Origin of the sequence: Microbacterium meiriae, assembly GCF_040686935.1 — a bacterium.
Classification (GTDB): domain Bacteria; phylum Actinomycetota; class Actinomycetes; order Actinomycetales; family Microbacteriaceae; genus Microbacterium; species Microbacterium meiriae.
The window spans coordinates 784,921-840,548 of the sequence record NZ_JBFBMF010000002.1 but is presented as its reverse complement, the minus strand read 5'-3'; the positions used below and the strand labels follow the sequence as shown (position 1 = coordinate 840,548).

The following is a 55,628-nucleotide window of genomic DNA, read 5'->3' as shown; positions in this document are numbered from 1 at the left end:
GGCGCTGCTGACGGGACCCTGGGCGCACGAGAAGAGGGACCGTCCGTCTGGACGATCCCTCTTGCTGTACGTGCCCCCGACAGGAGTCGAACCTGCGACCTACGGTACCGGAAACCGGCGCTCTATCCACTGAGCTACGGAGGCGTACCGATCGACAATATCACTCGTCGGGGGTGGTCTCCGACCCACCGGCCTCGGTGACCGGCGCGGCGCGCAGTTCGTCGAGCGCTGCGGCCAGCTTCTCCGCGAGGTAGCGGTGGCCGTCGGTGGACGGATGCTTGCGCCCGACCTCCACGTCGATGACGGCGAGATAGTTCTCGTCGGTGATCCAGTCCCGCTCGATCGGGGAGATGTACCACCAGCCGCGGGCCGAGGCGAGAGCCGCGAGGTCCCGATCGATCCGTGCCGTCTGCGCCCCGACCGGGAGCTCGTGCGGCGCGGGCCCGAGCACGACGATCGCCGCCTCCGGGTAGCGCGCCGTCAGCGCGTCCCATGCGGCGGTCACGGCGTCGCGATAGCCGGCCTCGCCCTGCGCCCGGTCGTTGATGGAGCCTTGGATGATGACGAGATCCGGGTCGAGGGCCGGGTCCAGGGCCGCGATGCGCTCGCCGAAGGTGGGGCCGTCGATGCCGGGCTTGAGGTAGCCGCTGCCCCGGACGCCGTCCACGATGGTCGTGCCGCGCAGGAGGTCGGCGAGCACGTACGCATACCCCAGGGTGGGGTCGGAGGCGGCCGAGCCGTAGGTCCAGGAATCACCGAAGACGAGGACGGTCGGCTCCTCCGGGAGCGCGAGCGGCGCGGGAGCGATCACCGCGATGGACTCGTCTCCGGCTGCCGCGCCGACGGGGAGGGACGACGGCGCCGGAACCCAGGGGCGCCAGACTCCGAGGACCCCCGCGGCGACGGCGACGAGAAGAGCGGTGGCGACGCCCGCGATGCGCAGTCGACGAGAGGCGGCGGGGGCGTTCATGGCATGAGAGTAGATCACGGAACGCGGAACGCAAACTCTTCGCGACGAGGGGCGGCGGAGAGGGGCGGCGCGCCCCCGTAAACTGGGGAGTCTATGAATCCTGAAACGCTCGCCCACGCCCTCCTCGCCGTCCTCGCCCCCATCGCCGAGGAACGACGTCCGGGCGAGCCGTTCGACCTCTCCGCCGCCGACATCGTGCTGGAGCGCCCGCGCAACCGCGACCACGGCGACTGGGCCTCGAACATCGCCATGCGCCTGGCCAAGCCCTTCGGCACGAACCCGCGTGAGCTCGCCCAGCAGATCGCCGACGGACTGGTCGATGTGGACGGCATCGCGAGCGTGGAGGTCGCCGGTCCGGGCTTCCTCAACATCCGTCTCGACGCCGCCGCCGCCGGTGCGCTCGCGAAGGTCATCGTCGACGCCGGTCCCGCCTACGGGACGAACTCCTCGCAGGAGGGCGTCAGCGTGAACGTCGAGTTCGTCTCGGCCAACCCCACCGGTCCTCTCCACATCGCGCACACGCGCTGGGCCGCCCTCGGCGACGCGATCGTGCGCCTGCTCCTCGCGAGCGGTGCTCGCGCGGTGCGTGAGTACTACATCAACGACGCGGGCGTGCAGATGGACCGCTTCGCCGCGTCTGTGCTGGCCGCGGCCAAGGGGGAGCCCACGCCGGAGGGCGGCTACCCGGGGCAGTACATCGCGACGCTCGCCGGTCGCGTGCTCGACGCGCGTCCCGACCTGCTCGATCTCCCGGAGGAGGAGCAGCTCACGGTCGCCCGCGAGCTCGGTTACGAGTACCAGCTCGCGGAGATCAAGAACTCGCTCGAGCGCTTCAACGTGCCGTTCGACGTGTGGTTCTCCGAGCGCACCCTTCACGCGAAGGACGCCTCGGGGTCGAGCCTGATCGACCAGGCCGTCGACCGTCTGCGCGAGCAGGGTCACGTATTCGACGAGGACGGCGCCGTCTGGGTGCGCACGACGGACTTCGGCGATGACAAGGACCGTGTGATCCGCCGCTCGAACGGCGAGTACACGTACTTCGCCGCTGATGCCGCCTACTACCTGAACAAGGGCGACCGCGGCTTCCGCGACAAGATCTACCTTCTGGGCGCCGACCACCACGGCTACGTGCACCGTCTCAAGGCGGTCGCGGGGGCGGCGGGGGACGACCCCGCGAAGAACATCCAGGTGCTGATCGGCCAGATGGTCTCGATCAACGGCGCGCGCCTCAGCAAGCGTGCCGGCAACATCATCGAGATGGACGACCTGCTCGACTGGCTCGGCACGGACGCGCTGCGCTACTCGCTGGAACGCTCGCCCGCCGACTCGCCGCTCGACCTCGACCCGGAGCTGCTGCAGAAGCGCACGAACGACAACCCGGTGTTCTACGTGCAGTACGCACACGCCCGCACCCACAATGTCGCGCGCAACGCCGCCGACTCCGGCATCGACCGCTCCGTCTTCGCCCCGGAGACGCTCACGCACGAGACCGAGGCGGCGCTGCTGGGCGCGCTCCAGGAGTTCCCCCGCATCGTGGCGTTCGCGGCCGAGGTGCGCGAGCCGCACCGCGTCGCGCGCTATCTGGAGGAGCTCGCCGGCCTGTACCACCGCTGGTACGACAACTGCCGGGTGATCCCGCTGAGCGACGCCCCGGCGGAGGACGTGCACCGCACGCGCCTGTGGCTGAACGATGCCGCCGGCCAGGTCTTCCGCAACGGACTCGACCTGCTCGGCGTCTCCGCGCCCGAGCGCATGTAGGAGCGTCATGAGCGACGACAACCAGACCCTGCCGTATCCGAAGCCCTCGGACGAGCACCCGACGCTCGTGGTCCCGGACGCGGCGGACGGTCGGGGCGGCGCCGGACGTCGTCGCCGGCGGTGGCCGTGGGTCGTGCTCATCGTCGTGGTCGTGCTCGCCGCCCTCGTGGTCGCGGCCGAGTTCGTCGCCCGTGCGGTGCTGCCCGGTGTCGTCCGATCGATCGTCATCGAGCAGCTCGACCTCCCTGCCGACCAGCAGCTGGACGTCGAGACCGAGGGGATCCTCCTGCCACAGCTCCTCGCCGGTCGTCTCGACACCCTGCGCCTGTCGACGGAGGCCGTCACGCTGCAGGGCATCACCGGTGCCGCCGACGTCACGGCGACGGGCGTTCCGCTGCGGGGCGGCGACCTCGACGGCGCGGACGGCACCATCCGCATCGACCAGGAGCAGTTCACCGCTCTGCTCGCCGACTCGGAACTCCCTGTCGACACCGTGGAGTTCGTGGCACCGAACGCGACCCTCGGCGGCTCGTTCGACGTGCTCGGCACCGCGGTGCCGGTATCCGTGACCCTGACCCCCGGGGCTGTCGAGGGCGACCTCGAACTCACTCCGGTGGCGGCGAGCATCGGCGGCGTCGACATCGATCTCGATCGTGTGGGCTCGTCCCTCGGATCCCTCGGCGAGGGGATCACCGAACCGCGGCGCGTCTGCATCGCGGACCAGCTGCCGGCCGGCCTCACCCTGACGGGAATCGAGATCGTCGACGACCAGGCCGTGATCGACATCGACGTGGACGGGGCGATCGTCACGGACGAGACGCTCCAGGAGAAGGGGACCTGCGACCGCTGAGCGGTCACGCACCGGTCAGGTGGCCAGGCGCTCCTCCAGACGCGCGGCGAGCTCCGCCGGCCGTTGCAGGGGGATGCCGTGTCCGCACCCCTCGGCGACCTCGAGGGTGCTGCGGGGATGCACCCGGTCCAGCAGCGCGGCGGAGCGGCGCATCATCGGCTTCTCCTCCGCACCGACCAGGATCAGGGCGGTGCCGGGATGCGCGCGCCACGCGGGCGGAGGCGTGAAACGGAGGTTCTCCTCTACCGCGCGCAGCAGGGTCGTGCGCGAGATGGCCGCGGAGGTCTCCAGATAGCGGGGGAGCAGCGCGTCGGGGATGAACAGCTCGCGGGCCTGAAGGCGGGCGAAGCGCTCGTTCCTGGCGAGCCCTGCCGTGAGGCGGAGCAGCGCGAGGGTCGGGCCGACGGCGCGCAGCGGTTCCGCCTGAGCGCTGATGACCACGGCGTCGGCGACGAGATCCGGTCGTCGTGCCGCGAGCAGGACGGCGAGCTGGGCGCCGAGGGAGAACCCGACGACGGTCGCCGGTTGTGTCTCCTGCTCCAGCAGCGGGACGAGCGCCGCGACCGTCTCCGCCCCCGTGCAGCAGGAGGAGGGGAGGGGTTCCTGCGGAGCCTGTCGTCTCGTGATGCATGTCACTCCGTCTCGAAGCTCGCGGCCATGCGGCCGACCGTGTCGATGGCGCTCTCCAGCGTCGCGCGATCGAGGGGCCCCAGGGTGCGGGCCGCGGAGAGCAGGCCGAGCGTGGCACTGGACAACGCGAGAGCCAGGGCCTCGGGCTCCACATCCGGCACGATCCGGCCCTGGCGCTGGAGGTCACGGATCCCGGCGACGACCCGTTCGTGACGCGTCCGGTACCGGGAGGTCGGCTGCGCGGCGACGTGGGCGCCGAGCACTCCCGCGTCGTCGAGGAACGCGGCCGTCATGAGCTCGTCGCCGAGCAGCGCCGCCGCCGTGGCGCGGTAGAGGGCGCTGAGCGACGGCTGCGGTCCCGCGGTGCGGGCGACCGCATCGGCGATCCGAGACGTGCCGCGCTGGAGCAGCGCGTCGAGGATGTCGCGCTTCGCCGCGAACTCCAGGTAGACCGCGCCCTTGCCGATGCCGGCCGCGCGTGCGATCGCGGCGACGCTCATGGCATCGAACCCGTCGGTCAGCACCATCCGCTCCGCGGCATCGAGGATGCGAGCGCGCCGGTCGGGCACGAGCGGCCTAGGCATCGGAGCCTCGGGCGAACCAGTCCCGGAGGGCGGGGATCACGAGGTCGGGGCGGTCGCGTTGCACCCAGTGTCCGGCTCCCGGTGCCACCAGGAGCCGGCCGGCCGGCAGCGCGTCCGCCGCCTCCTCGATCCTCCGAAGAGGCACGCCGGAATCCCGGTCGCCGTGCACGAGCAGGACGGGGACCCGGATCTCGGCGAGCCGGTCGCGGTAGTCGGTGCGGAGTCGCAGCGGTCGCACCTGATCCCGCTGCCAGTCGCCGAACGTCGTGAGGCCGGAGCCGGTCGCTGCCTCGGCGAGCACCGCATCGACGAGAGCCGGGTCGCGGGCGTCCGGGGAGTGCACGAGATCCTGGAGGCCGCGCATCATCGCCTTCCGGTCGCGCGCGTAGGCGCGTGTCATGGCGCCGAGCAGCCCCGAACGCAGGAGCAGGAATGTCGACAGGTGCGAGAGGGCACCGAGGCGTCCGTCCGTCAGCCGTGGCATCAGCCCGTAGCTGCCGAGGAGGGCGGCGGAGCGCGCAGCGTCCGGGCGGTCGAGGAGGTGGCCCAACGCCAACCCGGCACCCAGGGAGAGTCCGCCGACGACGTAGACCTGCAGGTCGAGGGCATCGACGAGGTCGCCGACGTACTGCACCAGGCGCTCCTGCGTCAGCGGCGCTTCGAGGCGCGGACTGCGTCCGAACCCGGGGTGGTCCGGTGCCACGACGCGGTGTCCGGCGGCCGCCAACGCCGGTCCGACCTCGCCCCAGGAGAGTTCTGCACTGTCGGCGCCGCCGCCGTGCAGAAGGAGCACGGGCGGCTGCGTCTCCGCCGCGGGGCACCATTCCGCGACCGACACCCGCGCGCCGGGAACGGTCACGGTGTGCCGTCGTGGTGCGGACATGCGCCCCTCTCGTTGTGACCACCATATCGATCGCGGTCACAACGAGGATGGTCAGTCTTTCTCGGCCGCCTTCTCGGCGGTGCCGTTCTCCTCGGCCGCCGCACGCTGGGCGTCACGCAGCTCGGCTGTGGCGATCTTGACGTCGACCTCGGCGCGCTGCAGTCGCCGCTGGACGAACGTCCGTGCGCCGAACCGTTCGTGCAGGCGGTCACCGCGCTCCTCCTCGGCCGTGACGATGTAGGCGCACGAGACGAGGATGACCTGGGTGGACAGCTGGAGCCAGATCAGCAGCGCGAGGAGCGAGGCGAACGAGGCGAGCAGGGGGTTGCTCGTCGCACCGCCGACGAAGAGTCCGGAGAGCTGCTGCAGCACGATCAGGCCGACGGCTCCGAGGAAGGCGCCGCTCCACAACGACCGCGCAGCGGGTCGGACGCCGGACAGCAGGAGGAAGGCGCCCACGATCAGAGCCGCGTCGAGGATGAACACCACGAGGAGCGACAGGATCCGGACCGTCCAGGCGAGCAGAGGCGAATCCGACGGCACCCCGAGCAGGTCGCCGATCCAGGTCACCCCGAGCTGTCCGATGAAGGTGATCCCGGCGGCGAGCACGAACGCGAGGCCGATGCCGATGCCGAGAAGCAGGTTGCGGACGATGACCCAGATCCACAGGATGTCCGCCTGGATCGTGCCGGCGATGGTCCGGATGGCCGTGCGGAGCGAGCCGATGGCGCCGAGCGCGGCACCGACCAGCGCGACGAGGGAGATGATGCCGGCGATCGAGAACGACGCCGGAGTCCGGAGGTCCTTCGTATTGATGACACCGCCCTCGCCGATGAGCCCGGGGACCGCGGACTGCACGGCGTCGATGATCGCGCGCCAGGCCTCCGGGTTTCCGGAGAGCCAGAGGGCCGCGAGGGAGAAGCCGAGGAGCACGCCGGCGAAGACGCTGAACAGGGCCCGGTAGGTCACGCTGTCGGCGAGCATCGGACCGCGGCGCTCGGAGTACAGCAGCACCGCCCTGACCGGGCGCCGGGCCAGGGCCCAAGCGATCACCGGTCCCGTGATGCGGGCGACGAGTCCCGGTCGGGCCGGGGCTGCGGAACGGTTCTCGGAGTCTCGCGTGTCGGTGTCTGCCACGCCCCCACCCTATGAGCCGCTCGGCACCCCTCCCCAGGGGGTTGACGCGGCGTGTCACCATGACCAGGCGGGGACAGGGGGTGCCCTAGAATCGGGGCAACTCGATGTGCGCCTCCGCCCGAGATCCGTCCCACGATTGGTGTTCCGTGCTCGACTCTGCCGCCACGCTCGCTCCGGATTGGCTCGTCGTCCCCGACGACCCGAACGATCTCGCGGTCGGGGTCTGGCCGTCCTCCACGGAGCGCGACGAGGACGGAGCCCTCGTGCTGGCGGGTGTGACGGCGCCGGAGCTGGTCCGGGCCTACGGCACGCCGCTCCTCGTGCTCGACGAAGACGAGGTGCGCCGCCGCGCCAGGGCCTTCCGCGACGCTTTCGACCGCGCCGCCTCCGCCCACGGCACGACCGCGCAGGTGTACTACGCGGGCAAGGCGTTCCTGTGCACGACGGTCGCCCGGTGGGTCGTCGACGAGGGGCTCCGCATCGACGTGTGCACCGGCGGCGAGCTCGAAGTCGCCCTCGCCGCGGGGATCGCTCCGGCCTCGCTCGGCTTCCACGGCAACAACAAGTCGGTCGCCGAGCTCGAGCGCGCGGTCGCCCTCGGCGTGGGGACGATCGTCGTCGACAGCGCGATCGAGATCGAGCGCCTGGCCGCCATCACCGCCCGCACCGACTCCGTGCAGCGCGTCATGGTCCGGGTCATCAGCGGCGTACACGCCGAGACCCACGACTTCCTCGCCACGGCGCACGAGGACCAGAAGTTCGGCTTCCCGCTCGCCGAGGCGGAGGTCGCCGTGGCACGGATCCGCGAGATCCCCGGGCTGGAGTTCGCCGGACTGCACTGCCACATCGGCTCCCAGATCTTCGGCGTGGCCGGCTTCCGCGAGTCCGCCTCCCGCGTGCTCGAACTGCACGCCGCCCTCCTCGAGGACGGCCCCGTGCCGCAGCTGAACCTCGGCGGCGGGTTCGGCATCGCCTACACCCGCATCGACGACCCCACCCCCATCGACGAGCTCGCCGGCGGCATCGTCGCGGCGGTGGCCGAGGGCTGCGCGGCGCGCGGCATCCCCGTGCCGGCGCTGTCGTTCGAGCCCGGGCGTGCGATCGTCGGCACCGCGGGCGTGACGCTCTACGAGGTCGGCACGACGAAGGACGTCACGGTCGCCTCGGGGGCGACCCGGCGTTACGTCAGCGTCGACGGCGGGATGAGTGACAACGCCCGCACGGCCCTCTACGGCGCCAGCTACTCCGCCCGCCTGGCCTCGCGCGCGGGCACGGGCGACCCGCAGTTGAGCCGGGTGGTCGGCAAGCACTGCGAGTCCGGCGACATCGTCGTCGATCACGAATATCTGCCCGGCGACGTCACCCCGGGGGACCTGCTCGCGGTGCCCGCGACGGGCGCGTACTGCGCCTCTCTCGCGAGCAACTACAACCACGTTCCGCGGCCGCCGATCGTGGCGGTGCGCGAGGGCCGCTCGCGGGTGATCGTCCGCGGCGAGACCGTCCACGACCTGCTGGCCCGCGACGCGGGCATCGACGGGGCGCACGCCCCCGAGGGAGCACGATGACCCACCCCAGAAGGAGCACCCATGACTGACTACAGACGACTTCGCGTGGCGCTGCTGGGCGCCGGAGCCGTCGGCTCCCAGGTGGCGGCCCTCCTGCTCCGCCACGGCGACGAGCTGGCCGACCGCGCGGGTGCCGCGCTGGAGCTGGCGGGCATCGCGGTGCGCAACCTCGACGCGCCCCGCGACGTCGAGCTGCCGAAGGAGCTCTTCACGACCGATGCCGAGTCGCTCATCCTCGGCGCCGACATCGTGATCGAGCTGATCGGCGGGATCGAGCCCGCCCGCACGAACATCCTCCAGGCCATCGGCTCCGGCGCCGACGTGGTCACCGCCAACAAGGCGCTGCTGGCGACCCACGGGCCGGAGCTGTTCGAGGCCGCGGATCGCGTCGGCGCATCGGTGTACTACGAGGCGGCGGCCGCCGGCGCCATCCCGATCATCCGTCCGCTGCGCGACTCGCTCGCCGGCGACCGCGTCGTGCGCATCATGGGGATCGTCAACGGCACCACGAACTACATCCTCGACCGGATGGACACCGAGGGCGCCGACTTCGCCGACGTGCTCGCCGACGCGCAGCGCCTGGGGTATGCGGAGGCCGACCCCACCGCCGACGTCGAGGGCTACGACGCCGCGCAGAAGGCCGCGATCCTCGCCAGCCTCGCCTTCCACACCGCGGTGCCGCTGGAGGCGGTGCATCGGGAGGGCATCACCTCGATCACCGCGTCGATGATCGAGGAGGCCCGCGCGGCCGGCTTCGTCATCAAGCTGCTCGCCGTCTGCGAGCGGATCGAGGCGAACGGCGCCGAGTCCATCTCGGTGCGGGTCTACCCGGCCCTCGTCCCCGTGTCCCACCCGCTCGCCTCCGTGCACGGTGCCAACAACGCCGTCTTCGTCGAGGCGGAGGCCGCCGGCTCTCTCATGTTCTACGGGGCGGGCGCCGGCGGTGTGCAGACGGCCTCGGCCGTCCTCGGCGACGTCGTCTCCGCTGCGCGTCGGCATATCGCGGGCGGCGTCGGCGTGGGCGAGTCCACCCGGGCGAATCTCCCCGTCGTGCCCATCGGCCACGTCACCACGCGGTACCAGATCACCCTCGAGGTCTCCGACGCCCCCGGCGTGCTCGCGACCGTGGCGGGCATCCTCAGCGACGGCGGAGTGTCCGTCGCGACCGTCGTCCAGACCGTCGAGGGCGAGGACGAGCCGACCGCTCGCCTCATCATCGGCACGCACCGTGCGACCGAGCAGGCCCTCAGCGACACGGTGGACGTGCTGGGCGACAGCGACGTCGTCGCCCGTGTGGTGTCCGTCCTCCGGGTGGAAGGCGAGTGACCACGGTGACGGCTACGGCTCCCGCTCCCGAGGAGCACGGCGCCCGCATCGGCCGCACGGTCGAGGTGACGGTGCCGGCGACGAGCGCCAACCTCGGCCCCGGCTTCGACACGCTCGGCCTGGCGCTGAGCATCTACGACCGTCTCGAGGTGACCGCTCTGCCGGAGGGGGAGCTCGAGATCGAGGTCTCCGGTTCGGGCGCCGCCGACATCCCCCGGGATGCGTCCAACCTCATCGTCCGGACGATCGCCTACGTCTTCGCGGACGTCGGCAGGCCGATGCCCGGCCTGCGCATCGTGGCCGAGAACGCGGTCCCGCACGGCCGCGGCCTCGGGTCCTCCGGTGCGGCCGTCGCGGCCGGCGTGCTCGCGGCGAAGGGGCTGCTGGCCGGCGACGTCGACCTCTCCGACACCGATCTGCTGCGCCTCGCGACCGAGCTGGAGGGCCACCCGGACAACGTGGCGCCCGCGCTGTTCGGCGGGCTCACGATCGCGTGGATGGGGGAGCGGGGTCCGCAGCACAAGAAGCTCCTCGTGCATCGGGGCGTCTCGCCCCTGGTCCTCGTCCCGGCCTACACGATGTCGACCTCGCAGGCCCGCTCGCTGCAGCCGCCGCACGTCTCCACGGCCGACGCCGTGTTCAACGTGTCCCGGTCGGCTCTGCTCATCGCGGCGCTGATGCAGAGCCCGGAGCTGCTGCTGGACGCGACCGCCGACCGCCTGCACCAGGACTACCGCGCCGGCGCCATGCCCGAGACGCAGCGCCTCGTGCAGGCGCTGCGGGCCGCCGGATTCGCGGCCGTCGTCTCCGGGGCCGGCCCCAGTGTGCTCGTCCTCGCGGACGGTCCGGGCAGTCGTCTGGACGCCGTGGAGCTGGCCAACCGGGTGACCGACACCCCGTGGGAGGCGCTCCTGCTCGCCGTCGACGTCCGTGGTGGTACAGTGGGGGATCGAGCGGAGGGCTCCACGTAGCATTCGTGAATCTGGCCCCATTGCATCTCTTGCAAGACCCGCACGCGAACCCCTGAGGCCCAAGTGCCGAGGCTGGCTGACGCCGAGCGTCAGCCCGTGCGATCGTGCGCAGCACCCGTTGTGCGCGTTCACGCTCATTTCCCATGACCTATAAGGGAGTACTCGTGGAGAACCTCTCCGAGACCCAGAACGATCAGGCGGCTCCGACCGCCGACGCCCCCGTCGCCGCGCAGGCGACCGAGTCCGCTCCGGCCAAGAAGCGCGCGCCGCGCCGGGCGAGCACCGCGACGGCCGCTGCCAAGGCCGCCAAGGCGGAGGAGTCCGGCACCGCCGATGCTCCCGCCGCTGCCGGCGACTCCGCCGAGGGGGCAGAAGCCGCGCCCAAGGCGAAGGCTCCGCGCCGCACCCGCGCGAAGAAGGCGGACGCCGAGGCCCCCGCCGAGACCGCCGCCGCCGAGCCGGCGCCTGCTGCCGAGGCCGCCGAGTCGCCGGCCGAGGCCCCGAAGTCCGGACGCGGCCGTCGCACGAAGAAGGCGGACGCCGAGGCCCCCGAGGCGAAGACCGAGAAGGCCGAGGCGGCACCGGCCGACGGCGCGACCGAGACGACCGACGCGGGCACCGCCCAGGGCGGCCGCACCAAGAACGACGCGGCGAAGAACGAGCCGAAGAACGACGGCGCTGCCGCGAAGAACGAGGCCGAGGCGGACGCCCCCGCGAAGGACGCGTCCGGCGAGGGAGACAACGGCGACGAGCAGGGTGGTCGAGGCCGCAGCCGCAACCGCAACCGCAACCGCGGCCGCGGGCAGGGCGGCGGTCAGGAGCAGGCGCAGAACGCACCGGCCGACGACGACCAGTCCGGCAACGGCAACGGGCGCAACCGTCAGCGCAACAAGCGTCGCGGTGCCGGCCCGGTCGACGAGTTCGAGACCGAGATCACCGAGGACGACGTCCTCATCCCGATCGCCGGCATCCTCGACGTGCTCGACAACTACGCCTTCGTGCGCACCACCGGCTACCTCGCCGGGCCCAGCGACGTCTACGTCTCGCTCGGCCAGGTCAAGAAGTACAACCTCCGCAAGGGCGACGCGGTCGTCGGCTCCATCAAGCAGCCGCGCGAAGGCGAGCAGCAGGGCCGCCAGAAGTACAACGCCCTCGTCAAGGTCGACTCCATCAACGGCCTCTCGGTCGACGACGCGGCCACCCGCGTGGAGTTCGGCAAGCTCACGCCGCTCTACCCGCAGGAGCGTCTGCGCCTGGAGACGGCTCCGGAGAAGCTGACGCAGCGCATCATCGACCTCGTCGCGCCGATCGGCAAGGGCCAGCGCGGCCTGATCGTCGCGCCCCCCAAGGCCGGCAAGACGATCGTCCTGCAGCAGATCGCCAACGCGATCGCGCAGAACAACCCCGAGGTGCACCTCATGGTCGTGCTCGTCGACGAGCGCCCCGAAGAGGTCACCGACATGGAGCGCACGGTGAAGGGCGAGGTCATCGCCTCCACCTTCGACCGGCCAGCGGAAGACCACACGACGGTCGCCGAGCTCGCGATCGAGCGCGCCAAGCGCCTCGTCGAGCTGGGCCGCGACGTGGTCGTGCTGCTCGACTCGATCACCCGCCTCGGACGCGCGTACAACCTGGCCGCTCCGGCGTCCGGCCGCGTCCTCACCGGTGGCGTCGACGCATCCGCGCTCTACCCGCCGAAGCGCTTCTTCGGTGCCGCCCGCAACATCGAGAACGGCGGATCCCTCACGATCCTCGCCACCGCGCTCGTCGAGACCGGCTCCAAGATGGACGAGGTCATCTTCGAGGAGTTCAAGGGTACCGGTAACAGCGAGCTGCGCCTGTCCCGCCAGCTCGCCGACAAGCGCATCTTCCCGGCGGTGGACGTGAACGCGTCCAGCACCCGCCGCGAGGAGATGCTCCTCTCCGCCGACGAGGTCAAGATCACCTGGAAGCTGCGCCGCGCTCTCGCCGGCCTCGACCCGCAGCAGGCGCTGGAGGTCGTGCTCGGCAAGCTCAAGGAGACCCACTCCAACGTGGAGTTCCTCGTCCAGATGCAGAAGTCGATCCCGACGCTGCCCTCGGGCGCCCACGGGCACGACAACAACATCCGCTGAGGCCCGACGTGTTCGAGTCCGTCCAGACTCTGATAGACGAGCATCGCCGGGTCCAGGAGGAGCTCTCCGACCCGGCGGTGCACGCCGACGCGACCCGCGCCAAGCGTGTCAACCGTCGGTACGCCGAGCTGTCGCGCATCGTCGCGGCGCACGAGGCGTGGACGGGCGCCGTCGATGATCTGGAGGCGGCGCGCGAGCTCGCCAGGGAGGACGAGGCGTTCGCCGCCGAGGTCCCCGCGCTGGAGGAGGGCGTGCAGACCGCGCAGGAGCGCCTCCGACGACTCCTCATCCCGCGCGACCCCGACGACGCCCGCGACGTGATCATGGAGATCAAGGCGGGGGAGGGCGGCGCCGAGTCGGCGTTGTTCGCCGCGGACCTGCTGCGCATGTACGTGCAGTACGCCGCGTCCAAGGGGTGGAAGACCGAGCTGCTCGAGCGCAACGAATCCGACCTCGGCGGCTACAAGGACGTCCAGGTCGCCATCAAGGGCTCCTCGTCCGACCCTGCACAGGGCGTCTGGGCGCACCTGAAGTACGAGGGCGGCGTGCACCGCGTGCAGCGGGTGCCGGCCACGGAGTCGCAGGGACGCATCCACACGTCCACGACCGGCGTGCTCGTGTTCCCCGAGGTGGACGAGCCCGAGGAGATCCAGATCGATCAGAACGATCTGAAGATCGACGTGTTCCGTTCATCGGGCCCCGGCGGCCAGTCGGTGAACACCACCGACTCCGCGGTCCGGATCACCCACGTGCCGACCGGCATCGTCGTGTCTATGCAGAACGAGAAGTCGCAGTTGCAGAACCGTGAGGCCGCGATGCGCGTGCTGCGCGCCCGACTGCTCGCCAAGCAGCAGGAGGAGCTCGACGCGGCAGCCTCCGACGCGCGCAAGTCGCAGATCCGCGGCATGGACCGCTCGGAGCGCATCCGTACCTACAACTTCCCGGAGAACCGGATCGCGGATCACCGGACCGGGTTCAAGGCGTACAACCTCGATCAGGTCATGGACGGTGCGCTCGACCCCATCATCGAGAGCGCCATCGCCGCCGACGAAGAAGCACGCCTCGCCGCCGTCGGCTCCGAGGGCTGAGCACCCCCGCGAACGGGGTCAGGTGCGCCTCGCGCATCGATGCTCGGGACGCCCGGTCGACCCGTAACGCAGCCGCACCTCGACGACGGTCCGCGCAGCGAGAGCGGCGAGGTGTCGTTGCGCCGTGGCGCGGGAGATGCCGACCCGTTCCGCGACCTCCACCACTGCAAGGTGCCGTGGCGCGCGGTCATCGTGTCGCTCGTGATGCGGGGGATCGGCATCCTTATGGGCTCCGTCCCCTTCTTCGTCGCGCAGTGACCCCGGGAGCAGGCCGCGCTAGGCTCGCCCCGTGATCACACTCCTGTATCGCGGGGCACTCATGGTCGTCGTGCTGCTGCCCATCGGGGGTCTGCGCATCGTCGACCTGACGGGGTGGCTGCCGGGTGCCGTCATCGTCTGGCTGGTGACGGCGCTCGGCAGCGTGCTGCTGCCGCTCGTCTTCCTGCGTCGTCGGATGGGGGGCCGCAGCGGACACCGCTCCGGTCGCCGGGCGGCGCGTCAGATGGAGTAGTCCGGGGCAGTCAGCAGGGCCCTGGTGTCCTCTCCGGCGGTCCGCTGGCGCGGCTTCGCGGGAACGCCGACGAGCACGCTGTCGGCGGGTGCGTCCTTGGTGACCACGGCGTTGGCGCCCACGACGGAACGGGCTCCGACCGTGACGGCGCCGAGGATCTTCGCCCCTGCGCCCACGGCGACGCCGTCCTGCAGGGTGGGGTGCCGTTTGCCGACGTCCCGTGTCCGACCGCCGAGGGTCACGCCGTGGTACATGAGTACGTCATCGCCGATCTCCGCGGTCTCGCCGATCACCACGCCCATGCCGTGGTCGATGAAGAAGCGCCGTCCGATCCGGGCTCCCGGGTGGATCTCGACGCCGGTCAGCCAGCGGGACACCTGCGACCCGGCACGGGCGAGGAGCCGGAAGCGTCGCCGCCACAGCGCGTGGGAGACGCGGTGCGCCCAGACAGCATGCAGGCCGGGGTAGAGCAGAGCCACCTCGATTGCGGTGCGCGCGGCCGGATCTCGAAGGCGCGCGGCGGCGATGTCCTCGCGCATTCGCCCGATCATGCCCATCGACGGCCTCAGTCCTCGCGCAGATCCTCGAACAGGGCGGTGGAGAGGTACCGCTCGCCGGTGTCCGGGATGATCACGACGATGGTCTTGCCGGTGTTCTCCGGGCGTGCGGCGACGGTCAGCGCGGCCGAGACGGCGGCACCGGAGGACATGCCGACCAGCAGTCCCTCCTTCGCCGCGAGCTCGCGGGCCACGCGCAGGGAGTCCTCGAACTCCGCGGTGATGATCTCGTCGAGCACCTCGCGGTCGAGGATGTCGGGCACGAAGTTCGGGCCGATGCCCTGGATCTTGTGCGGTCCGGGGTGCCCCTCGGTGAGGACGGGGGAGTCCTTCGGCTCGACGGCGATGACCTGGACCTCGGGCTTCGCCGCCTTCAGCGCCTGGCCGGTGCCGGTGACCGTCCCGCCCGTGCCGACGCCGGCGATGAAGATGTCGACCGCGCCGTCGGTGTCCCGGAGGATCTCCTGCGCGGTGGTCTCGCGGTGGATCTGCGGGTTCGCCGCGTTCTCGAACTGGCGGATCCAGACGGCGCCGGAAGTCTCGTCGACGATCCGCTTGACCTCCTCGATGGCCCCCTTCATGCCCTTGGTGGGGTCGGTGAGGACGATCTCCGCGCCGAACGCCTTGAGCAGCACACGACGCTCCTTCGACATCGACGCGGGCATGGTGAGGATGACGCGGTAGCCGCGGGCGGCGCCGACCATGGCGAGGGCGATGCCGGTGTTGCCGCTCGTGGACTCCACGATGGTGCCGCCGGGGGAGAGCTCACCCGCGGCCTCCGCCGCATTGATCATGGCGATGCCGATGCGGTCCTTCACGCTGGACGCCGGGTTGTAGTACTCGAGCTTCGCGAGCACGGTGGCACCGAGGCCCTCGGTCACGCGGTTGAGGCGGACGAGCGGCGTGTTGCCGAAAGCGGTGGTGATGTCGGGGTGGATGCCGGACATGGGGGAGCCCTTCCTGTGCGGGTGCGCTGCCGATCCAGCCTAGGCGAGCCCGAGGGGGGACGGGGCATTGTGACGTGCGCGCACTCTACGCTGGAGCCATGCCCGACCTCTCCCTCGCTGCGGCCGTGCGCGCCGCGGCGCAGCGTCTCGCCGACGCCGGCGTCCCCGACCCCCTCGTCGACGCCGAGCTGCTCGCCGGACACGTCCGAGGACAGCGTCGCGGGGAGGTGCAGGCGGCCATCGTCCGGGGCGACAGGCTCGACGACGACGACGCGACCGCCTTGGACGCGCTCGTCGCCCGACGCGCAGGCCGTGAGCCCCTGCAGCATCTCACCGGCACCGCACCGTTCCGGCATCTGGAGCTCGCGGTGGGCCCTGGTGTCTTCGTCCCCCGGCCCGAGACGGAGACCGTGGCGCAGTATGCGATCGACGCCCTTCTGGGATCGGGCGATCCGTCCCCCATCGGCGTCGATCTCGGCACGGGCAGCGGGGCGATCGCGCTCGCGATGGCGACCGAGGTGCCGCACGCCCGGGTGTACGCCGCGGAGATCTCCCCGGAGGCGCACGCCTGGGCCCGTCGCAACGTCGAGGGTGTCGAGAACCTCACGCTCGTGCTGTCCGATCTCGCCGATGCCTTCCCCGAACTGGACGGCACAGCCGCGGTCGTCATCTCGAACCCTCCGTACGTCCCCGCTCAGGCGATCCCGCGCGACCCCGAGGTCCGGCTGTTCGACCCCGCCCTCGCGCTCTACGGCGGAGAGGACGGGCTGGACGTCGTCCGTGTGCTCAGCACCAGGGCTCTGCGTCTGCTGCGGCCGGGGGGCACACTGGTGATCGAGCACGGAGAACTGCAGGGCTCCCCGATCCGCGAGCTGCTCGCGGCCGACGGATGGCGGGCCGCGGCCACCCATCGCGATCTGACGCTGCGCGACCGCGCCACCACCGCCGTCCGCCCCTGATCAGCAGACGTCGAGCTCGTCCCGAACCCGCCCCGCGTAGAATCGAACCGTCATGTCCCCCATCTTCGACTGCAGCGACGAGGCGCAGCTGCTCGCCGGGATGCGCAATGCGCGCCAGGCGATCGGCCGCGGCGACCTCATCGTCATCCCCACCGACACCGTCTACGGCGTCGCCGCCGACGCCTTCTCGCCGCCCGCGGTGCAGCGCCTCCTGGACGCCAAGGGTCGCGGCCGCAATCAGCCGCCGCCCGTGCTCGTCGGCACGAAGGAGACGCTGACGGCCCTCGCGGAGGCTGTTCCGGAGCCCGTCCAGCGTCTCGTCGACGCGTTCTGGCCCGGGGGGCTCACGATCGTGCTGCCGGCGCAGCCCTCGCTGGTGTGGGATCTGGGGGAGACCAAGGGCACGGTCGCCGTCCGCATGCCCGAGGGGCGGGTGGTGCTCGAGCTGCTGGCCGAGACCGGACCGCTCGCGGTGTCCAGTGCCAACCTCACCGGCAAGGCGGCAGCGATCTCCGCGCTCGACGCGGAGAAGATGCTGGGCGACAGCGTCGCGGTGTATCTGGACGACGGCATGAGCAAGGACGGCGTCGCGTCCACGATCATCGATGCGACCTCGCTCGTCCGCCGCGCGGGTGACGCCGAGCAGGGCGTCGTCCGGATCCTGCGGGACGGCGTCGTGACCAGGGAGCAGCTGCGCGAGGTCCTGGGCGACCTGCTCGAGCCGGACCCGCAGGACGAGGATTCGTGAAGCAGTACCTCTTCACGATCATCGTCACCGCCGCGATCACCTTCGTGCTGACCTGGGCGGTGTGGCGGCTGAGCCTCCGCTTCAAGCTGTATCCCGGCATCCGCGAACGCGACGTGCACACCACGCCCACGCCCCGACTCGGCGGCGTCGCGATCTTCCTCGGCATCGTCGCCGCCTTCGCCGTGTCCGCCACGAACCCGTTCTTCCAGAGCATCTGGACGCCGCCGCAGACCATGTGGTCGATCCTCGCGGCCGCTCTGCTCATCGCCGTGATCGGGGTCATGGACGACCTCTGGGACATCGACTGGATGATCAAGCTGGGCGCGCAGTTCCTCGCCGCCGGGATCATCACGGTGGGCGGTGGCCTGCAGATCCTCTCCCTTCCGTTCGGCGACCTGATCGTCGTGTCGAGCTGGCTGAGCATCACGATCACCATGTTCGCGATCGTGATCGTCATGAACGCCGTGAACTTCATCGACGGTCTCGACGGTCTCGTCGCCGGCGTCTGCCTGATCTCGAACGGCGTCTTCTTCGCATACTCGTACATCTTCACGCGGGACTCCGGGGCGTCGAGCTACTTCAACCTCTCCACGTTCCTCGCCGCGGTCCTCATCGGCGCCTGCCTCGGTTTTCTCCCGCTGAACTGGAGCCCGGCGAAGCTGTTCATGGGCGACTCCGGTGCTCTCGTGATCGGTCTGCTCATGGCGACCTCGGCCATCGCGATCACCGGGCAGATGGATCCGTCCGCCCTGGACCCGGAGCGCCTGGGGCGTTCGCAGCTGGTCGGCGCCTTCCTGCCGATCCTGCTCCCGTTGCTGGTCGTGCTCCTCCCGCTGTTGGACTTCGGCCTCGCCGTGCTGCGTCGGATGAGCGCGGGGCGATCGCCGTTCTCGCCGGACCGCAAGCACCTGCATCACCGGATGCTCGACCTCGGCCACCGCGACCGCGACGCGGTCCTGATCTTCTACGCCTGGACGGCCGTCATCTCCCTCGCCGTCCTCCTGATGTACGTCGGCGCCCGAGAGGACTGGCCCGGCCAGTACCTTCCGGGTGTCGCGTTCGGGGTCGTCGGCATCGCCGCATGCCTCGTCATCACCCTGAGTCCCACCCGCCGACGCAAGACCGCCGCGGGCGTCGCGCCCGACCCGATCCCCCTGGAGCCCCGATGAGTCCGAGCCCCGTTTCCAGCACCCCGATCCTGCGTCGCACCCTCGTCTGGTCGGCGGTGGCCACCGTCGTGCTGGCGCTCGTCGCCGGCGGGATCGGCTTCGCCGTCGCGCAGGGGGAGGGGCTGGTCAGCGGTCTCCTCGGTGTCCTCCTCGCCGCGCTGTTCCTCGGGATCACCGGGCTGAGCATCCTCATCGCCAACCGGTGGTACGGCGATCCCCTGTACGTGCAGCTCTTCTTCGCGATCGTGCTGGGCGGGTGGCTGCTGAAGCTCGGGGTCTTCGTCGTCGTGATGATCCTGCTCGCCGGACAGCCGTGGATCGAGCCGATGGTGTTCTTCCTGTCGATCGTCGCGGGGGTGCTCATGTCCCTCATCATCGACGTCGTCGTTCTCACCCAGATGCGGCTGCCCAACGTCAGCGACACCACGCTCCCCACCGAGGTGCCGGAGGACCGCGCCCCCGGAGCGGTGAACGATGCCTCCGACGGCCCTGCGGACGCGGCCCCGCGGTCTTAGGGCACCCTTGGATTCTGATAGTGTTGAGGAGTGCCCGCCGCTCGCCCGCGAGCGCTTGCGCTGTGTAGCACACCGACCATCGTCGCCCCGGTTCTGACCGGTGCCCCGAAGCTGGAGCCCGCGCTGTTTAATCTTGCTGCGACCCTGACCCCCCGACTCGCGTCCTCTGATGGCGAGTTCCACGGCCCTTCGATCGATGAGTTCTTCCCGGAGATCCTCTTCCACGTCGGACCCATCCCGGTCAACCGGATCCACCTGATCCAGTTGCTCTCGGTGATCGCCGTCGTCCTGATCCTGTGGCTCGGCACCCGCCGCATGAAGGTCGTGCCCGGCCGGTTCCAGAGCCTTGTCGAGATGGGCCTCGGCTTCGTCCGCGGCGGCATCGCGCACGACCTGCTCGGCCGCAAGGACGGCGACCGCTTCCTGCCGATCCTCACCACGATCTTCTTCATGGTGCTGTTCATGAACGTGACGGGCATCATCCCGTTCCTGAACATGCCGGGAACGGCGATCATCGCGGTGCCGCTCACGCTCGCCGTGGTCAGCTACGTCACGTTCATCTACGCCGGCATCAAGAAGAGCCCGAAGAACTTCTTCAAGAATGCGCTCTTCCCGTCCGGCGTGCCGTGGCCGGTCTACTTCATCGTCACGCCGATCGAGCTCATCTCGACGTTCATCATCCGCCCGGTGACCCTCACCCTGCGACTGCTGATGAACCTCGTCGTCGGCCACATGATCCTGGTCCTCTGCTTCGCGGCGACCCAGTTCTTCTTCTTCACCGCGGGCGGCGGCTGGGCTGCCCTCGGTATCGGAACCCTCGCCTTCGGCGGTGCCTTCACTCTCTTCGAGATCCTGGTCGCCGTCCTGCAGGCCTACGTCTTCACCGTCCTCACCGCGGTCTACATCCAGCTCGCGGTCGCAGAAGAGCACTGAGCGGGCGGGCAACAGCCCTCCCACCCAACGAAAGGAAAAACCCGTGGACGCAACTACGGTTCTCGCTGAAATCAACGGCCACCTCGCGGCGGTCGGCTACGGCCTCGCGGCCATCGGCCCGGCCATCGGTGTGGGCATCGTGGTCGGCAAGACCATCGAGGGCGTCGCCCGTCAGCCCGAGCTGGCCGGTCGCCTGCAGGTCCTCATGTGGATCGGTATCGCCTTCACCGAGGCGCTTGCGTTCGTCGGCATCGCCGTCGGATTCATCCCCTTCCCGTAATCCCCACCGACTTCTGAAGGAGACAGGATGCTGAACGCTCTTGTCACGAACCTCGCGGCTGAGGGTGAGGCGGCGAACAACCCGCTGATCCCCGCGTGGTACGACATCATCTGGTCGGGCTTCTGGTTCCTCATCATCCTCGCCGTCGTGTGGAAGGTCGCCCTTCCTCGTCTGACGAAGATGCTCGACGAGCGGTCCGCCGCCATCGAGGGCAACATCGCCAAGGCCGATGAGGCGCAGAAGCAGGCGGAAGCGGCTCTCGAGGAGTACACCCGACAGCTGGCCGAGGCACGCACCGAGGCCGGTGAGATCCGTGAGGCCGCCCGTGAGGACGGCAAGAAGATCATCGCCGAGGCGAAGGAGACCGCAGCCAGCGAGGCCGCGCGTCTGACCGCCACCGCGCACACGCAGATCGAGGCAGAGCGCCAGACGGCTCTCGTCTCCCTGCGCAGCGAGGTCGGCTCGCTCGCTCTGGACCTCGCCGGCGGCGTGGTCGGCGAGACGCTCTCCGACGACGCCCGCGCGGCCGCCGTGGTCGACCGCTTCCTCGCCGATCTCGAAGCATCCGAGAAGGCGGCTCAGTAATGGGCAGCGCGACCGCTCAGGCACTCGCGGCATCCACTCAGACGCTTGCCGCAGCGAAGGACGTCACCCTCGAGACCGCGCGCGAGCTGTTCGCGGCCGCGCGGGCCGTGGGCGAATCGTCTCAGCTGAGCGGCGCGCTGGCTGACCCCTCGGCTCCGACCTCGGCGCGGCAGAACGTCGTGTCCGCGGTGTTCGGGCAGTACGGCTCCGCGGCGCAGGATGTCCTGCGCACCGCTGTCGCCGAACGCTGGTCGAACGCCTCCGAGCTGATCGACGGTCTCGAGGAGCTCGCGATCCGGGCGGCGACCATCGCCGAGCCCGGCGCGGACATCGAGGGCGAGCTCTTCGGCTTCTCGCGGGTGATCGCGGCGAACCCGGAGCTCGAGCTCGCGCTCGGCAGCCGGCTCGGGGGAGAGGACGCCAAGGCCGCCCTGGTCGAGCGTCTCCTCGTCGATGCCTCCGCCAGCGCTCCGACGGCCCTCATCGTCACGTCCCTCGTGCGTCAGCCGCGCGAGCGCCGGGTGCGGCAGTTGCTGAGCCGGGCGATGCGTATCGTCTCGAACCAGCGCGGTCGCCTCGTGGCCACGGTGCACACGGCGACCGAGCTCAGCGACGCGCAGCGCACGCGACTCGGCCAGACGCTCTCGCAGCGATACGGCGGCCAGGTGTCCCTCAACGTCGTCATCGACCCCAGCGTCGTCGGAGGCCTGCGTGTGCAGATCGCCGATGACGTCATCGACGGCAGCATCTCCGCACGACTCGCCGACCTTCGCCAGAAGCTCGCGGGCTAACACGACTTCGCGCGGGGAACCGCGCACCCAGATACAAAGGGAAGACAATGGCAGAACTATCGATCAGCCCCGACGTCATCCGTGACGCGCTGAAGGATTTCGCCGCCGCGTACGAGCCCACCGGGGCCGCGGCGACCGAGGTCGGCACCGTCATCGACGCCGCCGACGGCATCGCTCACGTCGAGGGACTTCCCGGCGTGATGGCGAACGAGCTCGTGACCTTCGCCGACGGCACCAAGGGTCTCGCGCTGAACCTCGACGAGCACGAGATCGGTGTCGTCGTCCTCGGCGACTTCACCGGCATCGAGGCCGGTCAGGAAGTCACCCGCACGGGTGAGGTCCTCTCCGTCCCGGTCGGTGACGGCTACCTGGGCCGCGTCGTCGACCCGCTCGGCAACCCGATCGACGGCCTCGGCGCGATCGCGACCGAGGGCGTCCGCGAGCTCGAGCTCCAGGCCCCCGGCGTCATGCAGCGCAAGTCGGTGCACGAGCCCATGCAGACCGGCATCAAGGCCATCGACGCGATGATCCCGGTCGGCCGCGGCCAGCGCCAGCTCATCATCGGCGACCGCCAGACCGGCAAGACGGCCATCGCGATCGACACGATCATCAACCAGAAGGCCAACTGGGAGTCGGGCGACGTCAACAAGCAGGTCCGCTGCATCTACGTCGCCATCGGTCAGAAGGGCTCGACCATCGCTTCGGTGAAGGGCGCGCTCGAGGAGGCCGGCGCTCTGGAGTACACCACGATCGTGGCGGCTCCGGCATCCGACCCCGCCGGCTTCAAGTACCTCGCTCCGTACACCGGTTCGGCCATCGGCCAGCACTGGATGTACGGCGGCAAGCACGTCCTCATCATCTTCGACGACCTGTCGAAGCAGGCCGAGGCCTACCGTGCCGTCTCCCTGCTGCTGCGCCGCCCGCCGGGCCGCGAGGCCTACCCTGGCGACGTCTTCTACCTGCACTCCCGTCTGCTCGAGCGGTGCGCGAAGCTGTCCGACGAGCTCGGTGCGGGTTCGATGACCGGTCTTCCGATCATCGAGACCAAGGCGAACGACGTCTCGGCGTACATCCCGACCAACGTGATCTCGATCACCGACGGCCAGATCTTCCTGCAGTCCGACCTCTTCAACGCCAACCAGCGTCCTGCGGTCGACGTGGGTATCTCGGTGTCGCGTGTCGGTGGTGACGCTCAGGTGAAGTCGATCAAGAAGGTCTCCGGAACGTTGAAGCTGGAGCTGGCGCAGTACCGCTCGCTCGAGGCGTTCGCGATGTTCGCATCGGACCTCGACGCCGCTTCGCGTCGTCAGCTCTCGCGCGGTGCCCGTCTGACCGAGCTGCTCAAGCAGCCGCAGTACTCGCCGTACCCGGTGGAGGAGCAGGTCGTCTCGATCTGGGCCGGCACCAACGGCAAGTTCGACTCGATCGAGGTCGAGGACGTGCTGCGTTTCGAGCGCGAGCTGCTCGACTACCTGCGTCGCAACACGAAGGTGCTCGACACCCTGCGGGAGACCAACGCGCTGGACGACGCCACCGTCGCCGAGCTCGACAAGCAGACCGACAACTTCCTCCTGGAGTTCCAGGGCGGCAAGGGCCACGCCATCGGCGCCCCTGGCCACGAGGAGCACGCTGCGGCCGAGGCCGAGGACGTCAACCAGGAGAAGATCGTCAAGGGTCGTCGCGCGTAACCGCGTGAGGTACTGATTCATGGGCGCTCAACTCAGGGTCTACAAGCAGAAGATCTCTTCTGCTCAGACGACCAAGAAGATCACGAAGGCGATGGAACTCATCGCGGCTTCGCGCATCCAGAAGGCGATGGCACGCGTCAAGGCGTCCACCCCCTTCGCGCGGGCCGTGACGAGGGCCGTGTCCGCCGTCGCGACGCACTCGAACGTCGACCACCCGCTCACCCGCGAGCCCGAGACGATCCGCCGCTCCGCGGTCGTGATCTTCTCGTCGGACCGCGGTCTCGCCGGAGCCTTCAACTCGCAGATCCTCCGTGAGGGTCTCGAGGTGGCGGAGCTCCTGCGCGAGCAGGGCAAGGAGCCGGTGTTCTACCTCGTGGGCCGCAAGGCCGTCGGGTACTTCCAGTTCCGTCGCATCGCGGCCGCTGCAGAGTGGACCGGCGACACCGACACCCCCTCGTTCCACACGGCGGAGGAGATCTCGCAGACGCTTCTCGAGGCCTTCAACCGTGGCGGCGAGGACGGCGGCGTCGACGAGATCCACCTCGTGTACAACCGCTTCGTCAGCATGATGACGCAGTCGCCGGAGTCCGTGCGCCTGCTGCCGCTGGAGATCGCGGAGGCCGACGACTCGGAGGCGGGCAGCACCGTCTACCCGCTGTACGAGTTCGAGCCCGACGCCGAGACGGTGCTCGACGCGATCCTGCCGGTGTACATCCAGAGCCGCGTCTTCAACGCCCTCCTGCAGTCGTCCGCCGCCAAGCAGGCCGCGACGCAGAAGGCGATGAAGTCGGCCAGCGACAACGCCGACAAGCTCATCACCGACTACACCCGCCTGCGCAACAACGCGCGTCAGGCCGAGATCACCCAGCAGATCGCCGAGATCGTCGGTGGCGCCGACGCTCTCGCATCGAGCTGACAGACCCTCAGGAAAGAGACGAAGAAATGACCACCACCGCCACGGCTGAGCAGCCGGCGACCGCGGTCGTCGGGCGCGTCGCCCGCGTCAACGGTCCGGTTGTCGACATCGAGTTCCCGCACGACTCGATCCCCGACATCTACAACGCCCTGAAGACCACCATCGTGATGGGCGAGGAGTCCACCGAGATCACGCTCGAGGTCGCGCAGCACCTCGGCGACGACCTGGTCCGCGCCATCGCCCTGAAGCCGACCGACGGCATCGTCCGCGGTCAGGAGGTGCGCGACACCGGTGAGGCCATCTCGGTCCCCGTCGGCGACGTGACCAAGGGCAAGGTCTTCAACGTGATCGGCGAGGTGCTGAACCTCGAGCCCGGCGAGACCATCGAGGTCACCGAGCGCTGGCCGATCCACCGCAAGGCCCCGAACTTCGACCAGCTCGAGTCGAAGACGCAGATGTTCGAGACGGGCATCAAGTCGATCGACCTCCTCACCCCGTACGTGCTGGGTGGCAAGATCGGTCTCTTCGGTGGTGCCGGTGTCGGCAAGACCGTCCTCATCCAGGAGATGATCCAGCGCGTCGCGCAGGACCACGGTGGTGTGTCGGTGTTCGCCGGTGTCGGTGAGCGCACCCGTGAGGGCAACGACCTCATCCACGAGATGGAGGAGGCGGGCGTCTTCGACAAGACCGCCCTCGTCTTCGGCCAGATGGACGAGCCGCCGGGGACGCGTCTGCGCGTCGCCCTGTCGGCTCTGACGATGGCGGAGTACTTCCGTGACGTGCAGAAGCAGGACGTGCTGCTCTTCATCGACAACATCTTCCGCTTCACGCAGGCCGGTTCCGAGGTCTCCACGCTGCTGGGCCGCATGCCCTCCGCCGTGGGTTACCAGCCGAACCTCGCCGACGAGATGGGCCTCCTGCAGGAGCGCATCACCTCGACGCGCGGTCACTCGATCACCTCGCTGCAGGCGATCTACGTGCCGGCCGACGACTACACCGACCCGGCCCCGGCCACGACCTTCGCGCACCTCGACGCGACGACCGAGCTCTCCCGTGAGATCGCGTCGAAGGGTCTGTACCCGGCCATCGACCCGCTGACCTCGACGTCGCGCATCATGGACCCCCGCTACTTGGGCGAGGACCACTACCGCGTGGCCACGACGGTGAAGCAGATCCTCCAGAAGAACAAGGAACTGCAGGAGATCATCGCCATCCTCGGTGTCGACGAGCTCTCCGAGGAAGACAAGATCGTCGTGTCGCGTGCACGTCGCATCCAGCAGTTCCTCTCGCAGAACACCTACATGGCGAAGAAGTTCACGGGCGTCGAGGGCTCGACCGTGCCGCTGAAGGAGACCATCGAGTCGTTCGATGCGATCACCCGGGGTGACTTCGACCACGTCGCCGAGCAGGCCTTCTTCAACGTCGGTGGCATCTCCGACGTGGAGGAGCGCTGGGCGCAGATCCAGAAGGAGAACGCCTGACCATGGCGCTGCATGTCAGCCTCGTCTCCGCCGACGCGGAGGTCTGGACGGGAGAGGCGAGCCTCGTCGTCGCCAAGACCGTCGAGGGCGAGATCGGCTTCATGTCCGGTCACGAGCCGGTGCTGGCCATCCTCGCCGAGGGTCAGGTCCGGATCACCCAGACGGATGGCGCCAAGGTGCTGGCGAACGCGCAGGACGGCTTCCTCTCCATGGAGGGCGACGTCCTGACGATCGTGGCCGGCAACGCGGCACTCATCTCCTGACAGTCCTGTACATCGCGTCCGCCTCGACACCCGCCCGGGTGTCGAGGCGGACGTGTCTCTTTCCCCTGAGGTCCCATGAAGATCCTGCTTCCGCCGTCCGAGACCAAGCGCGAGGGCGGTGACGGCGGTCCGCTGGATGTGCCCGCGCTGGCACTCCCGGACCTCACACCGCAGCGGACCGCCGTGATCGACGCTCTCGTGGCTCTCGCCGCCGATGAGGACGCGAGCCGGCGCGTGCTGAAGCTGAGCGATCGGCAGCGGGGGGACATCGCGCACAACCGTGTCGTGAGGAGCGCGCCCACGATGCCCGCGGTGGACCGCTACACCGGTGTGCTCTTCGACGCCCTCGACGCGGGGTCGCTCTCGACCGCCTCCCGTCGCTGGCTGGACGCCCACGTGTGGATTCACAGCGCTCCGTTCGGCCCGGTCGCGGCCCTGGACGCGATCCCGACCTATCGCCTGGCAGCCGGCACCACGCTTCCGGGGATGCCGCCGCTGCGTCGCCACTGGGCCGATCCGACGGCGGCGGCGATCGCGGCCGATGCCCCGGCTTTCGTGCTCGATCTGCGCAGCGAGGCGTACGCGGCACTCGGACCCGTGCCGGCCGGGGTGCCGTCCGTGTACGTGCGGGTCGTCACGGCGCAGGGGAGGGCGCTGAACCACTTCAACAAGAAGTCCAAGGGGCTGCTCGTCCGGGCACTGGCCGAGGACCGGCCGCGTCTCGGCTCGCTCCGAGGGCTGCACCGGTGGGCGCGGGCGCACGACGTCGTTCTGCGGGACGGCACCGCACCGGGGGAGATCGAGCTGGTCGTCGCCGACTGACGGTCTCGAGGCCGGCGAATCGCCCCCGGCGGTCGTTGCCGCCCCCTGGGCGCACCGCTACCATGTCCAATGCGAGGCGGGGAGTCTCGTGGCGGGGGACGAGAGCCGTCTCCCCTGACCAGAGAATGTGAGCCTCATGGGTTACGACGACTACGGAGCGGGCTATCTCGGCCTGCTCTTCGCCTACTTCTTCGTCATTCTGCTGATCGCGGTCGCCGGGTACGTCCTGGTGTCGCTCTTCTACATGAAGATCTTCCAGAAGGCCGGCGTGCAGGGCAACTGGCGTGCCTGGGTGCCCGTCTACAACATGATGATCTTCTTCAAGCTCGGTGACCTGAGCCCGTGGCTCGTCCTGTACGGCATCGCCGGCACGGCCCTGCTGAGCTGGATCGGCATCGGCTTCCTGTTCTCGCTCGCGCTCTCGGTGCTCTCGGTCATCGCCGCGTGGCGCGTGGGCCTCAAGCTCCAGAAGGACGCCGTCTGGGTCGTCCTCTACATCTTCCTCTCCGTCGTCTGGCTCGGTATCAACGCGTTCGACAAGTCGCGCTGGAACCCGAACATCCAGCCGGCCTCCTGGGCGGGTAACGGCTTCCTCGGCGACCGCACGGTGTGGGACGGCATTCCCGTCCAGCCGGCAGCGGCCGCCCCGCAGCAGGGCTACGGTGCGCCGCAGGGATATGGGGCACCGCAGGGCTACGGCACCCCGCCGCAGGGCTACGCGCCGCCGACGCAGGCGTACACGCCGCCTTCGGCACCCGGCTACGCGCCGCCCGCCGGCCCCGCCGCCCCGGCGACGGGTGCGCCGATCCCTCCGGTGCCGCCCACGACGCCTCCTGCGCCTCCCGCGGCTCCGCCCACGACGCCTCCGGCCCCGCCCGCGGCTCCTCCCGCCGCTCCTCCGGCGCCGCCGACCACACCGAACGATCCCACGCAGCCGCCTGCGTGACGACGTGAGGAGAACCCCCGGTCTTCGGATCGGGGGTTCTTCGCGTCTGTGGCTCCTCCGTGTCCCCACATGCCGCTAACGTGGAGACATGGACTCGTCGCAGCGGAGGGAAGTCGTCCCTCCTCCCGTCGCCCCGCGCCCCGTCCACCGCCATCCCGGTGCGGTCCCGAGGAGCGAGTTCCACTACGATGTGTGAGTATCCTGCGCCCGCCCCATCCGCCGCAGGTCCATCGGAGGCAGTTCGTGGCTGAGACCAAGACGCACACCCTCACGGTTGCGCATCGTCCGTTGCGGCTGTCCTGGGCCGGCGTCACCGACCAGGGGCGCCGCCGGGAGACGAATCAGGACGCCCTCCTCGCCGAGTACCCGCTCTTCATCGTCGCGGACGGCATGGGAGGTCATGCCGGCGGCGAGATCGCCAGCCAGAGCACGGTCGCGCGCCTGCGGGCGATGGTCGATGCCGACGACGTCACCCCCTCCGCGATCGAGAAGGCTCTCGCGCTCGCGGTGGACGACATCGCCGAGCACCCGGACACCACCGACGAGGGGACCGGCACCACGCTCACCGGCGTCTACCTGGACGAACAGGGAGACGAGCCGCACTGGGTGGCGCTGAACATCGGTGACTCGCGCGTGTACCTGCTGCGCGACGACCGGCTGCTGCAGGTCACGACCGATCACTCCGTCGTGCAGGAGCTCATCACCGCCGGCAAGCTCAGTCCCGAAGAGGCGGAGGGCCACCCGTACAGCAACGTGATCACCCGCGCGGTCGGTGCGAGCGAGCTCACGGCGCCGGACTACGTCACCATCGACGTGCGGCCGGGCGACCGTTTCGTCATCTGCTCCGACGGTCTCACGAAGGAGCTCACGGACTACGGCATCCAGCACTTCCTCCGCGCTCATGCCGACCCCGCGGAGAGCGTCGACGCGATGCTCGCGGCGGCCCTCGACAACGGAGGGCGCGACAACGTCACCGTGATCGTTCTGCAGGTCGACGATCCCGAGGATCCTTCCTCCCCACCCGCGGACTCGGGGGAGTAGCGCTCCGGACCCTGTGGAGAGGCCCTATCCGCCCCGGCGGTGAGCTCCACTGGAGGCATGCACTCCTCGCCCCTGGTCCTCCCGTCCGCCATGGCGCCGGCCCGGCGGCGCCCGCTTCCCCTCATCGCCGCCGTCGTCCCCGTGGGAGTCGGTCTGGCTCTCTGGTTCACGACCGGCGCGCTGCATGCGCTCTGGTTCGCGGCTCTCGGGCCCTTGATGCTGGGCGCGTCGCTCCTCGACGCGGCCCGCGGACGTCGTCGCGAACGGCGAGCCGAGGCGCTCCGGATGGACGCCGCATGGGCAGAGGTCGAAGCGCAGCTGCACCGCCGCCACGCGGAGGAGCGCGCAGACGAGGAACGTCGTCACCCGGATGCCGCCTCGTGTCTGCGCAGCCGCCCGTTGCAGGATGCCCGGCCGCCCGACCACGACACTCCGCTCGTCGTGGGACGCGGATCCCGGGTCAGCACCGTGCGCTGCGAGGGCGGTGACGACGAGCGCGCCGAAGCGTTCCGCCGCCGGTGCGGTGTCCTGGAAGACGCGCCGCGGGTCGTCCTCCTCGGTCGAGGAGTATGCCTGCGCGGCCCGGAGCCGCTCACCAGGGCCGTGGCACGCGCGCTCATCGTCCAGCTCTGCCTGCGCTTCTCCCCGAGTGTGCTCTCCCTCGTCGGCGACCCGGCGCGGGACGGGGCGCTGGCGGGCTTCCCGCACATGCAGCAGGCGCGACGCGGTGGTTTCCGGCTCGCCCTCGCAGAGGAGGCCGCATCGGCCCCGAGCGCCGATGCGGTGATCTGGACCCTGCCGACCGGTGCGGACGTTCCGGACGGCATCACGACGGTGGTCGACATCGTGGAACCCGGTGCGGCGACTCTGCGCACCCCGGACGGCGAGGACGGGGTGGACGTCGAGTACCTGTCGTCGGCGCAGGCGACGGCGGCCGCCGAGCTGTGGGGCGGGAAAGGGTCCGCGACGGAGGCGACCGGGGCGGCGGTGGCGCTCCGGGACCTTCCGCAGCCACCGGTGGGCCCAGGCCTCCTCGTGGCGCTCGGCCGCGGAGCACACGATGCCCCGGTGACGGCCGACATCGTCGAGGACGGCCCGCACGCGATCGTGACGGGGATGACGGGGACAGGCAAGAGCGAACTCCTCATCACATGGGTCGCCGCCGTCTGCGCGAGGTACGGGCCGGAGCGGGTGAGTGTCCTCCTCGCGGACTTCAAAGGAGGGACGGCCTTCGATCGCCTGCGGGAGCTGCCGCAGGTCGTCGGCGTCCTCACGGACCTCGACGAGACGGAGGCGCGGCGCGGCGTCGCCAGCCTGGCCGCAGAGATGCGCCGCCGTGAGGGTGCCCTCGCGGCGGCGCAGGCGCGCGACGTGCGTGAGACCGACCTTCCCCGACTCCTGATCGTCGTCGACGAGTTCGCCGCCCTGCTGCAGGAGCACACAGAGCTGGCGGCGGTGTTCACCGACGTCGCGGCGCGGGGGCGCGCCCTGGGCATGCACCTGGTCCTCGGCACGCAGCGCGCCGCCGGGGTCATCCGCGATGCGCTCGCGACGAACTGCCCGCTGCGGCTGAGCCTGCGCGTCGCCGAGACTTCTGACAGCAGGGCGATGCTCGGCACCTCCGGCGCCGCCGAGCTTCCCGGCGGAGCGGAGGGCCGAGGCCGTGCGCTCCTCCGTCGCCCGCAGGACGACGAGCCGCTGCCGGTGCGCATCGCCCTCACCGATGACGACGTCATCCGACGGATCGCGCAGCGATGGGCGGGAGCGCCGACGTCTCCACCTCCGTGGCGACCCGCTCTCCCGACGCGCCTGCCGCTCGACGCGCTGCTGACCGCTCGGGCAGGGTCCGCGCGTTCGGAAGCCGGGCCCTGCCTGGTGCTCGGACGCGCTGACGAGCCCGAGAATCAGGCGCAGCCGCTGGAGGTTCTGCATCCTGGCCGCGACCGCGGGCTCGTGGTCCTCGGCGCCCCGGGAACGGGGCGGACGACAGCCTTGCGTGTGATCGCGGCGCAGCATCGCCACAGCGCGTGGTTCCCGGATGATCCCGAAGCGGCCGTCGACCTGCTTGCCGCGTGGGTCGAGGGCGGCACGGCGCCACCCGACGTCGTGCTCGCGGATGATCTCGATCTGCTCCACGCGCGCCTGCCTCTCGACGTCGGCCACGAGTTCGTCCAGCGGTGGGAGCAGCTGGTGCGATCATCGGCCACCGTCACCTGGGTGCTCGCGGCCGGTCGGGCGACGGGTCCGCTGGCCCGCGTGCTGGAGGCACTCCCGCGTCGGGCCCTGCTGCGGATGCCGACCCGCGTCGAGCACATCGCCGCGGGCGGCGAGGTCGCTCACTTCCGACGCGATCGTCCGCCGGGGAGGGCCGTGTGCGGAGAGCGGGAGATGCAGTTCGCCTGGGTCGAGGGTCCCGGGGTGGAGTCGCGCTCCGGAGAGCTGCGGGGGAGCACGCCGGTGTGGGTGCCGCAGGCGGAGATCACGGCGTTGGTCACCCCGGGCGTCGTCGGCGTCGTCGCGGCGTTGGCGGCCGCGCATCCCGACTGCGACGTACAGGCGGTGGGTCCGGAGGTGAGCGGAACGGGGCGACCGCTCGTGCTGGTGGGCGATGCCGAGAACTGGCAGCGTCAGTGGGCACTGTGGCAGCGGGTGCGATCGCAGGGGGAGGTGCTCATCCGGGCGGAGCGGCCCGGCGAGCTCCGCCAGCTCGTCGGCATCCGCGCTCAGCCGCCGTACGCGCGACCGGACGCCGGGCGGGCCTGGTCCGTGATCGGAGACCGCCCTCCCCGGCGGGTGGTCCTCCCGGCGCTGGACCGGCGATGACGGTCAGCGGCACGGGGACGACGAGGTCGGGTCAGATGCCCGCACCCGGACGGATCGCGCCGACGTTCGCGCCGCCTCCGAGCACCGTGAGCGGCAGGGGGTCGGCCAGTCCGGTCACGTCGGCGTCGCTGAGCCCGCCCGCGCGTGCCAGCAGCGTGGCGGCCACGATCGTGGACGCGCGTGCGCCGCCGTCGAGCATCTTCAGCGCCACCGTGGTCCCGTTCGGGGCGACCATCACCATGACACCCTCCGCGCCGCCCTTGGCGAAGACTCCGAGCCGTTCGATCGCGATCGTGTCAGGGCGCCCGGGGCCGTCGATGGTCCAGGGGTTCTCGCGCACCGCCTTCACCAACGAGCCCGCCACGCGGTGCAGCGCGAAGGGGGAGCGCTCGGAGGCGGTTCCGATGCGGTGGATCGCGCGGGCCAGTCCGGTGAGGCTGAGCGCGTACACGGGGGCACCGCAGCCGTCGATCGCGGTGTGGGCCATCTTCTCGCCGGTCAGCCGGGCGATCACATCGCGGATGTGCGCCTGGAGCGGATGCGAGGGGTCGAGGTAGCCGTCGGTCGGCCAGCCCGTCGCGACGCAGGCGCGGAGCATCGCGGCGTGCTTGCCCGAGCAGTTCATGCGGATGCGCGCCTCCTGGCCGTGCTCGCGCACCATCTCATCGCGGGTCGCGGAGTCGCTCGGCCAGGCGGGAGGACACGCGAGGTCGTCCTCGTTGAGGCCGCCCGCGGTGAGCATCTCGCGCACGACCTCGGCGTGCCGATCGGTGCCGGAATGGCTCGCCGTCGACAGAGCCAGCTGCTCGCCCTCGAGTACCGCACCGGCGGTGAGGCAGGCGACCGCCTGCAGGGGCTTCAGGCTGGAACGGGGGAGGATCAGCGCATCCGCATTCCCGTGCCGCGCGACCACCTCGCCCTCGGGGGAGAGCACCACGGCCGCCCCGGCGTGACGCGACTCGATGAAGCCGCTCCGCTCCACGACGGCGAGCTCGACGGAATCCTGAACGGTGAGAGTCTCCAGCACCCGACAACTCTACCGGCGGGTCCGGCCCAGCCTGGTCGGGTACCGAGTCGGCGCCGTGTCGGCTGCACCTGGCAGACTGAGCGCATGCCAGAGCAGACGACTCAGCGGTCCCTCGGCGAGCACCGCTACGCCCTCACCGCCACCTGGACCGGCAACACCGGATCCGGCACGAGCGGCTACCGGGACTACCGCCGCGATGTCACGATCGAAGTCGCGGGCAAGCCCGAGCTGCTCGCCTCCTCCGACAAGCCGTTCCGCGGCGATCCGGCGCGGTGGAATCCGGAGGATCTGCTGCTGGCCTCGCTCTCCGAGTGCCATCTCCTGTCGTACTTGCACGCCTGCGTGACGGCCGGAGTGGTGGTCGTGTCCTACCGGGACACCGCGAGCGGCCTGATGCGCGAGAACGGCGCCGGCGGCGGTTCCTTCGTCGAGGTGCTGCTGCGCCCGGAGGTCGTCGTCGCCGAGGCCTCGATGATCGAGGCGGCCGAGCGCGCGCACGCTCAGGCGAACGAGTGGTGCTTCATCGCCAACTCGGTCAACTTCCCCGTCCGGCACGAAGCGACGGTGACGGCCGCCGGCTGAACGGACTCCTCAGCGGCGTTCGTGCGGGAGCGCCTGCTTGATCTTCTCGATCGTGTTCTGAGCCGGCGCCTCGTTGTAGGTGCCCGCGAGCTCCTGTCCGGAGAGCGCGTGGATCGCGGCCATGATCTCGTCGGTCGCGAGCCGGCGCGCGCGGCCGCTCGTGGCCGGTCCGTGCGGCGACAGATCCAGGGGCTCGCCGAAGCGCACGGTGATCCGCTCGGACAGCGTGGGCATCTTGGCGCCGACCGGCATCACCTTGTCGGTGCCGATGAGTCCCACCGGGACGACGGGTGCTCCCGTCTGCAGAGCGAGGAAGGCCACGCCCGTGCGGCCCTTGTACAACCGGCCGTCGGTGGAGCGGGTGCCCTCAGGGTAGAGCGCGACGGCGAGGCCCTCGTCGAGGAGCTGACGCTGCAGGTCTAGGGCGTCCAGCGCCGCCTGGCCGGCGCCGCGGCGGACCGGGATCGCACCGATCGCCTCGAAGAACGTCTTGGACGCCCAGCCCTTCATGCCGGTGCCCTCGAAGTAGCTCGACTTGGCGAGGAAGTGCACGGGACGCGGAGCCGCCACCGGGATGGCGATGGAGTCGATGAACGACAGGTGGTTGCTGGCGAAGATCACCGGGCCGGTGGTGGGGACGTGCTCACGTCCTTCGATACGCGGCCGGTAGACGAGCCGGGCGAGCGGGGCGATGAGGCTGCGGCCCAGCGTGTAGGTGAAGCCGGCGTGCCGGGGCTTCGGGGAGTCCTCTGAGGGGGTTTCGGGGTCCACGGACTGCTCAGAGCTCATCAGAGCAGGCTACTCCCGGATCCATGCCGACGTGGGAATGAAGACTCGCACCGCCGCTTCCCAGCGCGAGCAAAGGGCGATGAGGCAGGATGGAAGCTCCCGCCCGCGATCGTGAGGTCTTCCTGTGCGCACCCGTCCGCTGCTCGTCCTGTCCACCGTCGCTGCGGCGACCCTGCTGCTGGCGGGATGCTCCGGGAACGGCGATCCGCAGAGCACCTCCTCTCCGGACGCCTCCGGGTCGAGCCAGTGCCTCGTGAACGCGAAGGCCGGCGACACCTCGGACGCCATCGAGGTGGACGGCGAAGGTCTCGACGCCAAGATCACGGTTCCCGCCGATGCGGAGTTCGCGAACGTCGAGCGGACCGTCGTGTCCGAGGGCGAGGGAGACGACCTCGCGGCGAACGACCTCGTCTCCGTCCAGTATCAGATCGTCGATGCCGCCAGCGGCGACGTGGTCGACTCGTCGGCGCGCGGCGAGGACGGCACGCTCCCCGTGCTCCTCGACCCGAACCAGTCGTCGCTGTTCGTCGCCGCGCTCGAGTGCGAGCCGGTCGGATCCCGCGTCGTCCTCGCCATCCCCGGCAGCGCGCTCGGTGAGGGGCAGAGCAACATCGTCGTCTACGCGGAGGCCGTCGACCGGCTCCCCGAGGTCGCCTCCGGCAAGGAGGTCGAGCCGACCGCCGGCATGCCCGAGGTCGAGCTCGACGACGATGGCAAGCCGTCCGTCACGATCCCGGACGGCGATGCGCCGACCGAGACGAAGGTCTCCGTCCTCAAGCAGGGCGACGGCGCAACGGTGGCGTCCGGCGACCTCGTCGTGGTCCAGTACCTCGGGGTGAAGTGGTCCGACGGCGAAGAGTTCGACTCCAGCTGGAGCCGCGATGCGGCCCCCGCCCAGTTCCAGACGACGGGAGTCGTCGCCGGGTTCCAGAAGGCGCTCGAGGGTCAGAAGGTCGGTTCGCAGGTTCTCGTCGTCATGCCGCCGTCCGATGGCTACGGCGCGAGCGAGGGGCACGAGCTGCAGGACGAGAGCCTCGTGTTCGTCGTCGACATCCTCGCCACGACTCCGGTCCAGCCGCAGCAGTAGCCGCGGCAGTAGCCGCGGCCCGGGAGAGCCGGCGGCGTGTCCTAGGCTGGCGTCATGCGTCGCGTCATCATCCTCGGCTCCACCGGTTCCATCGGCACGCAGGCGCTGGATGTGATCCGCGCCAATCCGCGACGCTTCGAGCTCGTCGGTCTCGCCGCGGGGTCGAACGCCACGATGGTGGCCGAGCAGGCGGCGCAGTTCCAGGTGGAGCACACGGCTCTCGGCGCGGTCGAGGCGGAGCAGCTGGTCCGCGACGTCGAAGCCGATGTGGTGCTGAACGCCATCACCGGCTCGATCGGTCTCGGCTCGACGCTCGCTGCGCTGGAGGAGGGGCGGACCCTCGCGCTGGCGAACAAGGAGTCGCTGATCGTCGGCGGTGATCTCGTGCTCGCCGCCGCGGCACCCGGGCAGATCGTCCCCGTGGACTCCGAGCACTCCGCGCTCGCCCAGGCCCTGCGCTCCGGCACACACGACGAGATCCGCCGTCTGGTGGTCACGGCCTCGGGTGGCCCGTTCCGCGGCAGGTCGCGCGACGAGCTCACCGGAGTGACCCCGGAACAGGCGCTGGCGCATCCGACGTGGAACATGGGTCGCACGGTCACCACGAATTCGGCGACCCTGGTCAACAAGGGGCTCGAGGTCATCGAGGCGCACCTGCTGTTCGACGTGCCCTACGACGACATCGACGTCGTCGTGCACCCGCAGTCGATCGTCCACTCCATGGTGGAGTTCGTCGACGGCTCGACCATCGCGCAGGCCTCGCCGCCGGACATGCGTCTGCCGATCTCGCTGGGCCTGGACTGGCCGCACCGCGTGGGCGGCGTGGGCCGTCCGCTGGACTGGACCACGGCGACGTCCTGGACCTTCGAGCCGCTCGACGGCGACGCCTTCCCCGCGGTGGCGCTCGCAAAGGCCGTCGGGCGCGCCGGAGGCACCTTCCCCGCCGTCTACAACGCCGCCAACGAGCAGGCCGTGGACGCGTTCCACGAAGGGCGCCTGCCGTTCCTCGGCATCGTCGACACCGTGCAGCGGGTCGTCGACGCGCACGACGCTCCGGACGCGTTGACCGTGGAATCGCTCGCGGCGGCCGAGGACTGGGCGCGGCGGAAGGCCGACCAGCTCATCGCCGCCGTCTGACGCGGCGCGGGCTCAGTCCTCGTCTGGGTACGGCACGGGCCAGCGCGGCTCCGGCACCGGCCAGCCGGCGGCCTTCAACGCACGCCGGGAGAGCTCGCGGGCCGAGTACGGCGTCCGCACCCCTCGGATGTCGCGGTAGTCCTGGTGCCCGGGGCCGGCCCAGAGGATGGCGTCGCCGTCGCCGACGAGTCCGACGGCGGCCACGATCGCGGCCTCCGGCGGGGAGTACTCGTGGATCTCGGCGTCGGGACGGGCGCGACGCGCGCCCTCGACGAGCGTCGCGCGGATCGACGCCGGGTCTTCGAATCGCGGGTGGTGATCCGTCACGACGAGGATGTCGCTGCCCTCCACCGCGGTACGGGCCATGTCGAAGCGCTTGCTGGCGTCCCGGTCCCCGTCGGCCCCGAAGAGCATGAGCACCTTGCCGGGAGTCACCCGCCGCACGGCGGCCAGGGTCTTCTCGAAGGCGTCGGGCGAGTGGCCGAAGTCGACGAAGACGGCCGGCCCCCGCGCGCCTGAGACGAGCTGCGTGCGCCCTGGCAGGTAGGCGTGGATGCCGCCGTCGCTCTGCAGGGCCTCGACGATCCGCTCCCAGGCATAGCCGCCCTCGAGCAGCATGACGATCGCGAGCGCCGCGTTCGCGGCCATGTGGGGGCCGATCACCGGGACGGTCGTGGTGAGCGTGCCAGCCGGTCCCGTCATCGTGAACGTCGTTCCGGTCGTCCGCTCGTCGTCGATGACGACCACCCAGTCCGCTCGCGATGCCTGATCGGCGTCGGCGGCGATGGAGGGCGTCCCGACGGTGATGACGGGGATCTCGGAGCGCTCCACGACCAGGGCCCCGGAGGAGGAGTCGAGGCACACGACGCCGCGGACGGCGCGATCGGGCCGGAAGAGCGGCAGCTTCGCCTCGAAGTACTCCTCCATGTCGGCGTAGTCGTCGAGGTGGTCGTGGCTGAGGTTCGTGAATCCCGCGACGTCGAACCGGATGCCGTCGACACGGTGCCGGGAGAGGGCCTGGGCGCTGACCTCGACCGCGACGGCCTCGACCTCGCGCTCCCGCATCAGCGCGAGCAGGGCGTGCATCTCCGACGCCTCAGGGGTGGTGAGCCGCGAGACGATGACCTCGCCCGCGATGTGTCGTTCGGCCGTGGAGGAGAGCCCGGTGACGACGCCCATCTGTTCGAGGATGCCCTCGAGGAGGTGCGAGACGCTCGTCTTGCCGTTCGTCCCGGTGGTCGCGAAGAGGAGGGGAAGCGGGTCCTCCGCTCCCGTGCCGTACACCCAGGCGCTCAGCGCGCCGAGCACGCCGCGCGGGTCGTCGACGATGAGGATCGGGAGGCCGGCGTCCTCGGCGATGTCGGCGCCCGCCTGGTCCGTGATCACGGCGACCGCCCCCTTCTCGGCAGCGGTCTTCGCGAAGTCGGCGCCGTGGCGGTTCACGCCGCGGATCGCGACGAACGCCTCGCCGGGACGCAGGTCGGCCGTGGCGAGGGTGATGCCACTGAGAGCGACGCCCTCCACGTCGCCGCGTACGGAGCGGGCGAATCGGGAGGCGAGTTCGGACAGCTCGCGCCGGGGCGGGTTCGCGGGGCGGAGCACGGGGGGCAGGGTCGGCTGTTGTTCCATCGACATGTCGTCTCCATGTTCTCATGACGGCGGTGTCGGCCCGGGCGGGTCGGTCCGCCGCGCGCCGGAGCCGGGCGCGGCGGACCCGGGGCGCTCAGGCGCGGCGGCGGAACGCGAGCACGGCGACCACGAGCGCCGCGACACCGGCCAGGAGGCCACCGGCGCCCAGCGCGATGACCAGGGCGTCGTCGCCGGTGTCGGCCGTCGCGGGCTGCGGTGCGGTGCTCGTGCCGTGACCGCCCTCGACGTTGTCCGTCACCGTCACGACGGGAGCGGGGGAGTCGAGGTCGTGCGGGTCCTCGCCCTTCTCGGCGAGCTGCGTCCACTCCGTCGCCCCGTCGACGCACTGCTGGACCACCGGGAAGGCGAGCGTCTCGGGCGTGTCCTCGTCCAGTCCCACCGACATGCTCACGGCGCCGCGGAGGTCGGTCGGCACGGGCGTGAGGGCGGTGTAGGTGACCGCGCTCACGAGACCGTCGTCGCCGCGTTCCACCTGGATGCTCCAGTCGCCGTCGAGCGTCGGGGCGACGGAGGCGAGGCCCTCCGGCATGGTGACCCGCAGGGCTGTGGTGGGCGAGGTGCCGCACCCGTGCGAGAAGGAGAAGGTCAGCACGCCGTGGTCGCCGGCGGCGAGCTCGTCAGGGCTGACGGTGACGTGGGCGCCGGCCATCGCCGGGACGGCGAGGGCGAGGGCGAGTCCGCCGATGATGCCGGTGGCTCCGAGGAGGGCGCGGCGCGGACGGCGGGGGCGGATGGTGGGGTTCGACATGGGGTCTCCAGATGCTCGTGTGGGGGCGCGCGGGAACAGCGCAGCCCGAAGGGGCCGTCTCTCGAGGACGGCAGAGTCGGCGGGGCGGCTCAGCCGCCGACGGGCACCGGCGGACCGCGCCGCGACACCACCACGGTCATCGCGGCATCGAGCGGAGAGCGGAGAGCGGAGCGCAGCGGACGCGGCGGTGCGGGAGGCGCGGAGGTGGGAGTCCCCGCGCGCCGGAGCGCGGCCTGGACCCAGCGGGCGATCGCGCGCAACACGCTCTCGCCGTGCCACAGCAGCAGCGTGGTCAGCACCGCGCAGGCGAGGTGCGCGGACAGCATCAGCGTGTCCGGGCCGGGAGCCGGGGACAGCGGTGCGAGCGCGCCCAGGTCGAGGTGATGCGCGTGCGTGCCGATGACGGACGCGCCCCCCGCTGTGGGCGCACCCAGAAGCTGGAAGAGCAGGTGGAACGCGGCCTGCGCCAGGAGCACGGCCACGGCGACCCGTGCGCGTGACGGCCGACCGCCGGCCACCGCGGCGGAGAGCGGGACGAAGAGCACCGCGACGGCGGCGATGAGCAGGGGGTGCGGAGCGGCGCCGCCGGCGAGCGTGTGCGACACGGCTGCGAGGAGCGTGGCGATCGCGGACACGGCGGCGGCGCGGAGGAAGCGCAGCTGCCGGGACGTCATCCCGCCAGCCTAGCCATGCTGTGCGAGCCGGGCGGATTCCTAGGCGGTGGGCAGTAGCGTGGGCACGTGGAATTCCTGCTCTATCTGGGCGGCATCGTGTTCATGCTGATCGGCCTCGGGCTCTCGATCGGTCTGCACGAGGTCGGTCACCTCGTCCCTGCGAAGCTCTTCGGCGTGCGTGTCGGCCAGTACATGATCGGCTTCGGGCCGCGCCTGTGGTCGAAGCGGATCGGCGAGACGGAGTACGGCTTCAAGCTCCTGCCTCTCGGCGGCTTCATCTCGATGTCGGGGATGTACCCGTCGTCGAAGGACAGCGGACCCGCGTCCGGCGCGTTCCGCACGCTCATCCAGGATGCGCGCTCGGCCAACGATGAGACGATCGCCGAGGGCGCCGAGGATCGGGTCTTCTACAAGCTGCCGGTCTGGAAGCGCGTGATCGTCATGCTCGGCGGACCGCTCATGAACCTCGTGCTGGCCGTGGTCATCTTCACCGTCCTCGTCAGCGGAATCGGCGTGCAGCAGGGCACCACGACGGTCGCGGCGGTGAACGAATGCGTGGTCCCGGCCTCATCGTCGGCGACCGAATGCGGTGCCGACGATCCGGAGTCTCCGGCGGCGGCGGCCGACGTGCAGCCCGGGGACGTCCTCGTCTCGATCGACGGGACACCGGTGGCGACCTTCGCCGAGGCGACTGCGATCGTGCAGGCCTCGCCGGGGCAGCCCCTCGACCTCGTCGTGCGCCGGGACGGCACGGAGCAGACGCTCACCCTCACGCCGATCGCCGCGGAGCGCACCATCACGGATGCGAGCGGGCAGCCGGTGCTCGACGACGACGGCGAACCCGTCGTGAAGGAGGTCGGCTACGCGGGCATGATCGCGCAGATGGGCTACGTGCAGCAGCCGCTCACCGCCGGACCGCAGATGGCGGCGGATACGGTCGCCCGGGTCGGCTCGCTGATCGTCACGCTGCCCGTGCGGCTGTGGGACGTGGGTGTGTCGTTGGTGACGGGTGGGGAACGCGATCCGAACGGGCCGCTGAGCGTCGTCGGTGTCGGGCGTCTGGCGGGCGAGGTGGCCGCGACGGATGCTCCGGTGCTCAACCGCTTCGCCGTGCTGCTCGGCCTCCTCGGGTCGCTCAACGTCGCGCTCTTCGTGTTCAACCTCATCCCGCTGCTGCCCCTCGACGGCGGACACATCGTCGTCGCGCTCTGGGAAGGGATCAAGCGGGCGTGGGCGAAGCTCTTCCGGCGGCCGCCGCCGGCGCCGGTCGACGCCACGAAACTCGTCCCGCTGACGGTCGTCGTCGCGACGCTGCTGATCGCGATGGGGGCTCTGCTGCTGGTGGCCGACCTCTTCAACCCGGTCAAGCTGCTGGGCTGAGCGGCCGGGACGCTCTCAGCGCAGGGCGTGCGCGACCAGACGCTCCAACGTGCGGATACCGTCGCGGGACAGGATCGACTCGAGGTGGCCCTGCACCGATGCGAACCCGTCGCCGCGGAGGGCATAGACGTCTCCGGTCGCCGGATCCGCGGAGACCTCGGCCGCGCCCACCGTCGTCACTCCGGGGTCGACCCGTGCCGTGAAGGTGTTGTAGAACCCGATCGACGCGTCCTCGCCGAAGATCGGCACGGCCTTCTGCAGCCCCTGGTGCGGAGCGTCGAGGGGCGTCAGCGCGATCCCCATCCGGTCCGCCAGGATCTGGTGGCTCAGGCAGACCGCGAGCAGTGGGGCATGCGCCTGCAGGCGGGCCGCCACGACCTCGCGCATCCGGGCGATGCGCGGGCTCGCGTCGTCTCGGGGGTCGCCGGGGCCGGGGCCGGCGACGACGAGATCGGCCGTCTCGACCGCCTCGTCGTCCACGTCGTCCCAGGACGCGATGGTCACGTCGAGCCCGAGGTGCCGCAGCTGATGCGCGAGCATCGTCGTGAAGCGGTCCTCGGCGTCGACCACGAGGGCGGAGCGGCCGGAGAACGGCCCCGTGAAGTCCTCACCCTGCGGGTTCAGCCAGAACTCGGCGAGGCGGGCGTTGCGCGAGGAGAGGAGCGCGGCGACGTCCGGGTCGTCGGCGAGACGCCGGGGCTCACCGGGGGCGTCGGCGTCGCTGCGGGCCTCCGCCACACGGTCCCGGTCGATCGCGCCGATGGCGCCGAGCACACCCGCTGCCTTGCCGTGGGTCTCGGAGACCTCGCCGTGCGGGTCGGAGTGGCGGACGAGGGTGGCGCCGACGGGAACGCTCAGCTCGCCGTCCTGCAGATACACCGTGCGGATGAGGATCGGCGCGTCGAGGTCGTGGCCGCCGTCGGCGTTGGGGGTGAAGAGCGCGGCGACGCCGGAGTAGTAGCCCCGCGGCTTGCGCTCGTGCCGCCGGATCACGGCGCAGGCGTTCTGCATGGGGGAGCCGGTGACGGTCGGGGCGAACATCGTCTCGCGGAGGATGTCCCGGGGGTCCAGAGCGCTCCGGCCGCGCAGCATGTACTCCGTGTGCGTCAGCCGCGACATCTCCTTCAGATGCGGGCCCGTGATGCGTCCGCCATCGGCACAGACGGCGCTCATCATCTTGAGCTCCTCGTCCACGACCATGAACAGCTCCTCGGTCTCCTTGGTCGAGGCCAGGAAGTCGGTCAGCGTCTCCTTCGTCGCGCCGCCCGCCGGATGCCGGAAGGTCCCCGAGATGGGGTTCATGGTGACGACGCCACCGCGGGCCACGACGTGCGCCTCCGGGCTCGCCCCCACCGCGATGTGGCCGCGGGTGAACACCGCGAACGTCCAGTAGGCCCCGCGCTCATGGGCGAGCAGAGCCCGGAACCAGGTGAGGGCCGCCTGCCGTTCGTCCGCCTCGACGGTCGCCGTGAAGTCGCGACGGATGACGAAGTTCGCCCCCTCGCCGCGGCCGATCTCATCGGCGATCACGGTCTCGACGATGGCGGCGTACTCCTCGTCGGCGATGTCGAAGCCCTCGTCGCGCAGCGGGATCGGCGCGGTGGGAAGCGCATCGAGCACAGCCGCGGTCGGCAGATGGAGGTGCTCGTCCACGACGATGCAGCGCAGCGGCGCCCCGTCGTCCTGCGCGACGAATCCGCGCTCTCGGACCTGCCGGTAGGGGACGAGGGCGAAGACCTCCCGGGGCTCTCCCTCGGACGTCAGAGGGATGTCGGAGAGCAGCTCGACGTCGGTCACGGCGCCGGTGAGCAGCTCCACGGTGTCCGCGCCGTCACGGGCGATCAGCACGAAGGACGCGGTGGGATCGGCGCTGAGCTCGTCGAGGCGAGAGAGGGTCATCGATGTCTCCTGTGCGAGGGCTCCGGCTCGGCGCAACGAAAAGACCGCCCCGGAGGCGGTCTGGATTCGAGGGAACGCGAACACACCGCCTAGGAGGCGGGCCACCAGGTGATGTGCGCGATCATGGGGCGAAACTACCACACCCGCCGCATCCAGCCCTTCCGCATCCTGGCGGCGTAGGCTGGGATCGTGCCAGCAGTGAATCTTGGGATGCCGAAGGTCCCCGAAGTCCTCGCCCCGCGTCGCAAGTCCCGTCAGATCAAGGTGGGCAAGGTGCTCGTCGGCGGCGATGCGCCCGTCAGCGTGCAGTCGATGACGACGACGAAGACCACCGACATCAACGGGACTCTGCAGCAGATCGCGGAACTCACCGCCTCCGGCTGCGAGATCGTCCGCGTCGCCGTGCCGTCGCAGGACGACGCGGATGTGCTGCACATCATCGCGAAGAAGAGCCAGATCCCGGTCATCGCGGACATCCACTTCCAGCCGAAGTACGTCTTCCAGGCGATCGACGCCGGCTGCGCCGCCGTGCGGGTCAACCCGGGCAACATCCGCAAGTTCGACGACCAGGTCGGCGAGATCGCCAAGGCAGCGAAGGACGCGGGTGTCTCGCTCCGTATCGGCGTCAACGCGGGCTCCCTCGACCGTCGCCTGCTCGAGAAGTACGGCAAGGCCACTCCGGAGGCCCTCGTCGAGAGCGCTGTCTGGGAGGCGTCGCTGTTCGAGGAGCACGACTTCCACGACTTCAAGATCTCGGTGAAGCACAACGACCCCGTCGTCATGGTCAAGGCCTACCGTCAGCTCGCCGAGCGGGGCGACTGGCCGCTGCACCTCGGCGTGACCGAGGCGGGACCGGCCTTCCAAGGCACGATCAAGAGCGCGACCGCCTTCGGCATCCTGCTGGGGGAGGGCATCGGCGACACCATCCGCGTCTCGCTGTCCGCGCCGCCGGCCGAGGAGGTCAAGGTCGGTCACCAGATCCTCCAGTCCCTCAACCTCCGGGAGCGCAAGCTCGAGATCGTCTCGTGCCCCTCGTGCGGTCGGGCTCAGGTCGACGTCTACACGCTCGCGGAAGACGTCACCGAGGGGCTCAAGGAGATGACGGTGCCGCTGCGCGTCGCCGTCATGGGCTGCGTCGTGAACGGCCCGGGTGAGGCACGCGAGGCCGACCTCGGCGTCGCGTCCGGCAACGGCAAGGGCCAGATCTTCGTCAAGGGCGAGGTCATCAAGACCGTCCCGGAGGCTGACATCGTCGCCACCCTCATCGAGGAGGCGAACCGCATCGCCGCCGAGATGGGCCCGGACGCTCCGCTCGGCACCGCCCAGGTCGTCACCGCCTGATCCGAGGAGTGCCGTGTCCGACATCCTCCTGCCCGCGCCGGTCCAGGCCATGGTCGACGCGATCAACGCCGGGGACACCGACGCCTTCGTCGCCGCGTTCACCGTGGGAGGCTTCGTGAGCGACTGGGGCACCGTGAAAGCCGGTGCCGACGGCGTGCGCGGCTGGGCGGACAGCGACGCGATCGGCGCCGGGGCACGGATGACTCTGCTCTCCGCCACCACGGACGGCGACATGACGCGCATCCGCTTCGGGTGGAGCAGTCGCGTCTTCAACGGCGAGTCCGATGGGATCTTCGTCGTCGACGGCGACCGGCTCGCCAGCTTCACGATCCCACCGTCCCACTGACACCCCGTGCCTGATCGGCACCATCGTTCCGTCGTCTCTCCGAGGAGCCCCATGACCACGCCCACGATCGTCACCTTCCCGGACGGCAGCCTCCGCGGAGACGCCGTCGTGACCCGCGTGGCGGACGATGCCGACGGAGCCGTGGTCGTCGTCGACGCCACGCCGTTCCACCCCGTCGATCACACGTGGCCCGATCAGCCCGGCGATACCGGCGAGATCTCCGGCGAGGACGGAGCCGTCCACGTGACCGAGGCGCTCATGGCGGCCGTGTCGGATGATGGTGCGTTCGCGGTGGGGAGTGCGATCCCCGTCAAGCGCGGGACCGAGGGGTGGACCTGGCTGGTGGGCCAGCGGCTCGATGGTGCCGCGCCCGCCTGGCTCGCGGAGGGGACGCGCGTGGCGCTCTCGGTCGATGAGGCGCACCGTGCCGGCCTCAGCCGCGGTCACACCGCGTGCCACCTCGCCTCCCTCGCTCTCGATATTGCCGTCTCGGACCTCTGGCGCAAGGACCCGGGGGAGGATGCGCTGGGAAACCCGGACTTCGAGGGACGGGCGAACCAGTCCAGCCGCATCCACGAGGACGGCGCCGTCGACGAGTACCGCCTGGGCAAGAGCCTGCGCCGCGCGGGATTCGACACCGAGACGTTCGCGGCGACGCTGTCCGACCGCGAGCACCGCATCAACGCGCAGCTCGCCGCCTGGGTCGCCTCGGCTGCCGCGAGCCGCATCGAGGTGGACGGACCGACGATCGTGGACCGGCGGCGCTGGCACTGCGAGCTCCCGGAGGGCGAGGCCGTCATCCTCTGTGGCGGCACCCACGTCCGTTCCCTCGCGGAATTCGCCGCCATCACGGTGACCTTGGATCTGTCGGACCCGCAGCTCCTCGTGATGACGACGACTGCGACTCCCGCCTCCTGAGCCCCCGCGTCAGGCGATCACGCGAGGACAGGCGCCAGCCGCCGGTGTCGCCTGCTGTCGCGCGATTGCCTGTGAACGAGCGAGGTCAGCGCACGAACCCCGCCTGCACTCGACCACCCGCCATCGTCAGCTCCTCATCGACCAGCGCCGCGAAGCCGGGGAAGTCTCCAGCGAGCAGCGGAGTGCTGAGCTGGTCCGCGCGCTCGGGGCTCCACGCGCGCAGACGTCGGGGGAGCCACTTCCCGGATCCGATCCACTGCCCGCTGGCCAGCAGCATCAGCTCGGCCATGCGCTCGAACAGCAGGCCGGCGACGACGCGCTGCTCGAGAGGGTCCGTCGCGTCCTGGAGGTCGTCGAGGAGATCGGTGATCACGTACCGCCGGATCCGCGACTCCGTCTCACTCAGCACAGAGCCGAGAGCGAGCACAGCGGCCCACCGCGTCCGCAGTTCCGCGAGCGCGGGCGTCGACCGGATCGCGGCTCCTTCCACGAGCATGTGCGCGATGACGGGGCGGTGCTGGGCCACGCCGCGGTCCGCCCACTCCCGGAACCCTTCCGCCGTGTACGCGAACACCTCGAAGATCTCGTCCTCGAACGCGTGGGTGGCGGCCTCGCTCACCTGTGACACGTCGGCGAAGAGGTCGTCGTCGATGAGGAGGAGGTCGATGTCACTGGTGGGCGTGCGCTCGCCACGGGCCGTGCTCCCGGCGACGATCGCGATCCCTGCACGCGGATACCGCTCCGCGAGGAAGCGCTCGATGCGCTCTGCCTGATCCATCTTGACAGGGTATCCGGCGCGGACGCAGGCGGCCGCTGCGGTACAGACAGTCCTGCCCGGGAGCGCCTGACTCGGCGTCTTCGCCTGATCCCCGGCCGCGGGCTCAGACGGTGAGCTCGATCTCACCCGTCCCGATGTCCACGCGCACGACGCGCACCTGCACCACATCGCCGGGCTTGGTGTCGGGGGTCACCGGCGCGGTCGTGGTCACTGCAGGGTCCGCGATCTGGACGGCGGCCCGCTCGCCCCGGAGCTCGATCACCGTGGCCTCGATGGTCTGTCCGACAAGCGGAGTGAGCAGCGCGGCCTCGACGCGGTTCACGGTGTCCGCGTCCAACTGCGACGCCCGCCGACCCGATTCCTGCATGAGCGCGGGGAGCTCTCCGAGGGAGGAGCGGACCCATCCCGGCACCGGCTGCCCGGTCGACACAGCGAGGCAGATGGCGAGCACCCAGCGGTCGACCAGTCGGCGCAGGGGTGCGGTCGCGTGCGCGTACGGTGCTCCGATCGCGGCCTGCACGGCGTCGGCGGGTGGTTCGCCGTCGAACACGAGGTACCCCGCGCCGCGGAACAGCGAGGCGGCGGCCTCCAGCACGGGGAGCGTCATCGGGTCGGAGCGGTCGAGGCCCCGGAGGTACTCGCCGTAGGTGCCGTCGGTCCACGGGCGCCCGAGTGCCTCCGTCTGGTGCCGGAAGGCAGTGAAGGCCGCCTCATCGGGTTCCGGCATCGTGCGGAGGATGCCGACGCCGGCGTCGACCATGAGCGCGGCGGCCGCCATCCCCGTCATGAGCGACAGCTGCGCGTTCCACTCCTCGACGGGCAGCGGGCTGCGGCGCTCGATCGCGTAGGAGCCGTCGTCGGTGCGCACGACCTCCTCGTCCGGCATGTTCAGGCTGGCACCACCGCGGCGGCGCTCCTGCTCCAGACGGAGGGAGCCGATCTCCGGCAGCAGGGTCGCGTGACCGCCGTCGCCCCGGTCGAGCGCCTCCTGGGTGGAGGCGTAGTCGAGCTGGGCCCGGGAACGGATGAGGGCGCGCTCCAACCGGAAGTCGATCACGGATCCGGCCGCATCCAGGTGGAACGTCCACACCAGGGCGGAGCGGTCGACGTCGGGGAGTAGGGAGGCACGGTCCTCGCTCAGCACGGGTGGGTGCAGCGGGATCGAGCCGTCCGCGGCGTACAGGGTCTGTCCGCGCCGGCGGGCCTCCGCGTCCACGGCACCACCGGGGGTGACGAAACCCGGCACGTCCGCGATCGCGTAACGCACCCGATAGCCGTCGCCGTCCCGTTCCAGGTGGAACGCCTGGTCGAGGTCGCGGGCACCGGCCGGATCGAGGGTCGCGAACGGCACATCCGTGAGGTCGAGGTCGGGGAGAGTCGCCGTGGCGGCTTCCGCCTCCGCGAGTACGTCGGCGGGGAACTCCGTCGACGCGTCCAGATCCTCCCGAAGGGCCGAGAGCGCCGCGGCGAGCTCGGTCTGGGCGGCGGAGGGGGCGACATGCGAGCGGCGCTGGGGCATGCTGCCAGCCTAGGTCGACCGCCGCAGGGAACCCGGGCATCCGGCCCGCGTGCCCGCACCGGCCGCTAGCGTGGGGACATGACCACTGCTGCCAAGGCCCAGACCCTCGTCGGACTCTATGACGCCCCGGAGATCCTCCGCGTGGTGAACGTGTGGGACGTCGTCTCCGCGCGTGCCGTCGCCGCACTGCCGGAGACCACGGCGATCGCGACCGCCGGTCACGGCATCGCGGCGTCGTTCGGCTACGACGACGGGGACACCCCGCGCGACGTCATGATCGACATGGTCGGACGGATCGCCGCGGCCGTGTCCGTTCCCGTCACCGCCGACCTGGACGACGGATACGGGGACGCCGGGGAGACCACCCGCCTCGCGATCGCGGCCGGCGTCGTCGGCGCGAACGTCGAGGACCGCCTCAAGCCGCTCGACGAATCGGTCGCCGTCGTCGAGTCCATCGTGAAGGCTGCGGAGGCCGAGGGCGTGCCCTTCGCCCTGAACGCCCGCACCGATGCGTTCGTGCGTGCCGGGTCGCGGCCCGTGGAGCAGAGCATCGCGGATGCCATCCAGCGCGGCCGCGCCTTCCTCGACGCCGGTGCCACCGCGGTGTTCGTCCCCGGCATCCTCGATGCGAACGTCACGCGACAGCTGGTCGAGGGCATCGGGGAGCGCAAGGTCAGCGTGATCGGGATCCCCGGGGCGCTCGCCGCATCCGAGTACGAGAAGCTCGGCGTGGCCCGCATCTCCTACGGTCCGCTGCCGCAGCGGGTCGCGCTGACCGCGCTGCAGGAGCTCGCCGAGAGCCTCTACCGCGGCGGCGTCGTGCCGCAGGGGCTGCCGGCCCTCAACTGAGCGACGAGGCGGGTGACCGCGGCTCACTACACTTGAGCCGTGGTCACTCGTCTTTCGAACTTCTTCCTCCGTACGCTCCGCGAAGATCCTGCCGGTGCCGAGGTCGCCAGTCACAAGCTGCTGATCCGCGCCGGGTACATCCGACCGCAGGCAGCAGGCATCTTCGCGTGGCTGCCTCTCGGGCTGCGCGTCAAGGCGAAGATCGAGACCGTCATCCGCGAGGAGATGGCCGCCGCCGGTGCCCAGGAGGTGCACTTCCCCGCACTGATGCCGCGCGAGGCGTACGAGGCGACCGGGCGCTGGGACGAGTACGGCGACCTGCTGTTCCGCCTCCAGGACCGCAAGGGCGGCGATTACCTCCTGGCGCCGACGCACGAGGAGGCCTTCACGCTGCTGGTGAAGGACCTGTACTCGTCGTACAAGGATCTGCCGCTGACGATCTTCCAGATCCAGGACAAGTACCGCGACGAGGCCCGGCCGCGCGCTGGTCTCCTCCGCGGGCGCGAGTTCACGATGAAGGACGCCTACTCCTTCGACGCCTCGGACGAGGGGCTGGACGTGAGCTACCAGGCGCAGCGGGACGCCTACGAGCGCATCTTCCAGCGGCTGGGCCTCGAGTACGCGATCGTGCAGGCCGACGCCGGCGCGATGGGCGGTTCGCGGAGCGAGGAGTTCCTGCACCCGACGCCCGTCGGGGAGGACACCTTCGTCCGCAGCGCCGGGGGGTACGCGGCCAACGTCGAGGCCTTCAGCACGCCCGTGCCCGCTCCGGTCCCGTTCGACGCCGATGGCGCTCCGGTGATCTTCGATTCGCCCGACACGCCCACCATCGAGACCCTCGTCGCGCACTGCAACCGAGAGCTCGACGGCGAGTACACCGCCGGCGACACGCTCAAGAACGTCGTGCTCGCCCTGAAGCACCTCGACGGCACCCGTGAGCTCGTGATCGTCGGCATCCCCGGCGACCGCGAGGTGGACGAGAAGCGTGCCGAGGTGGCCTTCGCCCCTGCCGAGGTGGAGACCGCGACCGCGGACGACTTCGAGAACAACCCGCTCCTGGTGAAGGGGTACATCGGTCCCTGGTCGCCTACGGGTGCGGTGCTCGGCGAGGAGTCCGCCACGGGCATCCGCTACCTCGTCGACCCCCGCGTGAGCGAGGGCACGAGCTGGGTCACCGGCGCGAACATCGACCAGAAGCACGCGCACTCGGTCGTCGCCGGGCGCGACTTCGAGGCGGACGGCATCGTGGAGATCGCGAACGTGCGCGCCGGCGACCCGGCGCCCGACGGCTCCGGTCCGGTCGAGCTCGCCCGCGGCATGGAGATCGGTCACGTCTTCCAGCTCGGGCGGAAGTACGCGGAGGCGCTCGGCCTCAAGGTCCTCAACGAGAACGGCAAGCTCGTCACGGTCACCATGGGGTCGTACGGCATCGGCGTGACGCGGATCCTGGCGATCATCGCCGAGCTCAACAACGACGACAAGGGCCTCATCTGGCCGGCCTCGGTCGCGCCGTTCGACGTGCAGGTCGTCGCCGCGGGCCGTGACCAGGTCGCCTTCGACGTCGCGGAGGACCTGTCCGCGCAGCTGGAGGCGGCCGGCCTCGACGTGCTCTACGACGACCGCCCGAAGGTGTCGCCCGGGGTCAAGTTCGGCGATGCCGAGCTCGTCGGCGTCCCGAAGATCGTCATCGTCGGCCGCGGAGCCGCCGACGGGCAGGTGGAGTTCTGGGACCGTCGGACGGGCGAGCGTGAGGCCGTCTCGGTCGCCGAAGCGGTGGAGCGGCTCTCCGCCGCGCGCTGAGCCGGCGCTCGGAGCGGGCCGCTCAGCAGGTGATGCGGCCGTGGTTCATGATGTCGTCGTCCGGGGTGTCTCTGGTCACGAGCGCCTTGAGCGCCCCGGCGGCCATCGCGACCTTGCCCTTCGCGGGCTCCCAGAACTCGGCGACGATTGGAGTGACCTTGAGCAGCGCGATGCCCGGGGTCCCCAGGCCGTCCTCGAACCAGATGTCGAGGGAGGGGGAGTAGAGCTCCTCCATCTTCGCGCGGTCGTGGACGATCTCCGCGGTGCCGGCGACCGACACGTAGCGCATACCCTTGGCGTCGCAGTAGGCCAGCCCCACGTCGTGATGACGACGGGCCTCCTCGACCTTCTCGGTGTCCTCCGCCGTGAAGAACCAGATGGCGCCGGCATCGTCCATCTGCCTGGTCGACATGGGGCGGCTGACGAGGTTCCCGTCCGGGTCGGTGGTCGTGAGCATGGTGAAGTCGATGTCCTCCACGAGTTCGGCGACGCGGGCGAGGGCTTCGGGACCGGTGATCTCTGTCATGTCGCCATGGTGACGCGTTCCCCGGCAGCGGGCACGGGTGTTGACACCGCTCCTCCTCCGTGCTCCGGAGCCCCGGGGTACGGTCCCTCGGCGTTGCGTCCCGCCGACCGGATGCCGCGTGGGACGCTGGGGGCATGACCGAGGAACCGCTGCCGGCAGCCCTGAGCGACGAGATCAACCGTGTGCTGGACGAGGCGGGTGTGACCGCGGACCGTCGCCTCGTGATGCGGATGCTCCGCACCGCGCTGCTGCTGGGGGAGGACGGCACCGACCGCCTCGACCTCAAGATCGCCTCCGCCGCCCTGGCCGAGATGCGGGACGCGTTCCGCCTCTTCGCGCCCTTCCGCGGGGTGCCGAAGGTGACGGTGTTCGGGTCGGCCCGCACCCTCCACGACGACCCGCTGTACCTGCAGGCGCGTGATGTCGCCGCGGCCCTCGCGAGCGACGGCTGGATGGTGGTCACGGGCGCCGGGCCGGGGATCATGCAGGCCGCGGCCGAGGGAGCGGGGCCCGCGCTGTCGCTCGGTGTCTCCATCCGTCTCCCCTTCGAGGAGAAGGCGAACAGCCTGGTCACGGGAAGCGATCAGGTGGTCGCGATGAAGTACTTCTTCACCCGCAAGCTCATGCTCATCAAGGAGTCGAGCGGCTTCATCTGCCTCCCCGGCGGATTCGGCACGCTGGATGAGATGTTCGAGCTGCTCACCCTCCAGCAGACGGGCAAGGCCGAGCCGACGCCGATCGTGCTGCTCGACGAGAAGGGCGGATCGTTCTGGCAGGGCATGCGGCGCTTCGTCGACGAGCACCTCGCGCCGATGGGGGTGATCTCCCCCGGTGACTTCGATCGGGTCGTCGTCACCGATTCCGTGGAGGAGGCGCGCGCCGAGATCACGGGGTTCTGGCGCAACTACGATTCGCTGCGGTGGGTCGGCGACACCCTGGTGCTGCGCCTCAAGGCCGAGCCGACGGATGCCGAGATCGAGGAGCTCAACGCCGGCTTCGCAGGGCTGCTGTCCACCGGGCGCATCGAGCGCACGGCTCCGCGGTCCCCGGAGGTCGCCGACGACGACCGGCTCGACCTCCCGCGCCTCGCCCTGCACCTGAATCAGCGTCAGGTGGGCGATCTCTTCCGTCTGATCGGGGCCCTCAACGCGCTCCCGTCCGCGCCGAGGGTCTGACCCCGCGACGCATCCCACGACGCAACAGGCTCCCACGCGGAATCAGGCTGTTCCCGCGGTGCGTGCCTGCTCCCGCGTGAATGCCTGTGCCCGGGCGCGGATGGCCCGGGGGCGCGGCACACGGTATCGTGGTACGGATGTCGCGCGTGCATTCGGGCGCGACGAGAGCTGAATAGGGAGGCCGTCATGGACATCGAACTGAGTCTGCTGCGAGGGATCGAGAAGGAGAAGGCGATCCCGTTCGACGAGCTCGTCGCGATCATCGAGCAGGCGATCCTGACCGCGTACTCCAAGCACGTCTCGCCCGAGGGTGCCGCGCCGGAGGGCGTCCGCGTGCACCTCGACCGCAAGACCGGCCACGTCGCCGTCCTCCAGGTCGTCCGCGACGACGAGGGTGCGATCATCGGCGAAGAGGAGGCGACGCCCGACGACTTCGGGCGCATCGCCGCGTTCGCCGCCAAGCAGGTCATCAGCCAGCGCCTCCGGGACATCGCCGACGATGCCGTCCTCGGCGAGTTCAAGGGCAAGGAGGGCGACATCGTCGCCGGCGTGATCCAGCAGGGGCCCAACCCGCGCATGATCCACGTCGACCTCGGCTCCGTCGAGGCGATCCTCCCGCCCGAGGAGCAGGTGCCCGGCGAGGAGTACACGCACGGGTCCCGTCTGCGCGTCTACGTCACCAGCGTCGCCAAGGGGCTCAAGGGTCCGCAGATCACCGTGTCGCGCACGCACCCCGGCCTCGTCCGCAAGCTCTTCGCCCTCGAGGTGCCGGAGATCGCCGCCGGACTCGTCGAGATCGTCGCGCTCGCGCGTGAGGCGGGCCACCGCACCAAGATCGCGGTGAAGGCCAACGACCCGGCGATCAACGCCAAGGGGGCGTGCATCGGTGAGATGGGGCGCCGTGTGCGAGCCGTCACGGAGGAGCTCGCGGGGGAGAAGATCGACATCGTCGACTACGACGCCGACCTGCCGACGTTCGTGGCGCACGCGCTGTCGCCCGCCAAGGTCACGAGCTCGTTCGTCCTCGACGCGAGCACCAAGGCCGTCCGCGCCCTCGTGCCCGACTACCAGCTGTCGCTCGCGATCGGCAAGGAGGGTCAGAACGCGCGTCTGGCCGCCAAGCTCACGGGTGCGAAGATCGACATCCAGCCGGACAGCGTCCTCGACTGATCCCGGTCCGTCCTCGACGCCACGCCCGGTGGCGGCGAGGACGGACGGAACGCAGGTGTAAGATGGAACCCGTACGAACGTGCGTCGGTTGCCGCACGCGTGCTCCCCGCTCCACTCTGCTCAGGGTGGTTGCCCAGAACGACACCCTCATCCCCGATGAGCGTGCTGTCCTGCCGGGGCGCGGCGCGTGGGTGCATCCGACACCCGAGTGCATGGAAGCCGCTCTGCGGCGTCGAGCTTTCGGAAGAGCACTGCGTGTGACCACTCAGCTGGACACACGGACCTTCGAACAGCACCCACCAAGAAACAAAGGCTGAACAGCTATGGAAACAAAGTGAACGGCTCGAAATGAGACCCGTCCGCGACTAGTGGTCTGCCCTGTCTGGGCAGACCGACCCAGACAGGAGAATTGTGGCTGGTAAACCACGCGTACATGAGATCGCCGCCGAACTCGGCGTCGACAGCAAGGTCGCACTTGCGAAGCTCAAGGAACTCGGCGAGTTCGTGAAGAGCCCGTCCTCGACGGTCGAGCCCCCGGTGGCGCGCAAGCTGCGCGCCGCGATCGAGGCCGACCCGTCCCTCAAGGCCGGGTCCGAGCCCGCTGCGGCGAAGCCCGCCGCGAAGCCGGCACCGAAGTCCTCGGCGCCCACCCCTGGCCCGAAGCCCGGACCCAAGCCGGGTCCTGCGGCTCCGGCCGCCCCGGCACCGGCGCCCGCCCCCGAGGCGGAGAAGGCTCCGGCACCGTCGGCGCCCGCGAAGCCCGCGGCTCCGGCCCCGGCCGCGCCGTCCTCCGGTGACGGCAACGCGCCGAAGCCCGGCGCGCCCCGTCCCGGCAACAACCCGTTCTCGTCCGCTCAGGGCATGGGCCAGCGTCCCGCCGGCCCTCGTCCCGGCAACAACCCCTTCGCCTCGGCGCAGGGGATGGGTCAGCGGCCGACCCCCGGCAACATCCCGCGTCCGCAGGCGCCGCGCCCCGGTGCTCCGCGCCCGGGTGCCCCGCGTCCCGGCTCGCCGCGTCCCGGTGCTCCCCGCGGCGGACAGGGTGGTCGTCCCGGTGCTCCGTTCCAGCAGCGTACGGGCGGTCCCGGTCGCCCCGGCGGCGGTGGCGGTCCCGGTGCGGGTCCCCGTCCCGGTGGCGGTTTCGCCGGTCGTCCGGGTGGCGGCGGTGGCCGTGGCCGTGGTCCCGGTGGTGGTACCGCCGGTGCCTTCGGTAAGGGCGGCGGCAAGAGCAAGCAGCGCAAGTCGCGGCGGGCGAAGCGGCAAGAGTTCGAGATGCGGAGCGCCCCGGTCGTCGGTGGCGTCAACGTCACCCGCGGCAACGGGGAGATCATCCGCATGCGTCGCGGTGCGTCCATCGCGGACTTCGCCGACAAGATCGAGGCCCTGACCGGCTACACGGTGCAGCCGGGCACCCTCGTCACGATCCTCTTCAACCTCGGCGAGATGGCCACGGCCACCGAGTCGCTGGATGAGGCCACGTTCGAGGTCCTCGGTGAGGAGCTGGGCTACAAGGTCCAGATGGTCTCGCCCGAGGACGAGGACAAGGAGCTCCTCGAGGGCTTCGGTCTCGACCTCGAGAAGGAGCTGGAGGAGGAGAGCGAGGACGACCTCGAGATCCGTCCCCCGGTCGTCACCGTCATGGGTCACGTCGACCACGGTAAGACGCGCCTCCTCGACGCGATCCGTCAGACCAACGTCATCGAGGGTGAGGCCGGCGGCATCACCCAGCACATCGGTGCCTACCAGGTCTGGACCGAGCACGACGGCATCGAGCGGGCGATCACGTTCATCGACACCCCGGGTCACGAGGCGTTCACCGCCATGCGTGCCCGTGGTGCGCAGGTCACCGACCTCGCGATCCTCGTGGTCGCGGCCGACGACGGCATCATGCCGCAGACGGTCGAGGCGCTGAACCACGCCCAGGCGGCGAACGTGCCGATCGTGGTCGCGGTGAACAAGGTCGACAAGCCCGAGGCCAACCCGGCCAAGGTGCGTCAGCAGCTCACCGAGTACGGTCTGGTCGCCGAGGAGTACGGCGGCGACGTCATGTTCGTCGACGTGTCGGCCCGTGCCAACACCGGCATCCAGGAGCTCCTGGACGCGGTGCTGCTCACGGCGGACGCCGGTCTCGACCTGACCGCCAACCCGAACAAGGCCGCTCGCGGTGTCGCCATCGAGGCGAAGCTCGACAAGGGCCGCGGTTCGGTCGCGACGGTGCTGATCCAGTCCGGAACCCTCCGGGTCGGCGATGCGATCGTGGCGGGCACCGCCTACGGCCGCGTCCGCGCGATGATCGACGAGAACGGCGAGGTCGTCGAGGCGGCTGCGCCGTCCCGACCGGTCCAGGTGCAGGGTCTGAACTCCGTGCCGCGCGCCGGCGAC

54 protein-coding genes, 1 tRNA gene and 1 pseudogene (1 of these 56 running past the window's edge) are annotated in these 55,628 nt (G+C 70.6%); 38 read left to right on the top strand and 18 right to left on the bottom strand.

Annotated features, from left to right (window positions below):
* Positions 1–71: 71 nt before the first annotated feature.
* Together AB0P08_RS09545 and AB0P08_RS09540 are read right to left on the bottom strand one after the other, a co-directional pair.
* Positions 72–144, bottom strand: a tRNA-Arg gene (locus tag AB0P08_RS09545).
* A gap of 16 nt (positions 145–160) precedes the next feature.
* Positions 161–970, bottom strand: coding sequence for an SGNH/GDSL hydrolase family protein (locus tag AB0P08_RS09540; RefSeq protein WP_187663800.1), 810 nt, complete (start codon positions 968–970; stop codon positions 161–163).
* 93 nt (positions 971–1,063) lie between these two features.
* On the opposite strand from AB0P08_RS09540, the gene argS reads away from it, so the two are divergent.
* Positions 1,064–2,728 carry an arginine--tRNA ligase gene (gene argS / locus AB0P08_RS09535; RefSeq protein WP_363589566.1) on the top strand — a complete coding sequence of 555 codons (1,665 nt, stop codon included), beginning with the start codon at positions 1,064–1,066 and terminating at the stop codon, positions 2,726–2,728.
* Positions 2,729–2,735: 7 nt separating this feature from the next.
* Positions 2,736–3,578, top strand: coding sequence for an LmeA family phospholipid-binding protein (locus tag AB0P08_RS09530; protein ID WP_363589564.1), 843 nt, complete (start codon positions 2,736–2,738; stop codon positions 3,576–3,578).
* A gap of 15 nt (positions 3,579–3,593) precedes the next feature.
* Here the strand turns inward: AB0P08_RS09530 and AB0P08_RS09525 are convergent, their stop codons facing one another.
* Genes AB0P08_RS09525 through AB0P08_RS09510 form a run of 4 tightly spaced genes read right to left on the bottom strand, consistent with a single transcriptional unit; the run spans position 3,594 to position 6,812 of the window.
* Entirely contained in the window at positions 3,594–4,214 is a 621-nt protein-coding gene (locus tag AB0P08_RS09525) for an alpha/beta fold hydrolase (protein ID WP_363589562.1), read from the bottom strand.
* A complete protein-coding gene (locus AB0P08_RS09520; RefSeq protein WP_363589560.1) occupies positions 4,211–4,792 on the bottom strand; it encodes a TetR/AcrR family transcriptional regulator in 582 nt (193 codons plus the stop codon). The genes AB0P08_RS09525 and AB0P08_RS09520 overlap by 4 nt, the downstream gene beginning before the upstream one ends.
* Positions 4,785–5,675, bottom strand: coding sequence for an alpha/beta fold hydrolase (locus tag AB0P08_RS09515; RefSeq protein WP_363589558.1), 891 nt, complete (start codon positions 5,673–5,675; stop codon positions 4,785–4,787). The genes AB0P08_RS09520 and AB0P08_RS09515 overlap by 8 nt, the downstream gene beginning before the upstream one ends.
* Positions 5,676–5,726: 51 nt before the next feature.
* Positions 5,727–6,812, bottom strand: a complete 1,086-nt coding sequence (locus AB0P08_RS09510) for a YihY/virulence factor BrkB family protein (protein ID WP_363589556.1) — start codon at positions 6,810–6,812, stop codon at positions 5,727–5,729.
* Positions 6,813–6,958: 146 nt separating this feature from the next.
* Here AB0P08_RS09510 and lysA point away from each other — a divergent pair, with 146 nt between their 5' ends.
* The 5 genes from lysA (at position 6,959) to prfA (ending at position 13,876) form a co-directional block, all read left to right on the top strand.
* Entirely contained in the window at positions 6,959–8,377 is a 1,419-nt protein-coding gene (gene lysA / locus AB0P08_RS09505) for a diaminopimelate decarboxylase (RefSeq protein WP_363589554.1), read from the top strand.
* A gap of 21 nt (positions 8,378–8,398) precedes the next feature.
* Positions 8,399–9,703, top strand: coding sequence for a homoserine dehydrogenase (locus tag AB0P08_RS09500; protein ID WP_259954979.1), 1,305 nt, complete (start codon positions 8,399–8,401; stop codon positions 9,701–9,703).
* Positions 9,704–9,708: 5 nt separating this feature from the next.
* On the top strand, positions 9,709–10,674 hold the full coding sequence (gene thrB, locus AB0P08_RS09495; protein ID WP_268776566.1) for a homoserine kinase: 966 nt from the start codon (positions 9,709–9,711) through the stop codon (positions 10,672–10,674).
* A 143-nt stretch (positions 10,675–10,817) separates the two neighbouring features.
* Positions 10,818–12,788, top strand: a complete 1,971-nt coding sequence (gene rho / locus AB0P08_RS09490; protein ID WP_363589552.1) for a transcription termination factor Rho — start codon at positions 10,818–10,820, stop codon at positions 12,786–12,788.
* An 8-nt stretch (positions 12,789–12,796) separates the two neighbouring features.
* Complete coding sequence (gene prfA / locus AB0P08_RS09485; RefSeq protein WP_363589550.1) at positions 12,797–13,876, top strand: peptide chain release factor 1; 1,080 nt, start codon at positions 12,797–12,799, stop codon at positions 13,874–13,876.
* Positions 13,877–13,894: 18 nt separating this feature from the next.
* Here the strand turns inward: prfA and AB0P08_RS09480 are convergent.
* Positions 13,895–14,035: pseudogene (locus AB0P08_RS09480) on the bottom strand (two-component system response regulator); the annotation flags it as partial.
* Here AB0P08_RS09480 and AB0P08_RS09475 point away from each other — a divergent pair.
* Positions 13,988–14,134 carry a hypothetical protein gene (locus AB0P08_RS09475; RefSeq protein ID WP_363589692.1) on the top strand — a complete coding sequence of 49 codons (147 nt, stop codon included), beginning with the start codon at positions 13,988–13,990 and terminating at the stop codon, positions 14,132–14,134. The pseudogene AB0P08_RS09480 and the gene AB0P08_RS09475 sit on opposite strands and share 48 nt — an antisense overlap.
* A gap of 31 nt (positions 14,135–14,165) precedes the next feature.
* On the top strand, positions 14,166–14,387 hold the full coding sequence (locus AB0P08_RS09470) for a hypothetical protein (RefSeq protein WP_363589548.1): 222 nt from the start codon (positions 14,166–14,168) through the stop codon (positions 14,385–14,387).
* Here the strand turns inward: AB0P08_RS09470 and epsC are convergent.
* Together epsC and cysK are read right to left on the bottom strand one after the other, a co-directional pair.
* Positions 14,375–14,944 carry a serine O-acetyltransferase EpsC gene (gene epsC, locus AB0P08_RS09465; RefSeq protein WP_363589546.1) on the bottom strand — a complete coding sequence of 190 codons (570 nt, stop codon included), beginning with the start codon at positions 14,942–14,944 and terminating at the stop codon, positions 14,375–14,377. The genes AB0P08_RS09470 and epsC overlap by 13 nt on opposite strands.
* An 8-nt stretch (positions 14,945–14,952) precedes the next feature.
* Entirely contained in the window at positions 14,953–15,891 is a 939-nt protein-coding gene (gene cysK / locus AB0P08_RS09460) for a cysteine synthase A (RefSeq protein WP_363589544.1), read from the bottom strand.
* Positions 15,892–15,989: 98 nt separating this feature from the next.
* On the opposite strand from cysK, the gene prmC reads away from it, so the two are divergent.
* The 16 genes from prmC to AB0P08_RS09380 all read left to right on the top strand — a co-directional run bounded on the left by prmC (position 15,990) and on the right by AB0P08_RS09380 (position 31,851).
* Positions 15,990–16,850 (top strand): peptide chain release factor N(5)-glutamine methyltransferase, encoded by an 861-nt coding sequence (prmC, locus tag AB0P08_RS09455; protein WP_363589542.1) that lies wholly within the window; start codon positions 15,990–15,992, stop codon positions 16,848–16,850.
* Between the two features lie 52 nt (positions 16,851–16,902).
* Positions 16,903–17,598 carry an L-threonylcarbamoyladenylate synthase gene (locus AB0P08_RS09450; protein WP_187663817.1) on the top strand — a complete coding sequence of 232 codons (696 nt, stop codon included), beginning with the start codon at positions 16,903–16,905 and terminating at the stop codon, positions 17,596–17,598.
* The gene (locus AB0P08_RS09445; protein WP_292797904.1) at positions 17,595–18,767 is read left to right on the top strand and encodes an MraY family glycosyltransferase; all 1,173 of its coding nucleotides are present in this window, start codon (positions 17,595–17,597) and stop codon (positions 18,765–18,767) included. The genes AB0P08_RS09450 and AB0P08_RS09445 overlap by 4 nt, the downstream gene beginning before the upstream one ends.
* Complete coding sequence (locus AB0P08_RS09440) at positions 18,764–19,282, top strand: Cg1360 family ATP-synthase-associated protein (protein ID WP_187663819.1); 519 nt, start codon at positions 18,764–18,766, stop codon at positions 19,280–19,282. The genes AB0P08_RS09445 and AB0P08_RS09440 overlap by 4 nt, the downstream gene beginning before the upstream one ends.
* A gap of 111 nt (positions 19,283–19,393) precedes the next feature.
* Entirely contained in the window at positions 19,394–20,215 is an 822-nt protein-coding gene (atpB, locus tag AB0P08_RS09435; RefSeq protein ID WP_136035259.1) for a F0F1 ATP synthase subunit A, read from the top strand.
* 43 nt (positions 20,216–20,258) lie between these two features.
* Positions 20,259–20,495: an ATP synthase F0 subunit C gene (gene atpE, locus AB0P08_RS09430; RefSeq protein ID WP_025103147.1), complete on the top strand. Its 237-nt coding sequence runs from the start codon at positions 20,259–20,261 to the stop codon at positions 20,493–20,495.
* Positions 20,496–20,522: 27 nt separating this feature from the next.
* Positions 20,523–21,080, top strand: coding sequence for a F0F1 ATP synthase subunit B (locus AB0P08_RS09425; protein ID WP_025103148.1), 558 nt, complete (start codon positions 20,523–20,525; stop codon positions 21,078–21,080).
* Positions 21,080–21,871, top strand: coding sequence for a F0F1 ATP synthase subunit delta (locus AB0P08_RS09420; RefSeq protein WP_187663820.1), 792 nt, complete (start codon positions 21,080–21,082; stop codon positions 21,869–21,871). The genes AB0P08_RS09425 and AB0P08_RS09420 overlap by 1 nt, the downstream gene beginning before the upstream one ends.
* A gap of 47 nt (positions 21,872–21,918) precedes the next feature.
* The gene (atpA, locus tag AB0P08_RS09415) at positions 21,919–23,559 is read left to right on the top strand and encodes a F0F1 ATP synthase subunit alpha (protein ID WP_363589539.1); all 1,641 of its coding nucleotides are present in this window, start codon (positions 21,919–21,921) and stop codon (positions 23,557–23,559) included.
* Positions 23,560–23,578: 19 nt separating this feature from the next.
* Positions 23,579–24,475, top strand: a complete 897-nt coding sequence (locus tag AB0P08_RS09410; protein ID WP_187663821.1) for a F0F1 ATP synthase subunit gamma — start codon at positions 23,579–23,581, stop codon at positions 24,473–24,475.
* Between the two features lie 26 nt (positions 24,476–24,501).
* Complete coding sequence (gene atpD / locus AB0P08_RS09405; RefSeq protein WP_187663822.1) at positions 24,502–25,956, top strand: F0F1 ATP synthase subunit beta; 1,455 nt, start codon at positions 24,502–24,504, stop codon at positions 25,954–25,956.
* A gap of 2 nt (positions 25,957–25,958) precedes the next feature.
* A complete protein-coding gene (locus AB0P08_RS09400) occupies positions 25,959–26,219 on the top strand; it encodes a F0F1 ATP synthase subunit epsilon (protein ID WP_025103153.1) in 261 nt (86 codons plus the stop codon).
* A 75-nt stretch (positions 26,220–26,294) separates the two neighbouring features.
* Positions 26,295–27,041: a YaaA family protein gene (locus tag AB0P08_RS09395; RefSeq protein ID WP_363589537.1), complete on the top strand. Its 747-nt coding sequence runs from the start codon at positions 26,295–26,297 to the stop codon at positions 27,039–27,041.
* A gap of 136 nt (positions 27,042–27,177) precedes the next feature.
* Positions 27,178–27,987, top strand: coding sequence for a large exoprotein (locus AB0P08_RS09390; RefSeq protein ID WP_363589535.1), 810 nt, complete (start codon positions 27,178–27,180; stop codon positions 27,985–27,987).
* 243 nt (positions 27,988–28,230) lie between these two features.
* A complete protein-coding gene (locus tag AB0P08_RS09385; RefSeq protein WP_187663825.1) occupies positions 28,231–29,028 on the top strand; it encodes a PP2C family protein-serine/threonine phosphatase in 798 nt (265 codons plus the stop codon).
* A 57-nt stretch (positions 29,029–29,085) separates the two neighbouring features.
* Complete coding sequence (locus tag AB0P08_RS09380) at positions 29,086–31,851, top strand: FtsK/SpoIIIE domain-containing protein (protein ID WP_363589533.1); 2,766 nt, start codon at positions 29,086–29,088, stop codon at positions 31,849–31,851.
* A gap of 31 nt (positions 31,852–31,882) precedes the next feature.
* Here AB0P08_RS09380 and AB0P08_RS09375 read toward each other — a convergent pair whose 3' ends face one another.
* Positions 31,883–32,878: an asparaginase gene (locus tag AB0P08_RS09375; RefSeq protein WP_363589531.1), complete on the bottom strand. Its 996-nt coding sequence runs from the start codon at positions 32,876–32,878 to the stop codon at positions 31,883–31,885.
* A gap of 84 nt (positions 32,879–32,962) precedes the next feature.
* Here AB0P08_RS09375 and AB0P08_RS09370 point away from each other — a divergent pair, with 84 nt between their 5' ends.
* A complete protein-coding gene (locus tag AB0P08_RS09370) occupies positions 32,963–33,460 on the top strand; it encodes an OsmC family protein (RefSeq protein ID WP_363589529.1) in 498 nt (165 codons plus the stop codon).
* A 9-nt stretch (positions 33,461–33,469) separates the two neighbouring features.
* Here the strand turns inward: AB0P08_RS09370 and AB0P08_RS09365 are convergent, their stop codons facing one another.
* Positions 33,470–34,249: a lysophospholipid acyltransferase family protein gene (locus AB0P08_RS09365; protein WP_259953685.1), complete on the bottom strand. Its 780-nt coding sequence runs from the start codon at positions 34,247–34,249 to the stop codon at positions 33,470–33,472.
* Positions 34,250–34,373: 124 nt separating this feature from the next.
* Here AB0P08_RS09365 and AB0P08_RS09360 point away from each other — a divergent pair, with 124 nt between their 5' ends.
* Together AB0P08_RS09360 and dxr are read left to right on the top strand one after the other, a co-directional pair.
* The gene (locus AB0P08_RS09360) at positions 34,374–35,336 is read left to right on the top strand and encodes an FKBP-type peptidyl-prolyl cis-trans isomerase (protein WP_187663830.1); all 963 of its coding nucleotides are present in this window, start codon (positions 34,374–34,376) and stop codon (positions 35,334–35,336) included.
* Between the two features lie 54 nt (positions 35,337–35,390).
* Entirely contained in the window at positions 35,391–36,473 is a 1,083-nt protein-coding gene (dxr, locus tag AB0P08_RS09355; protein WP_363589527.1) for a 1-deoxy-D-xylulose-5-phosphate reductoisomerase, read from the top strand.
* A gap of 12 nt (positions 36,474–36,485) precedes the next feature.
* Here dxr and AB0P08_RS09350 read toward each other — a convergent pair whose 3' ends face one another.
* The 3 genes from AB0P08_RS09350 to AB0P08_RS09340 all read right to left on the bottom strand — a co-directional run bounded on the left by AB0P08_RS09350 (position 36,486) and on the right by AB0P08_RS09340 (position 39,545).
* Positions 36,486–38,102, bottom strand: a complete 1,617-nt coding sequence (locus AB0P08_RS09350) for a Mur ligase family protein (protein ID WP_363589688.1) — start codon at positions 38,100–38,102, stop codon at positions 36,486–36,488.
* 94 nt (positions 38,103–38,196) lie between these two features.
* A complete protein-coding gene (locus AB0P08_RS09345) occupies positions 38,197–38,871 on the bottom strand; it encodes a YcnI family copper-binding membrane protein (RefSeq protein WP_363589525.1) in 675 nt (224 codons plus the stop codon).
* Positions 38,872–38,960: 89 nt separating this feature from the next.
* On the bottom strand, positions 38,961–39,545 hold the full coding sequence (locus AB0P08_RS09340) for a hypothetical protein (protein WP_363589523.1): 585 nt from the start codon (positions 39,543–39,545) through the stop codon (positions 38,961–38,963).
* Between the two features lie 66 nt (positions 39,546–39,611).
* Between AB0P08_RS09340 and AB0P08_RS09335 the strand changes: the two genes are divergently transcribed.
* Positions 39,612–40,925 (top strand): M50 family metallopeptidase, encoded by a 1,314-nt coding sequence (locus tag AB0P08_RS09335; RefSeq protein WP_259953691.1) that lies wholly within the window; start codon positions 39,612–39,614, stop codon positions 40,923–40,925.
* Between the two features lie 15 nt (positions 40,926–40,940).
* Here the strand turns inward: AB0P08_RS09335 and AB0P08_RS09330 are convergent, their stop codons facing one another.
* On the bottom strand, positions 40,941–42,824 hold the full coding sequence (locus tag AB0P08_RS09330) for a chorismate-binding protein (protein WP_363589521.1): 1,884 nt from the start codon (positions 42,822–42,824) through the stop codon (positions 40,941–40,943).
* Between the two features lie 210 nt (positions 42,825–43,034).
* Between AB0P08_RS09330 and ispG the strand changes: the two genes are divergently transcribed.
* Genes ispG through AB0P08_RS09315 form a run of 3 tightly spaced genes read left to right on the top strand, consistent with a single transcriptional unit; the run spans position 43,035 to position 45,429 of the window.
* The gene (ispG, locus tag AB0P08_RS09325; RefSeq protein ID WP_025103167.1) at positions 43,035–44,165 is read left to right on the top strand and encodes a flavodoxin-dependent (E)-4-hydroxy-3-methylbut-2-enyl-diphosphate synthase; all 1,131 of its coding nucleotides are present in this window, start codon (positions 43,035–43,037) and stop codon (positions 44,163–44,165) included.
* A 13-nt stretch (positions 44,166–44,178) separates the two neighbouring features.
* Entirely contained in the window at positions 44,179–44,511 is a 333-nt protein-coding gene (locus AB0P08_RS09320; protein ID WP_363589519.1) for a nuclear transport factor 2 family protein, read from the top strand.
* Between the two features lie 51 nt (positions 44,512–44,562).
* On the top strand, positions 44,563–45,429 hold the full coding sequence (locus AB0P08_RS09315) for a hypothetical protein (RefSeq protein WP_363444405.1): 867 nt from the start codon (positions 44,563–44,565) through the stop codon (positions 45,427–45,429).
* An 85-nt stretch (positions 45,430–45,514) separates the two neighbouring features.
* On the opposite strand, the gene AB0P08_RS09310 is transcribed toward AB0P08_RS09315, so the two are convergent.
* Together AB0P08_RS09310 and AB0P08_RS09305 are read right to left on the bottom strand one after the other, a co-directional pair.
* Positions 45,515–46,207: a nucleotidyltransferase domain-containing protein gene (locus AB0P08_RS09310; protein ID WP_363589517.1), complete on the bottom strand. Its 693-nt coding sequence runs from the start codon at positions 46,205–46,207 to the stop codon at positions 45,515–45,517.
* A gap of 103 nt (positions 46,208–46,310) precedes the next feature.
* The gene (locus AB0P08_RS09305) at positions 46,311–47,726 is read right to left on the bottom strand and encodes an RNB domain-containing ribonuclease (protein ID WP_363589515.1); all 1,416 of its coding nucleotides are present in this window, start codon (positions 47,724–47,726) and stop codon (positions 46,311–46,313) included.
* Positions 47,727–47,804: 78 nt separating this feature from the next.
* On the opposite strand from AB0P08_RS09305, the gene AB0P08_RS09300 reads away from it, so the two are divergent.
* Positions 47,805–48,575, top strand: a complete 771-nt coding sequence (locus tag AB0P08_RS09300; protein ID WP_268776460.1) for an isocitrate lyase/PEP mutase family protein — start codon at positions 47,805–47,807, stop codon at positions 48,573–48,575.
* A 39-nt stretch (positions 48,576–48,614) separates the two neighbouring features.
* The gene (locus tag AB0P08_RS09295; protein WP_363589513.1) at positions 48,615–50,375 is read left to right on the top strand and encodes a proline--tRNA ligase; all 1,761 of its coding nucleotides are present in this window, start codon (positions 48,615–48,617) and stop codon (positions 50,373–50,375) included.
* A gap of 22 nt (positions 50,376–50,397) precedes the next feature.
* On the opposite strand, the gene AB0P08_RS09290 is transcribed toward AB0P08_RS09295, so the two are convergent.
* Positions 50,398–50,901 (bottom strand): pyridoxamine 5'-phosphate oxidase family protein, encoded by a 504-nt coding sequence (locus tag AB0P08_RS09290; protein ID WP_363589511.1) that lies wholly within the window; start codon positions 50,899–50,901, stop codon positions 50,398–50,400.
* Between the two features lie 134 nt (positions 50,902–51,035).
* Between AB0P08_RS09290 and AB0P08_RS09285 the strand changes: the two genes are divergently transcribed.
* The 4 genes from AB0P08_RS09285 to infB form a co-directional block, all read left to right on the top strand.
* Entirely contained in the window at positions 51,036–52,076 is a 1,041-nt protein-coding gene (locus AB0P08_RS09285) for an LOG family protein (RefSeq protein WP_363589509.1), read from the top strand.
* Positions 52,077–52,262: 186 nt separating this feature from the next.
* A complete protein-coding gene (gene nusA, locus AB0P08_RS09280; RefSeq protein ID WP_187663844.1) occupies positions 52,263–53,246 on the top strand; it encodes a transcription termination factor NusA in 984 nt (327 codons plus the stop codon).
* A 62-nt stretch (positions 53,247–53,308) separates the two neighbouring features.
* A complete protein-coding gene (locus AB0P08_RS09275) occupies positions 53,309–53,563 on the top strand; it encodes a YlxR family protein (protein ID WP_083391685.1) in 255 nt (84 codons plus the stop codon).
* A gap of 94 nt (positions 53,564–53,657) precedes the next feature.
* Positions 53,658–55,628, top strand: partial view of a translation initiation factor IF-2 gene (gene infB / locus AB0P08_RS09270; RefSeq protein ID WP_187663846.1) — the 5' portion only. 759 nt of this gene lie beyond the right edge of the window; 1,971 of the gene's 2,730 nt are visible here — the first part of the coding sequence; the start codon lies at positions 53,658–53,660; its stop codon lies beyond the right edge, outside the window.

What these genes read in the sequence shown, in the direction of transcription:
- AB0P08_RS09400 (WP_025103153.1), top strand. Translation starts at nt 25,959, where the DNA reads ATGGCGCTGCATGTCAGCCTCGTCTCCGCCGACGCGGAGGTCTGGACG.
- AB0P08_RS09285 (WP_363589509.1), top strand. Translation starts at nt 51,036, where the DNA reads ATGACCGAGGAACCGCTGCCGGCAGCCCTGAGCGACGAGATCAACCGT.
- argS (WP_363589566.1), top strand. Translation starts at nt 1,064, where the DNA reads ATGAATCCTGAAACGCTCGCCCACGCCCTCCTCGCCGTCCTCGCCCCC.
- nusA (WP_187663844.1), top strand. Translation starts at nt 52,263, where the DNA reads ATGGACATCGAACTGAGTCTGCTGCGAGGGATCGAGAAGGAGAAGGCG.
- AB0P08_RS09500 (WP_259954979.1), top strand. Translation starts at nt 8,399, where the DNA reads ATGACTGACTACAGACGACTTCGCGTGGCGCTGCTGGGCGCCGGAGCC.
- ispG (WP_025103167.1), top strand. Translation starts at nt 43,035, where the DNA reads ATGCCGAAGGTCCCCGAAGTCCTCGCCCCGCGTCGCAAGTCCCGTCAG.
- AB0P08_RS09515 (WP_363589558.1), bottom strand. Translation starts at nt 5,675, where the DNA reads ATGTCCGCACCACGACGGCACACCGTGACCGTTCCCGGCGCGCGGGTG.
- AB0P08_RS09350 (WP_363589688.1), bottom strand. Translation starts at nt 38,102, where the DNA reads ATGGAACAACAGCCGACCCTGCCCCCCGTGCTCCGCCCCGCGAACCCG.
- AB0P08_RS09390 (WP_363589535.1), top strand. Translation starts at nt 27,178, where the DNA reads ATGGGTTACGACGACTACGGAGCGGGCTATCTCGGCCTGCTCTTCGCC.
- AB0P08_RS09275 (WP_083391685.1), top strand. Translation starts at nt 53,309, where the DNA reads ATGGAACCCGTACGAACGTGCGTCGGTTGCCGCACGCGTGCTCCCCGC.
- atpD (WP_187663822.1), top strand. Translation starts at nt 24,502, where the DNA reads ATGACCACCACCGCCACGGCTGAGCAGCCGGCGACCGCGGTCGTCGGG.
- AB0P08_RS09395 (WP_363589537.1), top strand. Translation starts at nt 26,295, where the DNA reads ATGAAGATCCTGCTTCCGCCGTCCGAGACCAAGCGCGAGGGCGGTGAC.
- AB0P08_RS09425 (WP_025103148.1), top strand. Translation starts at nt 20,523, where the DNA reads ATGCTGAACGCTCTTGTCACGAACCTCGCGGCTGAGGGTGAGGCGGCG.
- rho (WP_363589552.1), top strand. Translation starts at nt 10,818, where the DNA reads ATGACCTATAAGGGAGTACTCGTGGAGAACCTCTCCGAGACCCAGAAC.
- cysK (WP_363589544.1), bottom strand. Translation starts at nt 15,891, where the DNA reads ATGTCCGGCATCCACCCCGACATCACCACCGCTTTCGGCAACACGCCG.
- epsC (WP_363589546.1), bottom strand. Translation starts at nt 14,944, where the DNA reads ATGGGCATGATCGGGCGAATGCGCGAGGACATCGCCGCCGCGCGCCTT.
- AB0P08_RS09300 (WP_268776460.1), top strand. Translation starts at nt 47,805, where the DNA reads ATGACCACTGCTGCCAAGGCCCAGACCCTCGTCGGACTCTATGACGCC.
- AB0P08_RS09420 (WP_187663820.1), top strand. Translation starts at nt 21,080, where the DNA reads ATGGGCAGCGCGACCGCTCAGGCACTCGCGGCATCCACTCAGACGCTT.
- AB0P08_RS09340 (WP_363589523.1), bottom strand. Translation starts at nt 39,545, where the DNA reads ATGACGTCCCGGCAGCTGCGCTTCCTCCGCGCCGCCGCCGTGTCCGCG.
- AB0P08_RS09380 (WP_363589533.1), top strand. Translation starts at nt 29,086, where the DNA reads ATGCACTCCTCGCCCCTGGTCCTCCCGTCCGCCATGGCGCCGGCCCGG.
- AB0P08_RS09305 (WP_363589515.1), bottom strand. Translation starts at nt 47,726, where the DNA reads ATGCCCCAGCGCCGCTCGCATGTCGCCCCCTCCGCCGCCCAGACCGAG.
- prmC (WP_363589542.1), top strand. Translation starts at nt 15,990, where the DNA reads ATGCCCGACCTCTCCCTCGCTGCGGCCGTGCGCGCCGCGGCGCAGCGT.
- AB0P08_RS09310 (WP_363589517.1), bottom strand. Translation starts at nt 46,207, where the DNA reads ATGGATCAGGCAGAGCGCATCGAGCGCTTCCTCGCGGAGCGGTATCCG.
- AB0P08_RS09530 (WP_363589564.1), top strand. Translation starts at nt 2,736, where the DNA reads ATGAGCGACGACAACCAGACCCTGCCGTATCCGAAGCCCTCGGACGAG.
- AB0P08_RS09345 (WP_363589525.1), bottom strand. Translation starts at nt 38,871, where the DNA reads ATGTCGAACCCCACCATCCGCCCCCGCCGTCCGCGCCGCGCCCTCCTC.
- AB0P08_RS09450 (WP_187663817.1), top strand. Translation starts at nt 16,903, where the DNA reads ATGTCCCCCATCTTCGACTGCAGCGACGAGGCGCAGCTGCTCGCCGGG.
- AB0P08_RS09540 (WP_187663800.1), bottom strand. Translation starts at nt 970, where the DNA reads ATGAACGCCCCCGCCGCCTCTCGTCGACTGCGCATCGCGGGCGTCGCC.
- AB0P08_RS09440 (WP_187663819.1), top strand. Translation starts at nt 18,764, where the DNA reads ATGAGTCCGAGCCCCGTTTCCAGCACCCCGATCCTGCGTCGCACCCTC.
- atpA (WP_363589539.1), top strand. Translation starts at nt 21,919, where the DNA reads ATGGCAGAACTATCGATCAGCCCCGACGTCATCCGTGACGCGCTGAAG.
- AB0P08_RS09315 (WP_363444405.1), top strand. Translation starts at nt 44,563, where the DNA reads ATGACCACGCCCACGATCGTCACCTTCCCGGACGGCAGCCTCCGCGGA.
- AB0P08_RS09365 (WP_259953685.1), bottom strand. Translation starts at nt 34,249, where the DNA reads ATGAGCTCTGAGCAGTCCGTGGACCCCGAAACCCCCTCAGAGGACTCC.
- AB0P08_RS09520 (WP_363589560.1), bottom strand. Translation starts at nt 4,792, where the DNA reads ATGCCTAGGCCGCTCGTGCCCGACCGGCGCGCTCGCATCCTCGATGCC.
- AB0P08_RS09330 (WP_363589521.1), bottom strand. Translation starts at nt 42,824, where the DNA reads ATGACCCTCTCTCGCCTCGACGAGCTCAGCGCCGATCCCACCGCGTCC.
- dxr (WP_363589527.1), top strand. Translation starts at nt 35,391, where the DNA reads ATGCGTCGCGTCATCATCCTCGGCTCCACCGGTTCCATCGGCACGCAG.
- AB0P08_RS09370 (WP_363589529.1), top strand. Translation starts at nt 32,963, where the DNA reads ATGCCAGAGCAGACGACTCAGCGGTCCCTCGGCGAGCACCGCTACGCC.
- AB0P08_RS09410 (WP_187663821.1), top strand. Translation starts at nt 23,579, where the DNA reads ATGGGCGCTCAACTCAGGGTCTACAAGCAGAAGATCTCTTCTGCTCAG.
- AB0P08_RS09290 (WP_363589511.1), bottom strand. Translation starts at nt 50,901, where the DNA reads ATGACAGAGATCACCGGTCCCGAAGCCCTCGCCCGCGTCGCCGAACTC.